General features: G+C 66.0%; 51 protein-coding genes and 1 pseudogene (2 of these 52 running past the window's edge). 41 read left to right on the forward strand and 11 right to left on the reverse strand.

The genetic code is table 11. The features are described 5' to 3' along the window. From ACQY4T_RS15870 to lpxA, 16 genes and pseudogenes are all read left to right on the forward strand, one after another. Window positions 1-397: the 3' end of an N-6 DNA methylase gene (locus tag ACQY4T_RS15870; RefSeq protein ID WP_428532381.1), read on the forward strand. It extends 1592 nt beyond the left edge of the window; only the last 397 of its 1989 coding nucleotides appear in the window; its start codon lies beyond the left edge, outside the window; its stop codon occupies window positions 395-397. Between the two features lie 128 nt (window positions 398-525). After that, window positions 526-858: pseudogene (locus tag ACQY4T_RS15875) on the forward strand (type ISP restriction/modification enzyme); the annotation flags it as partial. Next, window positions 837-1787 carry a type ISP restriction/modification enzyme gene (locus ACQY4T_RS15880; RefSeq protein WP_428532384.1) on the forward strand — a complete coding sequence of 317 codons (951 nt, stop codon included), beginning with the start codon at window positions 837-839 and terminating at the stop codon, window positions 1785-1787. The pseudogene ACQY4T_RS15875 and the gene ACQY4T_RS15880, both read left to right, overlap by 22 nt. Window positions 1788-2007: 220 nt before the next feature. Further along, complete coding sequence (gene rpsB / locus ACQY4T_RS15885; RefSeq protein ID WP_428532387.1) at window positions 2008-2790, forward strand: 30S ribosomal protein S2; 783 nt, start codon at window positions 2008-2010, stop codon at window positions 2788-2790. Window positions 2791-2813: 23 nt separating this feature from the next. Next, complete coding sequence (gene tsf / locus ACQY4T_RS15890) at window positions 2814-3722, forward strand: translation elongation factor Ts (RefSeq protein ID WP_428532390.1); 909 nt, start codon at window positions 2814-2816, stop codon at window positions 3720-3722. Window positions 3723-4000: 278 nt separating this feature from the next. Further along, on the forward strand, window positions 4001-4723 hold the full coding sequence (gene pyrH / locus ACQY4T_RS15895) for a UMP kinase (protein ID WP_428532393.1): 723 nt from the start codon (window positions 4001-4003) through the stop codon (window positions 4721-4723). Between the two features lie 250 nt (window positions 4724-4973). Continuing rightward, window positions 4974-5543: a ribosome recycling factor gene (gene frr, locus ACQY4T_RS15900; RefSeq protein ID WP_428532396.1), complete on the forward strand. Its 570-nt coding sequence runs from the start codon at window positions 4974-4976 to the stop codon at window positions 5541-5543. A gap of 168 nt (window positions 5544-5711) precedes the next feature. Next, window positions 5712-6386 (forward strand): polyprenyl diphosphate synthase, encoded by a 675-nt coding sequence (gene uppS / locus ACQY4T_RS15905; protein ID WP_428542917.1) that lies wholly within the window; start codon window positions 5712-5714, stop codon window positions 6384-6386. Further along, a complete protein-coding gene (locus tag ACQY4T_RS15910) occupies window positions 6370-7308 on the forward strand; it encodes a phosphatidate cytidylyltransferase (RefSeq protein WP_428532399.1) in 939 nt (312 codons plus the stop codon). Before uppS ends, ACQY4T_RS15910 begins: the two co-directional genes overlap by 17 nt. Continuing rightward, window positions 7305-8603 (forward strand): 1-deoxy-D-xylulose-5-phosphate reductoisomerase, encoded by a 1299-nt coding sequence (locus tag ACQY4T_RS15915; protein ID WP_428532402.1) that lies wholly within the window; start codon window positions 7305-7307, stop codon window positions 8601-8603. Before ACQY4T_RS15910 ends, ACQY4T_RS15915 begins: the two co-directional genes overlap by 4 nt. 37 nt (window positions 8604-8640) lie before the next feature. Beyond that, window positions 8641-9741 carry an RIP metalloprotease RseP gene (rseP, locus tag ACQY4T_RS15920; RefSeq protein ID WP_428542920.1) on the forward strand — a complete coding sequence of 367 codons (1101 nt, stop codon included), beginning with the start codon at window positions 8641-8643 and terminating at the stop codon, window positions 9739-9741. A gap of 432 nt (window positions 9742-10173) precedes the next feature. After that, window positions 10174-12558: an outer membrane protein assembly factor BamA gene (gene bamA / locus ACQY4T_RS15925; RefSeq protein WP_428532405.1), complete on the forward strand. Its 2385-nt coding sequence runs from the start codon at window positions 10174-10176 to the stop codon at window positions 12556-12558. After that, a complete protein-coding gene (locus ACQY4T_RS15930; protein WP_428532408.1) occupies window positions 12558-13433 on the forward strand; it encodes an OmpH family outer membrane protein in 876 nt (291 codons plus the stop codon). Before bamA ends, ACQY4T_RS15930 begins: the two co-directional genes overlap by 1 nt. 3 nt (window positions 13434-13436) lie before the next feature. Beyond that, window positions 13437-14591: a UDP-3-O-(3-hydroxymyristoyl)glucosamine N-acyltransferase gene (gene lpxD / locus ACQY4T_RS15935; protein ID WP_428532411.1), complete on the forward strand. Its 1155-nt coding sequence runs from the start codon at window positions 13437-13439 to the stop codon at window positions 14589-14591. Between the two features lie 5 nt (window positions 14592-14596). Next, window positions 14597-15121 (forward strand): 3-hydroxyacyl-ACP dehydratase FabZ, encoded by a 525-nt coding sequence (fabZ, locus tag ACQY4T_RS15940; RefSeq protein WP_428532414.1) that lies wholly within the window; start codon window positions 14597-14599, stop codon window positions 15119-15121. Window positions 15122-15313: 192 nt separating this feature from the next. Continuing rightward, the gene (gene lpxA, locus ACQY4T_RS15945; RefSeq protein ID WP_428532417.1) at window positions 15314-16138 is read left to right on the forward strand and encodes an acyl-ACP--UDP-N-acetylglucosamine O-acyltransferase; all 825 of its coding nucleotides are present in this window, start codon (window positions 15314-15316) and stop codon (window positions 16136-16138) included. An 87-nt stretch (window positions 16139-16225) separates the two neighbouring features. Here the strand turns inward: lpxA and ACQY4T_RS15950 are convergent, their stop codons facing one another. Continuing rightward, a complete protein-coding gene (locus ACQY4T_RS15950) occupies window positions 16226-16414 on the reverse strand; it encodes a hypothetical protein (RefSeq protein WP_428492011.1) in 189 nt (62 codons plus the stop codon). A 376-nt stretch (window positions 16415-16790) separates the two neighbouring features. Beyond that, window positions 16791-18191, reverse strand: coding sequence for an MFS transporter (locus ACQY4T_RS15955; RefSeq protein ID WP_428532420.1), 1401 nt, complete (start codon window positions 18189-18191; stop codon window positions 16791-16793). Window positions 18192-18442: 251 nt separating this feature from the next. On the opposite strand from ACQY4T_RS15955, the gene ACQY4T_RS15960 reads away from it, so the two are divergent. Further along, entirely contained in the window at window positions 18443-19363 is a 921-nt protein-coding gene (locus tag ACQY4T_RS15960) for a Tim44 domain-containing protein (RefSeq protein ID WP_428532423.1), read from the forward strand. Between the two features lie 141 nt (window positions 19364-19504). Here the strand turns inward: ACQY4T_RS15960 and rfaE2 are convergent, their stop codons facing one another. Continuing rightward, entirely contained in the window at window positions 19505-21010 is a 1506-nt protein-coding gene (gene rfaE2 / locus ACQY4T_RS15965) for a D-glycero-beta-D-manno-heptose 1-phosphate adenylyltransferase (RefSeq protein WP_428532426.1), read from the reverse strand. Window positions 21011-21259: 249 nt separating this feature from the next. Between rfaE2 and ACQY4T_RS15970 the strand changes: the two genes are divergently transcribed. From ACQY4T_RS15970 to ACQY4T_RS15990, 5 genes are all read left to right on the forward strand, one after another. Next, window positions 21260-21655, forward strand: a complete 396-nt coding sequence (locus ACQY4T_RS15970; protein WP_428532429.1) for a hypothetical protein — start codon at window positions 21260-21262, stop codon at window positions 21653-21655. Window positions 21656-21831: 176 nt separating this feature from the next. Further along, entirely contained in the window at window positions 21832-26346 is a 4515-nt protein-coding gene (locus ACQY4T_RS15975) for a glycosyltransferase family 9 protein (RefSeq protein ID WP_428532432.1), read from the forward strand. After that, window positions 26346-27107 (forward strand): 3'(2'),5'-bisphosphate nucleotidase CysQ, encoded by a 762-nt coding sequence (gene cysQ / locus ACQY4T_RS15980; RefSeq protein ID WP_428542923.1) that lies wholly within the window; start codon window positions 26346-26348, stop codon window positions 27105-27107. The genes ACQY4T_RS15975 and cysQ overlap by 1 nt, the downstream gene beginning before the upstream one ends. 102 nt (window positions 27108-27209) lie before the next feature. Beyond that, entirely contained in the window at window positions 27210-28442 is a 1233-nt protein-coding gene (locus ACQY4T_RS15985; protein WP_428532435.1) for an ABC transporter substrate-binding protein, read from the forward strand. Between the two features lie 106 nt (window positions 28443-28548). Continuing rightward, window positions 28549-29556 carry a hypothetical protein gene (locus ACQY4T_RS15990; RefSeq protein ID WP_428532438.1) on the forward strand — a complete coding sequence of 336 codons (1008 nt, stop codon included), beginning with the start codon at window positions 28549-28551 and terminating at the stop codon, window positions 29554-29556. 89 nt (window positions 29557-29645) lie between these two features. Here ACQY4T_RS15990 and ACQY4T_RS15995 read toward each other — a convergent pair whose 3' ends face one another. Beyond that, entirely contained in the window at window positions 29646-30122 is a 477-nt protein-coding gene (locus tag ACQY4T_RS15995) for a MaoC family dehydratase (protein ID WP_428532441.1), read from the reverse strand. 218 nt (window positions 30123-30340) lie between these two features. Between ACQY4T_RS15995 and ACQY4T_RS16000 the strand changes: the two genes are divergently transcribed. After that, a complete protein-coding gene (locus tag ACQY4T_RS16000) occupies window positions 30341-31342 on the forward strand; it encodes a helix-turn-helix transcriptional regulator (RefSeq protein ID WP_428532444.1) in 1002 nt (333 codons plus the stop codon). Between the two features lie 207 nt (window positions 31343-31549). On the opposite strand, the gene ACQY4T_RS16005 is transcribed toward ACQY4T_RS16000, so the two are convergent. Beyond that, window positions 31550-32422 (reverse strand): glycosyltransferase family 9 protein, encoded by an 873-nt coding sequence (locus ACQY4T_RS16005; protein ID WP_428532447.1) that lies wholly within the window; start codon window positions 32420-32422, stop codon window positions 31550-31552. 118 nt (window positions 32423-32540) lie between these two features. On the opposite strand from ACQY4T_RS16005, the gene ACQY4T_RS16010 reads away from it, so the two are divergent. The 7 genes from ACQY4T_RS16010 to ACQY4T_RS16040 all read left to right on the forward strand — a co-directional run bounded on the left by ACQY4T_RS16010 (window position 32541) and on the right by ACQY4T_RS16040 (window position 40509). Then, the gene (locus ACQY4T_RS16010) at window positions 32541-32969 is read left to right on the forward strand and encodes a DUF29 domain-containing protein (RefSeq protein ID WP_428532450.1); all 429 of its coding nucleotides are present in this window, start codon (window positions 32541-32543) and stop codon (window positions 32967-32969) included. A gap of 22 nt (window positions 32970-32991) precedes the next feature. Beyond that, window positions 32992-34185: an acyl-CoA dehydrogenase family protein gene (locus ACQY4T_RS16015; RefSeq protein WP_428532453.1), complete on the forward strand. Its 1194-nt coding sequence runs from the start codon at window positions 32992-32994 to the stop codon at window positions 34183-34185. Between the two features lie 211 nt (window positions 34186-34396). After that, entirely contained in the window at window positions 34397-35776 is a 1380-nt protein-coding gene (locus ACQY4T_RS16020) for an ABC transporter substrate-binding protein (RefSeq protein WP_428532456.1), read from the forward strand. Window positions 35777-35792: 16 nt separating this feature from the next. Continuing rightward, window positions 35793-36710: a carbohydrate ABC transporter permease gene (locus ACQY4T_RS16025; protein ID WP_428532459.1), complete on the forward strand. Its 918-nt coding sequence runs from the start codon at window positions 35793-35795 to the stop codon at window positions 36708-36710. Further along, complete coding sequence (locus ACQY4T_RS16030; protein WP_428532462.1) at window positions 36707-37609, forward strand: carbohydrate ABC transporter permease; 903 nt, start codon at window positions 36707-36709, stop codon at window positions 37607-37609. Before ACQY4T_RS16025 ends, ACQY4T_RS16030 begins: the two co-directional genes overlap by 4 nt. Window positions 37610-37792: 183 nt before the next feature. Beyond that, window positions 37793-39223 (forward strand): NAD(P)/FAD-dependent oxidoreductase, encoded by a 1431-nt coding sequence (locus ACQY4T_RS16035; protein ID WP_428532465.1) that lies wholly within the window; start codon window positions 37793-37795, stop codon window positions 39221-39223. A gap of 98 nt (window positions 39224-39321) precedes the next feature. Then, on the forward strand, window positions 39322-40509 hold the full coding sequence (locus ACQY4T_RS16040) for an epoxide hydrolase family protein (RefSeq protein WP_428532468.1): 1188 nt from the start codon (window positions 39322-39324) through the stop codon (window positions 40507-40509). Window positions 40510-40632: 123 nt separating this feature from the next. Here the strand turns inward: ACQY4T_RS16040 and ACQY4T_RS16045 are convergent, their stop codons facing one another. Continuing rightward, complete coding sequence (locus ACQY4T_RS16045) at window positions 40633-42249, reverse strand: GMC family oxidoreductase (RefSeq protein ID WP_428532471.1); 1617 nt, start codon at window positions 42247-42249, stop codon at window positions 40633-40635. A 158-nt stretch (window positions 42250-42407) separates the two neighbouring features. Between ACQY4T_RS16045 and ACQY4T_RS16050 the strand changes: the two genes are divergently transcribed. The 6 genes from ACQY4T_RS16050 to ACQY4T_RS16075 all read left to right on the forward strand — a co-directional run bounded on the left by ACQY4T_RS16050 (window position 42408) and on the right by ACQY4T_RS16075 (window position 47675). Continuing rightward, window positions 42408-43664 (forward strand): sarcosine oxidase subunit beta family protein, encoded by a 1257-nt coding sequence (locus ACQY4T_RS16050; RefSeq protein WP_428532474.1) that lies wholly within the window; start codon window positions 42408-42410, stop codon window positions 43662-43664. Then, entirely contained in the window at window positions 43664-43936 is a 273-nt protein-coding gene (locus ACQY4T_RS16055) for a sarcosine oxidase subunit delta (protein ID WP_428532477.1), read from the forward strand. Before ACQY4T_RS16050 ends, ACQY4T_RS16055 begins: the two co-directional genes overlap by 1 nt. A 339-nt stretch (window positions 43937-44275) precedes the next feature. Continuing rightward, window positions 44276-44731 carry a hypothetical protein gene (locus ACQY4T_RS16060; protein ID WP_428532480.1) on the forward strand — a complete coding sequence of 152 codons (456 nt, stop codon included), beginning with the start codon at window positions 44276-44278 and terminating at the stop codon, window positions 44729-44731. Window positions 44732-44802: 71 nt separating this feature from the next. After that, entirely contained in the window at window positions 44803-45975 is a 1173-nt protein-coding gene (locus ACQY4T_RS16065; protein ID WP_428532483.1) for a CaiB/BaiF CoA transferase family protein, read from the forward strand. 251 nt (window positions 45976-46226) lie between these two features. Then, window positions 46227-47024 (forward strand): SDR family NAD(P)-dependent oxidoreductase, encoded by a 798-nt coding sequence (locus ACQY4T_RS16070; RefSeq protein ID WP_428532486.1) that lies wholly within the window; start codon window positions 46227-46229, stop codon window positions 47022-47024. Between the two features lie 12 nt (window positions 47025-47036). Beyond that, window positions 47037-47675, forward strand: coding sequence for a nitroreductase family protein (locus ACQY4T_RS16075; protein ID WP_428532489.1), 639 nt, complete (start codon window positions 47037-47039; stop codon window positions 47673-47675). Between the two features lie 242 nt (window positions 47676-47917). Here the strand turns inward: ACQY4T_RS16075 and ACQY4T_RS16080 are convergent, their stop codons facing one another. Continuing rightward, window positions 47918-48811: an SDR family oxidoreductase gene (locus tag ACQY4T_RS16080; RefSeq protein WP_428532492.1), complete on the reverse strand. Its 894-nt coding sequence runs from the start codon at window positions 48809-48811 to the stop codon at window positions 47918-47920. Between the two features lie 360 nt (window positions 48812-49171). Between ACQY4T_RS16080 and ACQY4T_RS16085 the strand changes: the two genes are divergently transcribed. The 3 genes from ACQY4T_RS16085 to ACQY4T_RS16095 all read left to right on the forward strand — a co-directional run bounded on the left by ACQY4T_RS16085 (window position 49172) and on the right by ACQY4T_RS16095 (window position 52045). Then, window positions 49172-50428: a hypothetical protein gene (locus tag ACQY4T_RS16085; RefSeq protein ID WP_428532495.1), complete on the forward strand. Its 1257-nt coding sequence runs from the start codon at window positions 49172-49174 to the stop codon at window positions 50426-50428. Between the two features lie 19 nt (window positions 50429-50447). Next, window positions 50448-51548, forward strand: a complete 1101-nt coding sequence (locus ACQY4T_RS16090) for a TAXI family TRAP transporter solute-binding subunit (protein WP_428532498.1) — start codon at window positions 50448-50450, stop codon at window positions 51546-51548. Between the two features lie 284 nt (window positions 51549-51832). Continuing rightward, a complete protein-coding gene (locus ACQY4T_RS16095; protein ID WP_428532501.1) occupies window positions 51833-52045 on the forward strand; it encodes a hypothetical protein in 213 nt (70 codons plus the stop codon). A 190-nt stretch (window positions 52046-52235) separates the two neighbouring features. On the opposite strand, the gene ACQY4T_RS16100 is transcribed toward ACQY4T_RS16095, so the two are convergent. The 4 genes from ACQY4T_RS16100 to ACQY4T_RS16115 all read right to left on the reverse strand — a co-directional run bounded on the left by ACQY4T_RS16100 (window position 52236) and on the right by ACQY4T_RS16115 (window position 55723). Continuing rightward, a complete protein-coding gene (locus ACQY4T_RS16100) occupies window positions 52236-53333 on the reverse strand; it encodes a hypothetical protein (protein ID WP_428532504.1) in 1098 nt (365 codons plus the stop codon). A gap of 68 nt (window positions 53334-53401) precedes the next feature. Then, complete coding sequence (locus ACQY4T_RS16105; protein WP_428532507.1) at window positions 53402-53692, reverse strand: DUF3303 domain-containing protein; 291 nt, start codon at window positions 53690-53692, stop codon at window positions 53402-53404. Between the two features lie 562 nt (window positions 53693-54254). Then, window positions 54255-54806, reverse strand: coding sequence for a cob(I)yrinic acid a,c-diamide adenosyltransferase (locus ACQY4T_RS16110; RefSeq protein WP_428532510.1), 552 nt, complete (start codon window positions 54804-54806; stop codon window positions 54255-54257). An 11-nt stretch (window positions 54807-54817) separates the two neighbouring features. Continuing rightward, the gene (locus ACQY4T_RS16115) at window positions 54818-55723 is read right to left on the reverse strand and encodes an energy transducer TonB (RefSeq protein ID WP_428532513.1); all 906 of its coding nucleotides are present in this window, start codon (window positions 55721-55723) and stop codon (window positions 54818-54820) included. Between the two features lie 358 nt (window positions 55724-56081). Here ACQY4T_RS16115 and ACQY4T_RS16120 point away from each other — a divergent pair, with 358 nt between their 5' ends. Together ACQY4T_RS16120 and ACQY4T_RS16125 are read left to right on the forward strand one after the other, a co-directional pair. Next, a complete protein-coding gene (locus ACQY4T_RS16120; RefSeq protein WP_428542926.1) occupies window positions 56082-57056 on the forward strand; it encodes a class I SAM-dependent methyltransferase in 975 nt (324 codons plus the stop codon). Between the two features lie 363 nt (window positions 57057-57419). Then, on the forward strand, window positions 57420-57671 hold the beginning of the coding sequence (locus ACQY4T_RS16125) for a DUF6635 family protein (protein ID WP_428532516.1). Its footprint extends 705 nt past the window's final position; only the first 252 of its 957 coding nucleotides appear in the window; it begins with the start codon at window positions 57420-57422; its stop codon lies off the right edge, out of view.

The following is a 57671-nucleotide window of genomic DNA, read 5'->3' on the forward strand; positions in this document are numbered from 1 at the left end:
CGCACATACCAAGCACCTGCGAAACCTGTATGTCTATTTCTGGCGCTGGGCGACCTGGAAGGTCTTCGGCGATGCTGCCGCCGCGCCGCAGTCCAGGGCTGACCGCCGTGGGATCGTGTGCTTCATCACGGTCGCGGGCTTTTTGAACGGCCCGGGTTTCAGGCCATGCGCGATGACCTACGGCGTGGCGCCGACGAAATCTGGGTCGTGGATTGCTCGCCCGAGGGGCATCAGCCCAGCGTGGCGACACGGGTTTTTCAGGGCGTGCAACAGCCCGTGTGCGTTGTGCTGGTTGCCCGCAGTGGCAAGCCCGACGCGGCGACCCCCGCGCGTGTCCGTTTCCGTTCGTTGCCATCGGGCAGGCGGGAGGACAAGTTCGCGGCGCTATCAGCTTTGACCCTGGACGGCGCTGGATGGGCCGATTGTCTCACCGACTGGCGCACGCCTTTCCTTCCGGCGGCGTCAGGCGGATGGGCAACGTATCCAGGCCTGGCTGACTTGTTCGTCTAGGATGGTTCAGGTGTGATGCCGGGACGGACCTGGGTGATCGCTCCCGACAAACAATCGCTTGAAGCGCGCTGGAAGAAGCTCACGGGCGAAACCGATCTGGTCCGAAAAGAGGTGCTCTTCCACCCGCACATGCGGGACGGCAAACTTGCTGACAAACACTTGGGAAAGTTAGTGGGCGAAGGCTTACAAGCACATGAGTTCCGTCCTTCGTCGGTGGCGAAGGACCTCGGCAAAATCGTTACGCCCACGCGCTACGGCTTCCGGTCATTCGATCGGCAGTGGATCATCCCGGATAGCCGCCTCTTGAACCAGCCGAACCCCACTTTGTGGGCAATGGATTCGGCCCAGCAGGTCTATCTCATATCACAGCACCCCACGATCGCACCCCGACTACAGGCCCAGCACTCACATTTACTGCAATCGTTCCGGATCTGCATCACTATGCGGGACGCGGCGGTCGAGCCTTTCCACTGTGGGCGAACCCTTCCGCTACTAAATCAAACTTACAAGACGGCCTGTTGGCAAGACTTGCCATCCTGTATGGGGCGACCATCCCGGCTGAGGATCTCCTGGCTTACATCGCGGCCGTCTCTGCGCATCGAGGATATGCACATCGCTTTGCTGCGGACCTTGTTCAGCCCGGTCTCCGGATACCGATCACCGCAAACGCGGGGTTGTTTACCGCCGCGGTGAAGATCGGCCGCGAAGTGATCTGGGTGCACAGCTTCGGCGAACGCTTTACCGACCCAGCGGACGGAAGACCCCTTGGTGCGCCGCGCATGCCCGTCGGCGAGCGCCCGACGATCCCGCAGGACGGCGCGATCCCGTCCTCGCCAGACGCCATGCCGGAGACCATCACCTACAACCCCACCGCCACACGCCTTCATGTCGGCTCCGGCCATATCGATAATGTCCCCCAAGCGGTCTGGGATTACGAGATCTCGGGGAAGCGGGTGCTGTCGCAATGGTTCAGCTATCGTGGCCGCGACCGCGGCCGCCCGATCATCGGCGATCGTCGCACGCCGTCGCCGCTCGGTGACATCCAGCCTGATGGCTGGCTGGCCGAATACACGACCGAACTGCTGAACGTTTTAAATGTCCTTGGACGGCTGGTAGCGCTTGAGCCAGCACAGGCCGATCTTCTCGATCGAATCTGCTCGGGCCCCACTATCCTGGCCGACGAGTTGAAGGCTGCAATGGCGGCCGCGGCCGGGGCCTCACCAATCCGAAAGTCGACACGGCGTCGTATCGCAAAGCAGACGGAGTTGCGTGGCTGAGGTCGAAGAACGGGCGCGGGGCTCATCGACCGCCGCTGCCGAATGCCACCTTGCAATCAGGCAGAATCTCCGCCATATGCTCGCTCGCTGGCCCAATCCGATCCCCTGGGCCGGTAATTCACACGCGGGGACCCTTTCCCAGCCACCGAGTGGCCAGGGTCCGGTGCCTTTGGGCAACCCCCGCGGAGGCACAACCGGACGACAGGAAAGGAGCACGCCGATGGCGATGCCCGATTTCACCATGCGCCAGCTGCTGGAAGCCGGCGTCCATTTCGGCCACCACACCCGCCGCTGGAACCCGCGCATGGCGCCGTTCCTATACGGCACCCGCAACCAGGTCCACATCATCGACCTGCAGCAGACCGTGCCGATGCTCGATCGAGCGCTCCGCGCCGTGCGCGACGTCACCGCCGCCGGCGGCCGCGTGCTGTTCGTCGGCACCAAGCGCGCCGCCGCAGAACACGTCGCCGACGCCGCCAAGCGTTGCGGCCAATACTACATCAACCACCGCTGGCTCGGCGGCACGCTAACCAACTGGAAGACCATCACCGGCTCGATCAAGCGCCTGCGCCAGATCGAGGACCTGGTCGCCGGCGACACCCAGGGCCTGACCAAGAAAGAGGTGCTCGACATAACCCGCGACAAGGACAAGCTCGACCGCGCGCTGGGCGGCATTAAGGACATGGGCGGGCTGCCCGACATCCTGTTCATCATCGACACCAACAAGGAAAAACTCGCCGTCGAGGAAGCCGCCAAGCTGCACATCCCGGTGGTCGCGGTGCTCGACAGCAATTCCGACCCGACCGGCGTCACCTTCCCGATCCCCGGCAACGACGACGCAATCCGCGCCATCACGATGTACTGCGACCTGATCGCCGGCGCGGTGCTCGATGGCATCAGCGCCGAGATGGCCTCCTCCGGCACCGACATCGGCGCCCGCGAGGAACTCCCCACCGAGGCGCTGGCCGACGCCCAACCCGAAGCCGCCCCGGCGACCGCCTGAACCGTATCCCAGGAGAGCAAGACATGGCCGCGATCAACGCTGCCCTGGTTAAGGACCTGCGCGAGAGGACCGGCGCCGGCATGATGGACTGCAAGCGGGCACTGACCGAATCCGACGGCCAGATCGAGCCCGCGGTCGACTGGTTGCGCAAGAAGGGCCTCGCCGCCGCCGCCAAGAAGTCCGGCCGGGTCGCCGCCGAGGGCCTGGTCGGTGTCGCCTCGGCCAAGAACAAGGCCTCCGTCGTCGAGGTCAACGCCGAGACCGATTTCGTCGCCCGCAACGAAACCTTCCAGGATTTCGTCGCCACCGTGGCAGCCATCGCGCTCACTACCGGCGACGACCTCGATGCCATCAACGCCGCGCCATTCGCCGACACCGGCCGCAGCGTCGCCGAACAACTGACCCATCTCGTCGCCACCATCGGTGAGAACATGACCATCCGCCGCGCCAAGGTGCTGACCGTGCCGCAAGGCGTGGTCGCCACCTACATGCACGCCGCGCTCAAGCCCGGCCTCGGCAAGATCGGCGTGCTCGCCGCCGTCGAGGGGCCCGGCGAATTCGAGACCCTGGAAACCCTCGGCCGCCAGGTCGGCATGCACGTCGCCGCCACCCGCCCCGAGGTGCTCGATATCGACGCCGTCGATCCCGCCGCGCTGGAACGCGAACGCTCGGTGCTGGCGGCGCAGGCGCGCGCCTCGGGCAAGCCCGAAAACATCATCGGAAAGATGGTCGAAGGCCGCATCCGCAAATACTACGAGGAAGTGGTGCTGCTGGAGCAGGTTTGGGTGCACGACGGCGAAAGCCGGGTGCGCGCGGTGGCCAAGAAGGCCGGCGTCACGCTCACCGGCTTCGCCCGCTTCCAGCTCGGCGAAGGCATCGAAAAGCCGAAGGACGACTTCGTCGCCGAGGTCGCCGCCACCGCCGGCGTCTGAACCCTCCGCGCCATTAGCGGCGGCCATCCACCGGTATTACCACCGAACCAGCCCACGGTTCGTTCGGATCCGAGCAGCGGCGTGGCGGCCATGGCCGCATCGTCTGACCCCGATTTACCCATCTTGCGCGCTGCGCCCAGCGCGTCCATGCGCCAAATTGATTCGCCGCGACGTCCGATCTCATTCATCCAATGGCCGAACCGCGGCTTGTTCGCGACCTGCGGTATCACTAGGGTGCGCCCGGCCCGCAGTGCCCCAAACAACCCCAAGGGAGTCGCATGACACCGCCTGCTGTCTACAAGCGTGTGCTCCTAAAATTGTCCGGCGAGGCGCTGATGGGGCGCCGCGATTTCGGCCTCGACAATGACATGGTCAGCGCCATCGCCAACGATATCAAGGCGGTCGTCGCCATGGGCGTGGAAGTCTCGGTGGTGATCGGCGGCGGCAACATCTTCCGCGGCGTATCGGGCGCCGCGTCCGGCATGGACCGCGCCCAGGCCGACTTCATCGGCATGCTGGCAACCGTGATGAACGCGCTCGCGGTGCAATCGGCGCTGGAAAAGTGCGACGTGCCGACCCGCGTGCAGTCGGCCATCCCGATGTCCTCGGTGTGCGAGCCCTATATCCGCCGCCGTGCCGAACGCCACATGGAAAAGGGCAGGGTGGTGATCTTCGCCGCCGGCACCGGCAACCCGTTCTTCACCACCGACACCGCGGCCGCCTTGCGCGCCACCGAGATGAACTGCGACGCGTTGCTGAAAGGCACCCAAGTCGATGGCGTCTATTCCGCCGACCCGCGCAAGGTGGCGGACGCCACGCGCTATCAGCAACTGTCCTACCTCGACGTCCTGGCCAACGACCTCGGCGTCATGGACGCCGCCGCGATCAGCCTGGCGCGCGAAAACCACCTGCCCATCATCGTATTCAACATCCACGCCCCCGGCGCCTTCGCCCAGGTAATGCGCGGCGAGGGCGCGTTCACCATCATCGTCGAGCGCTAGTGCCCTGCCTCAGAAGTTCGCCGCACTTCGCGGCGGACGTATGGGATCAGCAGGCCAAGAGGTAGAGTCGCGAGGCTGATGTTCGCCTGATATGGCGGACTTCAGACTCGGGACACTAGAGTGCGATCGCTTTTGGTGGCATACCAAAACCGTGAATCGCCCTCTCGAACAATGACCCCATGATCGCCCCGAACCGACGCTTCGACCCGGCCCGCGATCGAACAACCAGAAGGAGTAGGGAGGCAGCATCATGGCCACCGCGGACCTGAACAGCCTGAAACAGGACCTCAGCCGCCGCATGGACGGCGCGCTGGAAACGCTGCGCCGCGAATTCGCCGGGCTGCGCACCGGACGTGCCCATCCCGGCCTGCTGGAACCGGTCAAGGTGACCGCCTACGGCACCGAGATGCCGCTCAATCAGATCGGCACCGTCGGCACCCCGGAACCGCGCATGCTGACCGTACAGGTCTGGGACAAGTCGATGGTATCGTCGGTCGAGAAGGCGATCCGCGATTCCGGCCTCGGCCTCAACCCGGCGACAGACGGCATGATGATCCGGGTGCCGATCCCGCAACTGACCACCGAACGGCGCAACGAACTGGCCAAGATGGCGCACAAATACGCCGAGGGCGCAAAGGTTTCAGTGCGCGGGGTGCGGCGCGACGGCATGGAACAGATCAAGGGCCACGAAAAGAAGCACGAAATCGGCGAGGACCTGGCCAAGAACTGGTCCGACGAGGTGCAGAAACTGACCGACCAATTCATTAAAAAGGTGGACGAAACGCTCGCGGATAAGGAAAAGGACATCAGGCAGGTCTGAGGGCGGGTCACGGCACCAGTGCCTTTGATCACCAAGCGGGCAGCCCCGGGCTTCATGTCGGAGGTCGACGTGTCATCAGCCGTCGCGGCGTCCCAGGACGTCGCCGAGTTCAGCCCGATCGGCGCCAGTGCCGAGCGTCAGATCACGCCGCGCCACGTCGCCATTATCATGGACGGCAACGGCCGATGGGCGAAGTCGCGCGGCCTGCCGCGCATCGCTGGACACCGCGAGGGTTCGCGGGCGGTCCGCCGCACCGTCGAATCCGCGATCCGCTCCGGCGTCTCCTGGCTGACCATCTACGCCTTCAGCAGCGAGAACTGGCGCCGCCCCGCAGGCGAAATCACTGACCTGACCGGCCTGCTGCGGCGCTACCTGCGCTCCGAAGTCGCCGAATTGAAACAGTCCGGCGTGCGGCTTCGTTTCATCGGCGACCGCTGCCGGTTCGATACCGATATCCAGACCGACCTGGCGGTGGCGGAGCGCGATACCGCGGAAAATACCCGCCTCAACCTGACCATCGCGCTATCCTACGGCGCCCGTGCCGAAATCGCCGCGGCGGCCCGCGCGGCCCTGGAAGCGGCCCGCGCCGGATGCCTCGAGGCCGGCAACCTCGGCGAGGATGTGTTCGCCAGCTTCCTCGCCACCGCCGGCACCCCGGATCCCGATCTGGTCATCCGCACCTCCGGCGAGCAGCGCTTGTCCAACTTCCTGCTATGGCAGGCGGCCTATGCGGAACTGGTGTTCCTCGATGTGCTGTGGCCGGATTTCGACCAGGCCCATTTCAACTCGGCACTGAAAGAGTTCGCCAGGCGGGAACGCAGGTTTGGTGCTCGCAAGGACTGACCCAGCGGCGCACGACCACCCGTCGGATCATGTCCCAGCCGTTCAGGACATCCCGCGGGTCAGCCCGCCGGCGCCGCGCTGGGGTGATCTACGGCTGCGGATCCTGTCCGCTTCGGTGCTGGCGCCGCTGGCGCTCGGCTGTATCTGGATCGGCGGCCTGGCGTTCGCCGGGCTGATCGCGCTGATCAGCATCGGTTTGTCCTACGAATGGCTGGTACTGTGCGCCAAGCACCCATCGCCTCCCGCCACGCCGCTGTTCGCTCTGCTGTTCGCCGCCCCGCCACTGGCGGTGGCGCTTACCGAATGCGGCTACCCGGCCCCGGCGCTTGCCCTGCTGGCCGTCGCCACCGCATCCGGCCTGGCGCTCGATCGCCAGCGCCGGCTCGTGCCCGAAATCCCTCATCTCGGCATCCCCTATCTCGGCATCCGCTATCTCGGCATCCCCTACCTAGGTCCGGCAGCGCTGGCGCTGGTGTGGCTGCGGCGCCAACCCGGCTCCGGTATTGCCAATGTGTTCGTCCTGCTGCTGGTGATCTGGGCCAGCGATGTCGGCGCCTACATGGCCGGCCGAGCGTTCGGCGGCTGGAAGCTGGCGCCAAGCATCTCGCCGGCCAAAACCTGGTCCGGCGCGCTTGGCGGGGTCGCCGCCGCCGCCGCCGTGGGGTTCGCCGCATCCGTGGTCCTCGGCCACGGGCTCGGTTCGCCCCGCCCCGCCGGATTCGCCGCCTTGATCGCCGTCATCGCCCAGGCCGGCGACCTGTTCGAGAGCCACCTGAAACGCCAGTTCGGCGTCAAGGATTCCGGTTCGATGATCCCCGGTCACGGCGGCCTGCTGGACCGGCTCGACGCAGTGTTGACCGCCGCCCCAGCGACGGCCCTACTGGCGCTGATCCTAGGACCTGGAGTAGTGCTGTGGAAATGAACGCCGGTCATACTTGCCCCGTTTCGCCTGGGCCAGTCTCATCTGGGCCAGTCTCGCCTGGATCGGCGCGTTCCATCACCGTCCTCGGCAGCACCGGCAGCGTCGGGACGCAGACCATCGAATTACTGGCCGCCGACCCCGACCGCTTCCAGGTCCGCGCCCTGGTCGCCGGGCGCAACGCCGCGATGCTCGCTGAACAGGCCAAGGCGCTGCGCGCCCAGATCGCCGTGGTCGCCGATCCGGCCTGCTACGCCGCCCTGCGTGACGCCCTCGCCGGCAGCGGCATCGAGACCGCCGCCGGCAGCGAGGCGGTGATCGCCGCCGCCGCGCTGGATGCCGACTGGACCATGGCGGCGATCACCGGCGCCGCCGGGCTCGCCCCCACGCTAGCGGCGATCCGCCGTGGCCGATGTGTCAGCCTGGCCAACAAGGAAGCGCTGGTCTGCGCCGGAGACGTCATGCTGCACGCCGTGCGCACCGCCGGCGCGACACTGCTGCCGGTCGATTCGGAGCACAACGCCATCTTCCAGTCGCTCGCCGACGGCAACCGCGGCGCGGTCGAGAAGATCGTGCTCACCGCGTCCGGCGGCCCGTTCCGCACCGCCAGCCTCGACCAGATGGCCCAGGCCACGCCCGAAATGGCGCTGCGCCACCCGGTGTGGTCGATGGGCGCCAAGATCAGCATCGATTCAGCGACCATGATGAACAAGGGGCTGGAGGTGATCGAGGCCGCCCGCCTGTTCGACCTGGCCGAGACCAGGATCGAGGTCCTGGTGCATCCGCAATCGGTGATCCACGGCATGGTCCACTACCATGACGGCTCGGTGCTGGCCCAACTCGGCTCACCCGACATGCGGATCCCGATCGCCCACACCCTGGCGTGGCCGCAACGCCTGGCAACCGTATCGCCACGGCTCGATCTCACCGCGCTCGGCCGGCTCGACTTCGAGGCCCCGGATTTGATCCGCTTCCCGGCCCTGCGGGTCGCCCGTGAGGCATTGCAAGCCGGCGGCGGAACTCCCACCATTCTGAACGCGGCGAACGAGGTCGCGGTCGCCGCATTCCTGGATCGGCGCATCGGCTTTCTGGACATCGTAAGAACGACGGAGCGGGTGTTGCAGCGGTTGGGAACGCCGAAGGCCGATACGCTGGATCAGGTGATCGCGCTCGACGCCCGTGCGCGCCGCATCGCCGACGACCTGATCGCCGCCCATGTCCGGTCAAATCCGGCCGCCGGCGCAAGTCGGAGGTCCGACCTGCCCCCCAGCCAGGCGCTGCCCGCCCACGCCGTGTGACCACCTCGTTGCGAAAGCCATTCCCGTGCTGACACCCATCCTCGATTTCGTTCGCAGCGCCGCGGCCTTCGTCGTCGTGCTTGGCGTCCTCGTCTTCGTGCACGAATTCGGCCACTATTTGGCGGCCCGTTGGCGCGGCGTGCGGGTGGAAGCATTCTCGATCGGCTTCGGGCGCGCCATCGCGTCATGGACCGATCGTCACGGCACGATCTGGAAGCTGGCGTGGCTGCCGCTTGGCGGCTACGTCAAGCTGCACGGCCAGGAACGACCCGAGGACGTGGAAGACGAGGTTCGTGCCCGTTGGGTTCCCGGCGAGACCTTCCACGACAAGCCGGTGCTATCCCGCGCGATCGTCGTCGCGGCCGGCCCGGTGGCCAACTTCCTGCTGGCGATCGTGCTGTTCTCTGGCCTGTTCATCGCCCTCGGCACCCCCGTCACGCTGCCCGTCATCGGCGCAGTATTGCCCGACAGCGCCGCCTCCCGCGCCGGCCTGCTGGCGAACGACCGGGTGGAAACCATCGCCGACCAGCCGATCAACACCTTCGAGGACCTGCAGCGCATCATCACCACACACCCGGACAAGACCCTGGCGATGACGATCAAGCGCGATGGCGCCGACCGCCAGGTCCAGGTCACTACCGAGGCGCGGACCTCGGGCGGTCAGCAGGTCGGTCTGCTCGGTGTGCGCGGCGGCGCGGTCGAATATCACCACGTCAGTGTGCCCGCCGCGCTCTGGGGTGGCGTGACGCAGACCTGGACCATCACCGCGGAAACCTTCAGCGGGCTGGCGCAGATGATCCGCGGCAGCCGCGGCACCGACGAGCTCGGCGGTCCGTTGCGGATCGCGCAGATGTCGGGCCAGATCGCGCAGCTTGGCATCGCCAGCCTGATCTCGTTCATCGGCGTGCTTTCGGTCAACCTCGGCCTGATCAACCTGTTCCCGATCCCGGTGCTCGACGGCGGCCATCTGCTATTCTACCTGGCCGAGGCGTTGCGCGGCCGCCCGCTGCCGCAGCGGGCCCAGGAATACGGCTTCCGCGCCGGGCTGGCATTCCTCGCCTGTCTGTTCGTTTTCGCCACCTGGAACGACCTCACCCACCTCGGACTGTTCCGCTGGGTCGCCAACTTGATCGGCTGATCGCGCCGCAGCGGCAAACCCCGCGGCAAACCCCGCGACGCTCGGCACGCGACCGGTAATCCCCGCGGCCGAGCGCCGGCGCAACCATAGTGCGGCGTCCCCGACAATTGTCTATACACCCTGGCCGGACCATCCAGCCGGCAGCCGACCGGCAACGGCACCCGAGTCGCCGAAAACCCCCCTCCCGACCGCCGCTCAGCCCAGATCCGTCCTTGCTCATGGCAATAATAGCCGATTGCGATCAATAAGTTACACGATGAGTGACAGATCGTTCATCGACCAAGTCCGCCACTAGCATCGCTCGCGACCCGTCGTTATGGTGCGCCCCAGCTCGTCATTAGCGCACAAACTCACCTGCCTGCATTGTCGTTACGAGCATGCTTTGAAGCCTGTGCGCCGTCGGGCGGCGCCGTTGGGGGGAACCGCCTTTTGTTGACGATCCGTGCTGTGCGGCTGGTCGCCGCCTGCCTGATGTCCCTGCTGGTCATCGGAACCGCCGCCGCCCAAACTCCCATCCCCAGACGCCACCCGGCGCCGGCTCGACCCGCTCCGGCCCGGCCCGCTCCAGCAAGATCCGGTGGCGTCATCGAATCGATCAAGGTCGAAGGCAACCAGCGTATCGAGGACGGCACGATCCGGTCCTATCTGCTGGTCCAGCCGGGTGACCCGTTCGACCCCGATCGTATCGACCGCAGCCTGAAGACACTCTACGCCACCGGTCTGTTCCAGGACGTCCGCCTAGGCCGCGTCGGCGACACGCTGGTGGTGCGCGTGGCGGAAAACCCGATCGTCAACCGGGTGGCGTTCGAAAACAACCACAAGCTCAGCGACGACCAGTTGCACACCGAACTGCAACTGCGACCGCGCGCCGTGTTCACCCCAGCGCTGGCTGAATCCGACCGCCAGCGCATCCTGGATATGTACGCCAAGCGCGGCTACTACGACGCCACAGTCGAGCCCAAGGTGATCCGGCTCGAGCAGAACCGTGTCGACGTGGTGTTCCAGATCAACGAGGGATCTGCCACCCTGATCAGCAAGATCGTGGTCAACGGCAACAAGGCGTTCAGCGAGGACCGGCTGGCCGAGGTCATCGACAGCCGCGAATCGCGCTGGTGGCGCTTCCTGTCCACCGCCGATCAATACGATCCCGAACGGCTGGCGTTCGATAAGGAATTGCTTCGCCGGTTCTACCTGAAAAACGGCTACGCCGACTTCCAGATCGTCGATGCAAGCGCGGAACTCTCGCCCGACCGCAAGGGATTTTTCGTCTCGTTCACCATCAGCGAGGGCGCCCGTTACAAGGTCGGCAAGGTCGACATCAACATCCAGCTCCGCAAGCTGACCCAGCAGGACCTGCGACCAGCGCTGCAGTTGGCACCCGGCGACTGGTACGACGGCGATGCCGTCGGCCGCACCGCCGATATGATCGAGAAGGAGGTGCACGACCGCGGCTATGCCTTCGTCGACGTGAAACCGAGGGTCAGCCGCGATACCAAGAAGCACATCGTCGATCTGTCCTTCGACGTCGGCGAGGGACCGCGGGTCTATGTCGAGCGCATCGACATCGTCGGCAACACCCGCACCGAGGACAAGGTCATCCGCCGCGAATTCCAGCTCGCCGAAGGCGACCCGTACAGCGCCGAGGCGGTGCGCCGGACCAAGACCCGGCTGACCGATCTGGGCTATTTCCAGACCGTCGATATCGCCACCAATCCTGGCGATGCGCCGGACAAGGCCATCCTGCAGACTACCATCGCCGAAAAGGCCACCGGCGAACTGTCGCTCGGCGGCGGTTACTCGACCGATGCCGGCGCGCTGGTCGATATCGGCCTGGCGGAGCGAAACCTGGTCGGCACCGGCGTCAACGCCAGCATCAACGGCGTGCTGGCGCAGCGTCGCAGCTCGATCAATTCGTCGATCACCGATCCGTATTTCCTCGATCGCAACCTGGTCGCCGGGGCCGACGTATTCCTGATCAACACCAACTTCCTGGGCACCGAACCATACGACGAAAGCCGTGCCGGTTTTGCCCTGCGGTTGGGCTACGCGTTCAACGAACATTTGCGCCAGACCTGGAGCTACTCGCTCGTCGATCGCCGGGTTTACAACGTCGAGACCGGCGCCAGTCCGTTCATCCTGAACGAGGCGGGAACCACGCTGTTGTCCCAGGTCAGCCAAGTGCTGACATTGGATTACCGCGACAGCAAGATCTATCCGCATTCCGGCTATATCATCGAAGGCGGAACCGATTTCGCCGGTCTCGGCGGCGACGCGCGGTTTGTCCGCGGCAACCTCAACGCCGCCTATTACATCCCGCTGGAACGCGAATTCGGCAATCCGGACTGGGGTCTGAAGTTTTCCGGCAGTACCGGCTACATGGCGTTGCTGCCCGGCGGGAGGGAGGAAATCATCGACCGCTTCTTCCTCGGCGGCGACAATCTGCGCGGCTTCCAGACCGGTGGTGCGGGGCCGCACGACACCAACTCGGGCGATCCGCTGGGCGGCCGTTTCCTGTGGACCCAGACCACCGAGCTGCGCTACCCGCTGCCGGTTTCTCCAGACCTGGGATTGACCGGGCGGGCGTTCGTCGATGTCGGCGCGTTGACCGACTCATCGTTCCGCAGCGGCTCCTGCATCGTCTCCCCAGGGGTGAGTTGCGATGTCCAATCCTCCTCCACGCCGCGCGTCGGTGCCGGTGTCGGCATCTCCTGGCGCACCAGTTTCGGCTTGATAAATGTTGACTTGGCGCCGTTTGTGTACAAGCAACCAGGCGACCAGACACAGATTTTCCGGTTTGGCTTCGGCACGAGGTTCTAGTGATTCAAAGCGACATCAAAGGCGGCTTCATCAAGGCAACCGGCGTGGCCATCGCGCTCGGGCTGATCGTCAGTCCGCTGGCGGCTTTCGCGCAGCAAACGCAGTGGTTCGTGCCCGGGCAGACTCGCCCCGCCGCCGCACCCCCACCGTCCCGGCCGGCGCCGCGACCCGCGCCGATGCCGGCTGGGCCGCCCGGCGTATTGCCGCTGCCGGGCGAGGCCGAACAGGCCGGCGCCGGCGGCCCGCCGGCACAGTTCCAGCTACCCCCGGCGCCGGAAATACCGCCCATGCCGAAGGGCCAGGCGACCCCGGCCGCCATCGTTGGCATCCTGTCGGTGCCCGATGTGCTGCGCGTCTCCACCGCGTATCAGGCCGCCTACAAGGAACTCAATGCGCGCGGCCAGAAGCTCAACGAGGACGCCCAAAAGGAACAGGGCGCGCTGCGTGACCTCGGCCAGGCGTTCGCCGCCGAACGCTCCAAGCTGTCGCCCGAGCAAATCCGATCCAAGGAAAAGGAAATCCAGGATCGCGCAACCGAGGCGCAGCGACGCTTCGGCGAGCGCAACCGGATCATCCAGGAGGCTGGCCAATACGTCATGCTGCAGATCAACCGCACGATGGAGCAGGCGGCCCAGCAGGTAGCGCTGTCGCGCGGCATCAATCTCGTGCTCAACCGGGCGCAGATCCTCGGCACCACCGCCGATTTCGACCTGACCCCGGCGGTTGCCGAGGTACTGAACAAGGCGTTGCCGAGCGTGATTGTCCCGCCTGACGGAGTCTCCCCGTTGGCGATGGCGACGCAAGCGGCGCCAGCCGGCCAGGCCACGCCGGCGGCAGCGTCCACCGCCGCCGCGAAGCCGGCACAGAAGCACTGACCCGTGGCGCCGGGCCCAACAGCATCGGATGAGACCCGTCCGGAACTGGCGGGCGACCCGCGGTTTTTCCGGCACGTCGGGCCACACAGCCTCGCCGCCGTGGTCGACGCAACTGGCGGCGACGGCGACCGGGCGCAGGCGCCCCCGCGCCGGCTGATGCTGCATCGTATCGCCCCGCTGTCCCACGCGACGAGTGACGACGTCAGCTTCTGCGTCAATCACCGCAAATACCTGCCGGCGCTGGCGGCAACCAAGGCGGCGGCGGTGATCGTGCATCCGGACATGAAAGACCAGGTGCCCACCGACACTGTCGCCATCGTTGCCGCCGATCCGCTGGTCGCCTGGTCCAGGGTGGCCGGGTTGTTCCATCCCCCCCCACCCGTCAAGCCCGGCATCCACCCATCCGCGGTGATCGCCGCCTCGGCCCACATAGACCCGAGCGTAGAGGTCGGGCCGCTGGCGGTGATCGGAGAAAATGTGCTGATCGGACCGCGCGGGCGCATCGGTGCCATGGCGGTGATTGGCGATGGCGTGCGGATCGGCTGGGACGTGCGCATCGGCCCGCACGCCAGCCTGTCGCATGCGCTGCTCGGTGACCGGGTCTATATCTACCCCGGCGCCCGCATCGGCCAGGACGGGTTCGGCTTCGCCATCACCGCGGACGGCTTCCATACCGTGCCCCAGCTCGGCCGCGTCACCATCGAAGACGACGTCGAGGTCGGCGCCAACAGCACGATCGATCGCGGCGCGCTGGAGGACACCGTGATCGGTGCCGGCACGCGCATCGACAATCTGGTGCAGATCGGACACAACGTCCGCATCGGCAAGGCTTGCGTGCTGGTCTCCCAGTCTGGCGTAGCGGGATCGACAGTATTGGAGGATCACGTCGTTCTGGCGGCGCAGGCGGGCCTGGCGGAACATCTCCGGATCGGCGGCGGATCGCGCATCGGTGCCAAGGCCGGCGTGATGGCCGACGTGGCGCCGAACATGAAAATGCTGGGCAGTCCGGCCCAGCCGGTGAAAAGCTTCTTCAAGGAAGTCGCAACCATCCGACGTTGGATCCGCGACGGCGGTATTCCGGCCCGAAACGACAAACCCCAACACGACAAGCCCCGACACGACAAGCCAGGCGCAAGAACGAACCGGGACGCGGATTGAACATCATGGATACCGAATCTGCCCATACGCCCGCCACCGGGACCCCCGCACCGGGCAACACCGCACCAGGCAAGACCATCGAGCTGATCGGTATCCATCGCATCATGCACGATATCCCGCACCGCTATCCGTTCCTGATGCTGGACCGGATGGTCGAAGTCGTGCTGAACAGCTCCGCCATCGGCATCAAGAACGTCACCGCCAACGAAAACTTCTTCGCCGGCCATTTCCCCAACCACCCGGTGATGCCCGGCGTGATGATCATCGAATGCATGGCGCAGACAGCCGCCGTGCTGGTGGTCGAGACCCTCGGCGGCGACGCCGCCGGCAAGCTGGTCTATTTCATGTCGGTCGAGGGTGCGAAGTTCCGCCGCCCGGTGGTGCCGGGCGACCAGTTGCGGGTGCATATCGTCAAGCAGCGCAGCCGCGGCAACGTCTGGAGATTTCATGCCATCGCCCGGGTCGATGGCGTAGCGGTCGCCGAAGCGACCTACTCCGCCATGATCATGGACCGCGCCCCGACGTCCTGATCGGCGATTTGTGCCCAAGCCGTCCCCGGCCTTGGTATTTTCGGCTGCTCACGCTAAAATGCCAGATGAAACAGAGCGTTACAACATGACACCGGATACATCCGGCAACAATGATTGAGTTGGTGGCCAACCAGGCCGCCCATAGTTTGGCCGCGATCTCACGTCTAGATTCGCGCCACGAAACGGAACCACATGGATTCAATGATCGACAACAGCCTGCACGCGACCCGTCGCGCCAGCATCCACCCGACCGCGATCGTCGCACATGGTGCCGAAATCGGCCCCGGCGTGGCAATCGGCCCATTCTGCACCGTCGGGCCCAACGTCGTGATCGAGGCCGGCGCCAAGCTGATTTCCCACGTCGTGGTCGAGGGTCACACCCGCATCGGCGAAGACGCCCAGTTGTTTCCGTTCTGCACCGTCGGCCTGGCACCGCAGGACATGAAATATCGCGACGAGCCCACCGCTTGCGAGATCGGCGCCCGCACCCTGGTGCGAGAACATTGCACCGTGCATCGCGGCACCGCTACCGGTGTCGGCGTGACCAGGGTCGGTACCGACTGCATGTTGATGAACGTGGTCCACGTCGCGCATGACTGCCAGCTCGGCAACCATGTCATTGTCGCCAACAACGTGGTGATGGGCGGTCACGTCACCATCGGTGACCACGCCGTGGTCGGCGGGTCGGCGGCGATCCACCAGTTCGTACGGATCGGCCGGGCGGCGATGATCGGCGGCGTCTCCGGCGTCGAGGGCGACGTGATTCCGTTCGGTAGCGTGATCGGCAACCGCGCCCGCCTCGCCGCGCTGAACGTGATCGGCCTGCGTCGCCGCGGCTTCGACAAAGCCGCGGTGCAACGCCTGCACGTCGCGTTCCGCGCCCTCTTCAGCAAGCAGGGCGTATTCGCCCAGCGCCTGGAAGCGACGCGGGCGAAGTTCGGTGACGATCCCCTGGTAGCGGAGGTTCTCGGGTTTATCGATGCACCTAGCCAGCGCGGCCTGATCCGGGCGGAATAAACCCCGGATCTGGACCCTGGATCACTTATTCGTTACTAGGGGTAATTCAACTCTCGGTTGCGATCTGGACCGGCTGCCGGTCCTGTGTCAGGCGACCATTCGGACCGGGGCACGCGCCTCGAACGCGTCGGCAAACCGGCCGCACACCTCGCGCGCGTCGGTCTCATCCACATCGTCCACCCGCAGATATAGCTGCTCGGTCAGGCGTTCATACAGTCCTTCCCCATTGCGGGAAAAGAACCGCGTGCCGGCGACCGGCTGCCACACGTCCTTCATGATCGTCCCTCCTGATCATCCGCCTCTGTGGTCTCGCAATAGTCCGCGCGGAGAGGCTTCCACGCGGAATGCCGTTTCGGACAAAGCTCGCTTCTTGTCAATATCCCGCGTCGCCGATAACGAAACAAAATCGCTATGTCTTGGCGGATTGAATACAATCGTGCGCACGCTCGCGTGAACATACTGAAATATGTGCGCCGCAACATCGCGTCACCCGCAGCCGACTTCCAAACCGAAGAATAAACCAGGATCGCGCCGAGCCGAACCGTCCCATTCCGGGTGAATAATACGGCAAAACAACTAGCTAAAGCGCGGTCTGCAAGCGCGCTGGCAGCATGCCGATCCGGGCGGGGCGGCGACCCCACAAAGGTAACCGTTACTTCACCGGCTTCATGGTCGGGCGCATCGCCGGCTTGAACGGCGTGGCCGCAAGCCGCGAGAAGCTGACCAGGCTGCCCGCCGCCGCGAACACCGCCGCCGCAGCCAGCGCGAGCGACGGGCCAAGCCGCATCGAGATGCCGAAGCACAGCGCCACCAGCGCCGCTCCGAACGCCTGCCCGACCAGCCGGGACGTGGCGACGATCCCGCTGGCGCCGCCGCTGCGTTCCGCCGGCGCGCTCGACATGATCGCCTTCAGGTTGGGCGACTGGAAGAACCCGAACCCGGTGCCGCACACGGTCATCCGCCAGACGATGCCGCCAACGCCGGGATGGCTGCCCAGCATGGCGATGAAGGTCAGGCCCGCCGCCAGGATCGCCAGCCCGATCCCGCCCAGGATCGCCGGCGGAGAGCTGTCCGACAGCGGACCGGCGATCGGCGCGGCGATCGCCGTCATCAGCGGCCACGGCGTCAGCAGCAGCCCGGTCTCGACCGCGCTGAAGCCAAGCACGGTCTGGAAATAGAACGGCAGCGCCACGAACGCCAATCCTTGGGCAGCGAACGAGCAAAATGAGGTCAGCGACGACAGCGCGAACATCGGTCGGCGGTACAGGTCCACCGGCAGCATCGGCGCCGGCAGCCCGAGCTGGCGATGGATCAGCGCTCCGCCGGACGCCGCCGCGATCGCCAGCACCGACACCGTGAGCCACGGGCTGGCGGCATGCGCCGCCTCGCCGATGCCGAAGATAAGGCAGCCGAAGGTGGCGGCATTCAGCGCCGCGCTGACGCCGTCGAAGCGGTGCGGCGCCCGCCTGGTGTCCGGCAGCGCGCGAAACGCCAGCGCAAACGCCAACACGCCCAGCGGCACGTTGATCGCGAACAGCCATTGCCAGGGACCCAGGGACAGGATGCCGGCCGCAACCGTCGGCCCGATCGCCGTCGACACCGCGACCACCAACGCGTTGTTGCCCACCCCCCGGCCCAGCGATTTCGACGGATAGATGAAGCGGATCAGCGCGGTGTTCACGCTCAGGATGCCGCTGGCGCCGATGCCCTGGATGATCCGCGCCACCGTCAGGCTGGGCAGCGACCAACTCATCGCGCAAAGCAGTGACGCGATGCTGAACACCCCAAGTCCCCAGATATAGACCCGCCGATAGCCGATGATCTCACCTAGCGACGCGAATGGCAGCAGCGAGATCACCATCGCCAGTTGATAAGCGTTCACCACCCACACCGAATCCGCCGGGCTGGCGTTCAGATCGGCGGCGATGGTCGGCAGCGCGGTATTGGCGATCGAGGTATCCAGTGACGCCATGGCAATGGCGATCACCAGGGTGGTGACCGCGGCGCCCAGGCGCGGCCCGCGCAGGCCGTCTTGCGGAATAGGGTCGGGCATCCGGGTCCATGTTATCAAGACGTTGCGCGGGGCCTCGCCACCGAACCGGAGCGAAACCACGCCGGCGGCACACCACGTTTCGCCGCGCGGGCCAGTGTTGCCTCGGGGAGGCGGAAGCGGGCAGCGCCACATTGCGCCACAGCAAGCCGTCGCTGACCATCCCCTGGCCTTGGCACCCCTGACACACCATATTCGCAGGCCATGACCTTTGAGCCCTGACCTTTGGGCCTTAACCTTTGGGCGGTACCGCCATGCGTCGCATCTCTGTTCTGCTTGCCGCCCTCGCCGTCGCGGCGCTGGCCCTGTCGCCCGGGCTGGCCGACGCCCGCGCCGGCGGCGGCGGCTCGTTCGGCAGCCGTGGCGGCATGACCTATTCGGCACCGCCGTCCACCAATACCGCGCCCTATTCGGCCTCGCCGATGCAGCGCAGCATGACCCCGCGCTATCAACCGTCGCCCGGCTACGCATCCCCGGGCTTCCAGCGGTCCGGGTCCGGCTTCATGTCCGGCCTGATGGGCGGACTGATCGGTGCGGGTATCGGCGGCATGCTGTTCGGTCACGGCTTCATGGGCGGCGGCCTCGGGATGTTCGGCTTCCTTGGCCTGCTGCTGCAAATCTTCCTGGTGGTCGTCGTGGTGCGGTTCCTGTTCCGTACTTTCATGGCCAGCCGCGCCCCGCAGACCGCCGGCGGCCCCAACATGTTCGGCCGCGGCGCCATGCCCGGCGCCGGCCCCACGCCAGCCGGCGGGCGCGCCTCGGGGCCGCCCCCAATCGCCATCGGCCAAACCGACTACCAGCAGTTCGAGCAATTGCTGAAGGGCATCCAGGCAGCCTGGAGCGCACACGACCTGAACGGTCTGCAAGCCATGACAACGCCTGAAATGGTCAACTATTTCGCCGAACAGCTCACCGAACAGGTCAGCCGAGGCGTACGCACCGTGGTCGATGACGTCACGCTGGTGTCAGGCGACCTGTCGCAGGCCTGGACCGAGCAGGGCCGCGACTACGCCACCGTGGCGATGCGCTTCTCGATGGTCGACGTCACCCGCGACGCCACCGGACGCGTGGTCGACGGCAGCCCGGACGAGCACGTCACCGCGACCGAAATCTGGACCTTCGTGCGCTCCCACGGCGGTCACTGGATCCTGTCGGCGATCCAGCAGGCGCGCTGACGCTCGCAGGCCGCGCAGCGTAACGCCGGGCACTGAAAATAACGCTAGCGTCGCGAGACGGACGTTCGCCCGATATGGCGAACTTCAGACTCGGGAAACTAGCACCCCGGACCGGCCACGCGCCGGCGCCCCCTGATCCCGTCACTGCGCAGCGGTCATCCGGCGGATCGTGCCGGTCGTGCTGTGGCCCTCACGCAGGGTGACCAGCACGACCTTGCCGCCCCAGGACCGCACCAGGTCGCCGCCCACCACCTGCTCGACGCTATAATCCGACCCCTTCACCAACACGTCCGGCCGCAACGCCTCGATCATCTCCAGCGGCGTGTCCTGGTCGAACAGCGTCACCAGATCGACCGGCGCCATCGACGCCATCACCGTGGCCCTCGCCATCTCGTTCTGCAGCGGCCGCGTCGGCCCCTTCAGCCGCTTGACCGAGGCATCGCTGTTCAGCGCCACGATCAACCGGTCGCAGGCGGCGCGCGCGTCATTCAGCAGCCGAACATGGCCGGGATGGATCAGGTCGAAACAGCCGTTGGCGAAGCCGACCTTCAGGCCGCGACGATGCCAGTCGGCGACTTTCTCGATCGCTTCATCCAGTGCGGCCACCTTGCGATCGGTGGCCACCAGGTCATCCAGGTGCAACGCATCCAGCAGCTCCTGGCGTGATACCGTCGCGGTGCCTGGCTTGCTGACCGAGATCCCGGCGGTGGCATTGGCCAGCATCGCCGCGTCCGCCAGCGCCGCCCCGGCGCCCAGCGCAACCGCCAGGGCCGCGACCAACGTGTCGCCCGCGCCCGAAACGTCGGCCACCTCGCGCGCCCTGGTCGGCAGATGCAGCGCCTCCAGGTCGCGGCACACCAGGGTCAGGCCGTTGGCCGAACGCGTGACCAGCACCGCCTCACCGCCGGTCGCCTCCAGCGCCACCCGCCCAGCGCGATCGGCCTCGGTGTCGTGTTCCGCCTCGATCCGCGTGGCGACGCGCACCTCGTGCTCGTTCGGCGTCAGGATCGCAGCGCCTCGGTAGGCGGTAAAATCCGCCCGCTTCGGATCGGCAATCACCACCTGTTCGGTCCGCGCCGTGCGCGCCAGGATTGCGTCCAGCGCGCCATCGCACAGCACGCCCTTGGCGTAGTCCGACAGCACCACCACGTCGACCGCCCCCAGGCTGGCCTCGACTGCCGCCATCACCGCGACCAGCCCAGCCTGGTCCAGCGGCGCCGTGGTCTCCTCGTCCAGCCGGAGAAGCTGATGCGATCCCGTCATGAAACGGGTCTTGCACGTGGTCGGCCGACCGGCGATCCGCACCAGCGCCGAGGTGACGCCTGGCGTCGCTCGCAGCAGCCGGTCGATGTCTTCACCGGCACTATCGTTGCCAATGACACCAACCAGGATCGCCTCCCCGCCCAGCGTGGCGATGTTCAACGCCACGTTCGCCGCTCCACCAAGCGTGCAGTGATGCTCCGCCGGACGCAGCACCGGGATCGGCGCCTCGGGCGATATGCGCTGCACCGCGCCGGTGACATAGCGGTCCAGGATAACGTCACCGATGACCAGCACCCTCGCGTTGTGAAACGTCCGCACGATCGTCGCCAGCTCGCTATCGGTCGGCGGTGACGTCCGGCTGCTGTTGACCAGGCTGAGCTTCATGCGGCGACCCTCTCGGAAGACCCCTGCCGGTAGACCCATTCTCGGTAGACCGTGCCGGTTGCAACCCGTCCACTGGCTGCCAACCGTTCAACGGCCGCCGCCGATCAGCCACGACACGGCGGCAATCTATAGCAGGATCGGCGACAATGCTGCACCTGCAAAAAAGTCGCCGACGCAGGTTCCATCCCAGCCGTGAAATCGTTATTGGTTGTGCCGTTGACCTCCGATTCAACCCGTCAAGGAAAGCACGTGAAATACCTTCCGCCCTTCGAACTGATCCGCCGCTCGATCGAGATCTCCACGGTGCGGGGAGAGCTTCGCGTCAATGTCTCATACGAGGACTTCGTGAAGATTTTGCGGACGATGATCCGCGGCGTGGAGGTCAATGAGACATGGTACGCACGCACCTACGAAGACATCGGCAGCGCGGTCGAATCCGGCGTCATCAGCTCCGCCAAGCAGCATTTCGTCGATGACGGTTATTTCGAGGGCCGCCTGCCGTTTCCGATCCTGATAGACGAGCGTTGGTACCTGACAGAGAATCCCGATGTCGCCGACAGCATCCGCAACGGCGCTGTCAGTTCGGCGCAGGAACATTTCAACAAGGATGGCTATCGCGAGGGCCGGCTTCCGTTCGGTCTGTAAAGCACTGCCGAACCTGGCTCCGCCGCCGCTGGTCGCGACCCGACAATGATGCTCTGACGCACAGCGCAAGCCCTCAATGGGACACCCGTCGTATGACGCTTAAACCGCCGGCATCGCAGACCAGGTCCCGTGCCCCTCGCAAGCCAACCGAGCGACGCCCCGGCAAGCAACTCGCGATGGCCATCGAACCTCGTATCGCCATCGAGATAGACCCGCAACTATCCGGCGGCTACATGCGGGGCCGCTTCGACGTTATGATCCGCGGCCGCGCCACCAGCGCGGCGCCGATCCGGCGGATCAGGCTCCAGTTCGGTGACTGGGTCACCAGCGCCGCGTTCTACGACCAAGCCGAACGCCCGACCGTCGCGACCGCGAATCCGGCGCCAGCCTACCATCGGGCATTCCAGTTCAACCTGCCGCGCCCGGGCGACGGACGCGTCGAACAGTGTGCCTTCCAGATCATCGCCAGCGCCGAAGACGACGTCGAATACGCCGAGGATTTCCGGATCGAGATCGACCCGGCGACGGACCATCAGGTCGCGGTCATCGCCGGCCCGACCAGCGTGCTGAAAGGCGGCTCTCGCCCGCATACGGTCATGTATATCGAAAGCGGAACGATAGACCCGGACGGATTCGCCAGGGTCGTTGGATGGGCAGTGTCGCTGGGGCCGATCCTGGCGGTGCAAGTCCACGCCGACGACAGCGAACTTGCCGAGGCCTCGCTGGGCGCCCAGCGCGAGGATGTCGGCTCGGCGTTTCCAGCCTATCCGAATGCCCGCTCGTCCGGCTTCAGCCTGACCACGCTGCTTGACGACACCGCCCGCGCCGCCGGCTACATCCATGCCCGCATCGTTTGTCCCAACGGGTTCGGACACCAGGAAAGCATTCCAGTCGAACGCCTCGCGGCGCCCGATGCCGCCCGCCACGCCGGCCTGGAATTCGCCCAAGCCGCGAACCTGCTGCACCCGCTGGCGTTCTCGTTGTCCGATCGAGCGCCGGCCTACCGGCTCAGCGCAGAATTCCGGATGGCGGAGCCGCGCCCGGGGTTGCTGCTCGCCGACCCCAAGCTATCGACACCCGGCGATCCCCCGGCTGCAAAGGCCTCCGCTCCACAAGCCCCATCGCCCGAGATCCGCATGCACTGCGATGAAGCCACGCTGAGCGGCGATGGGACGTTGTCGGTCGATGGCTGGGCGGTCTGCGGCGTCGGCATCGTCCAGGTGCGGATCCTGCTCGACGAACAGGAGGTGGGGCTAGCCAGCCTCGGGCATGAACGTCTCGATGTCGGCGAAGCCTTCAACGATCTGCCGATGTCGCATCTGTCAGGCTACCGCTTCGAGAAGCAGGTGCGCGATCACTGCGAAGGCGAACATAAGGTCGCCGTCATCGCACGCAACCTGCACGGCAATCAGGCCGAGTATCGCATCGACACCGTCGCCACCCCGGCCGCGATTCCCGAACACGCGCCGCCGCCTCCCGAGGCCGAACAAGCCGCCGAGTTCCGTTTCGAGTTGGACAGCCCGACGGTGGCGAACGGCACCGCGGTCGCCATCGTCACCGGCCGGCTGACCATCGACGGCTGGCTGCTGACCCGCTCCGGCGTCGCCAGCTTCGAGATCTTTCTCGACGATCAGCGCCTCGGCGATGCCCATCACGGCCTGGCCAGGCAAGATGTCGGATCGGCCTTCCCGGAATGGCCCAACGCGCTGCGCGCCGGCTATGCGTTTCACTGCCCGCCACGCAGCCTGCGCGATGGCGGCCACACCGTCGAGTTGCGGATCCGCGCCAATAACGACGTGCGGCTGACCCGGTCGTTTCAGATCACCGTAAAAAAGGCCGAGGATCAGCACGACTCCGCCACCGCGATCCGCCGCCGCGTTCCCAGGGTCGAGGTCGACATGATCGCCGCGTTGCTGGCCGGCCTTCAATACCGCCCGGCGTTCCGCTTCGTCATGCGCCAGGACAGATCGGTTCAGCCCGACCGGCTGCGGACAACTCTCGACGCACTGCGACGACAGCCTTATGCCGACTGGACCGTCCTGCTGCTGGCCGCCGACGACCACGTCGCCGCCGAAACCACCGCGGTCATTGATGCCGCGGCTGCGGCGTTGCGCCACCGCTTCAGCGTGATCACGCCATCCAACGCCGCGTGGTCCGCACCGCTGGCCGATGCGCACGATAGAAACCCGCTGCTGTACTCATTGTTGCTGCCCGGCGACGAGCCGGGCGCGGACGCCTTGGCCGAACTCGCGGTAGCCAGCGGACGCCACCCCGATCGCGACCTGCTATACGCCGACGAGGTCCGCGTCAGTCCGGTCAGCAACGAAAACGAGCCGTTCTTCAAACCGGATTTCTCGCCCGACCTGCTGCTGTCCACCAACTACATCGGCCGCCCCTGGGTCGCCACCGCCGCGCTGCTGGCGAAGACCCAAGCCACGCCGGCCAGCCTGGTCGCCCACGGCGAATACGACCTGCTGCTGCGCTGCGCGGAACTGGCCGACGGCGTCCATCATATCCCCAAACTGCTGTGCCAGCGTGGTGCCGTCGAACTGGACGCCGCCGCCCAGCAACACGCCGCGCTGCAACGCGCGTTGCAGCGCCGCGATATCGAAGGATCGGTGCTGGCAACCGCAATTCCCGGCACCTGGCGCGTCAAGCGGACCGGAGCGGAGCAGGGCAGGGTGTCCATCATCATCCCGACCTGCGCCGCGCATGGCTATATCGAGACCTGCATCAACACGCTGCGCGCCAAGACCACCTATCCGGACTACGAAATCGTCTGCATCGACAACATCCCGGCCGCCGATGTCGCCTGGAAAGTCTGGCTGGCGCAGCACGCCGACAAGGTTGTCGACATCCCCGACGCCTTCAACTGGTCGGTCTTCAACAATCGCGCCGCCGCCGCCGCCAGCGGTGAATACCTGCTGTTCCTGAACGACGATATCGAGATCATCCAGGACGACTGGCTGGACGCGATGATGGAGCATGCCGGCCGCCCCGAAGTCGGCATCACCGGCCCTCAACTGCTGTATCGCGACGGCAAGGTACAGCACGCCGGCATGTTTCTTGCCAATAACGGGATTGGCCGCCACGCGTTCCGCTTTGCCGCCTCGGACGACCCCTGCTACTTCGGCCTCGCGCTCACCCAGCGCAACGTCATGGCGGTCACCGGCGCCTGCATGCTGGTCCGCCGCGACACCTTCGAACGGCTCGGCCGGTTCGACGAGGCGCACCAGATCGTCAACAACGATCTCGACTTCTGCCTGCGCGCCCATCGCGCCGGACTGCTGACCGTGTTCACCCCCTACGCCACGCTGATCCACTACGAACTGGCCAGCCGAGCCAATTTGAAAGACGTGTTCGACCTGACCCATTTCAACGCCGCGTGGAAAAACACGTTCGCCGCCGGCGATCCGTACTTCAATCCGCGCCTGTCACGACATGCCGACGACTATCGCCCCGACGACGAACCGGTAAGCTGGGTGGTCTCCGGCGCGCCGATGTTCCTGGCCGAGGACATCCAGCGCATCCTGGTGGTCAAGCTGGATCATATCGGCGACTTCGTCACCGCCCTGCCGCCGATCCGCCGGCTGAAAAAACTGTTCCCGCACGCAAGCATCACCGTGCTCGCCGGCCCCGCCTCGCGCGCCTTCGTCTCGCTGGAACCGTGCATCGACGAATTCATCCCGTTCGCCTTCTTCCACGCCCGCTCCCAGCTAGGCGAGCGTGAACTTACCCCGGACGACTACGCCGAACTCGCCGCGCAGTTGCAGCCATACCGGTTCGACCTCGCGGTCGATCTGCGCAAGCATTTGTCCACCCGCGACGTGCTGAAACACACTGGAGCCCGCTTCCTCGCCGGGTTCGACTATCTCGGCCAATTCCCCTTCCTCGACATCGCGTTGGATTGGGACGGCGACCGGACGTTGCAGCGCAAGCGCAGCCATGTGGTCGACGACCTGCTGGCGCTGGTCAACGCCATCGGCCACGCCGCCGAAGCCGACCGAGTAATCATCAGCCCCGGCCCCGACGCGATGCCGTTGGACGAACTTCCCGACCCGGTGCGGACTTTGTTCGCCAAGCCGGTGGTCGCGGTGCACCCCGGCGCCGGCAACATCACCAAGCAATGGCCGGAACAGCACTTCTCGGCGCTGATCGACCTGCTGATCGCCAACAACGGCGTCAACATCCTGCTGGTCGGGGGTCCCGACGAGGTCGACGTCGCGCTGTCGCTGCAGGCCAATGTGCAGCATCCGGCCGCGGTGGTCTCGATGGCCGGCAAGACCTCGCTCGCCGACCTGCCGCGCCTGTTGAAAAACTGCGTGCTGTACATCGGCAACGACAGCGGCCCCAAGCACATCGCCGCGGCGGTCGGCATCCCGACCATCGGCATCCACTCGGGCGTGGTCGATCCGGTGGAATGGGGGCCGATCGGCCCGAACGCGGTGGCATTGCGGCGCAATATGACCTGCAGCCCGTGCTATCTCGCCAACGCCGAGGATTGCCCGCGCGCCCTGGCCTGCCTGCACTTCCTCGAACCCAACCTGGTTTACGAAACCGCCGATATGCTGCTCAATCGCGCGTCCCCCGTCGAGGCCACCCCGGTGCTCACCCAACCCGCGCCAACCCGCAGCGTAACCCCGCGCAAGTCCAGAACCCGACGCCGCCAGCGCACCGCTGAACCGGTATGATGGACGATACCGCGCTGCTCGACCTGGCGGCCTCTCTGGCGCAACAGGCAGCGGTCGAAATCCGCGCCATCCGCGACCGCGGATTCAAGGTCCACCACAAGCCCGACCAATCCGTCGTGACCGAGGCCGACCACGCCGCCGAGGCCATCATCCTGGCCGGCCTGCGTCAGGCACTCCCCGGCTGCAGCATCATCGCCGAGGAAGAAGCGGCTTCCGGCAAAGTCACCGCCGCGACAGCAGAGTTCTGGCTGGTCGACCCGCTCGACGGCACCCGCGAGTTCACCGCCGGCGGCGATGATTTCGCCGTCAATATCGGCCTGGTGCGCAACACCAAACCCGTGCTCGGCGTGGTCGGCGTCCCCGCCAAGGGCGAAGTCTTCGGCGGCATCGTCGGGGTCGGCGCATGGCGAGCCAAGGATGGCACGCGCACCCCGATCGCCGCCCGCCCGCCACCGCCCGACGGGCTGACCGTCGTCGCCAGCCGCCATCACGGCGATCAGGCTCGGCTCGACGGTTTCCTCGCCGGCCGCCGCGTCCATGAAATTGTCAATTTCGGCTCCAGCCTGAAATTCTGCCGCCTCGCCGAAGGCCAAGCCGACCTCTACCCGCGCTTCGGCCGCACCATGGAGTGGGACACCTGCGCCCCGCACGCCGTGCTGCTGGCAGCCGGCGGACGGGTGCAGACCCTGGACGGGCACGCTCTGCGCTACGGCAAGCCTGGCTGGGACAACCCCCACTTCGTCTGCTGGGGCGCGCCATAGGCGCGATGTCTGCCGGGGCGGCACGGGCCGCCAACCGGCGCCTTGCCTAATCCAACGATCGGAACCAGGCTGCCCCCGCGTAAAAAAACTGGGAGGCAACAAATGAACCGATCCATGCCGCGCCGCGGCGTGCTTGCCGCCGGCCTCGCCGCTGTCGCCCTGCCACGCACCGCAAGCGCCCAAGGCCGGCCGATCCGCATCGGCGTCCTAACCGATATGGTCGGCGCCTACGCCGCCAACACCGGCCCCGGCTCGGTCGCGGGGGCCAGGCTCGCGATCGAGGATTTCGCCCGGCTGCACCCGGACCTCAAGGTCGAACTGGTATCCGCCGACCTGCAGTTGAAGCCCGACGTCGCGGTCGGGATCGCCGGCGACTGGCTGGACAACCAAGGCGTCGACCTGATCACCGACGTGCCGCTGTCGTCGGCGGCATTCGCCATCAGCGACATGGTCAAGGCAAAGGACAAGGCGGCGATCTTCAACGGCGCCGCCTCGGCCGACATCACCGGCAAGCATTGCGGGCCCAATCACCTGCACTGGGCCTATGACACCTGGTCGATGCCGCACGGCGTGGTCGATGCAACGGTGAAAGAGGGCGGCAACTCGTGGTTCTTCATCACCGCCGACTACGCCTTCGGCCATTCGCTGGAAACCGACGCCGCCAATTTCGTCACCGCCGCCGGCGGCAAGGTGCTGGGCCAGGCACTGGCGCCATTTCCCGGCACCACCGATTTCTCCTCCCATCTGGTGCAGGCGCAAGCCAGCGGCGCCAAGGTCATCGGCTTCGCCAACGGCGGCAGCGACACGGTGAACTGCATCAAGCAATCCGCCGAGTTCGGCATCCAGAAGGGCGGCCAGAAGATCGCCGGCCTGCTGTTCCTGCTCCACGACGTGCGCGGCGTCGGTCTCGCCGCGGCACAGGGCGTGCTGCTGACCGAACCGTTCTACTGGGACACCAACGACGGCACCCGCGCCTTCGCCAAGCGCTTCGCCGAGCTGATGCCGGGCAACATGCCGGGATCGGTGCACGCCGGCCAATACTCGGCGGTGACCCACTACCTGAAGGCCTGCCTCGCGGTCGGCCAGGCCAAGGCCAAGGCGAGTGGCCGCGCCGTGATCGACCAGATGAAAGCGACTCCGACCGAGGATCCGCTTTTCGGCAAAGGCTGGGTGCGCAAGGACGGACGCGCGATCCACGACATGTACTTGTTCGAGGTCAAGTCGCCGCAACAGTCCAAGCAACCATGGGATTACTACACCCTCAAGCGCACCGTCCCCGGCGCCGAGGCGTTCCGCCCGATCGACCAGGGCGGCTGCAAATTGGCCATTGGCTAAGTCGCCCGCCCCCGACCACGGAAAGTTCAGCCGCCGCTGCGTTGCCGCGGCGATCCCATCGGCTATAGTCGCCAAGGAATAACGCAAATGCAGCCGGGGCGGAATTATGCAACAGTATTCGATCGGTCAGGATCTCCTGCCCTATATCTACGACCTGGAAAATGACGCGGCCGGCATCTTTGCCGACTTCAACTATCCATTCTCGCCATTATTGATTTCCGGCCAGGTCGCCGATCCGGGAATCTATAACCTTCCCGCAACGACGCCGGTCACCACGGAAAGCGTCACCTACCAGGCCGCCGGCGTGCCGGTCAGCGACAGCTACACCGGCACCACATTATGGGATCTGCTCACCAGCGCCGGCGGCGTCAGCACCAGCATGGCGAAGAACGACATCCTGACCAAGTATGTCATCGCCACCGGCGCCGACGGCTACCAGGCCACGTTCTCCTTGGGCGAAATCGACCCGATGTTCGGTAACCAGCCGGTCCTCGTCGCCTACGCCGACAGCGCCGGACAACTCGGGCCACACGCCAGCGATGGACTGGCCCGCATGGTGGTCCCCGGCGACCTCGCCGGCGGCCGTTACCTGTCGGACCTGGTCAGCCTGCAAGTCGCCGGCCTGCCCGAACCCGGTCCCGGCGGGGCAGGGGGCACCTCGCCGCAAGCCACGCTGTCAGGCGCGGTGGCCGACCCGACGATCGTTACCCCTGAAACCTTATCCCGGCTGTACAACGCCACCACCGAAACCGCGACCTACCTGGCGGGTCCCTCACCCACCACCGACACCTACACCGGCGTATCGCTGTGGACCCTGGTCCAGGACGCCGGCCTGCTCACCGACCCCGCCATCAAGAACGACCTGCTCGGTTTTGCCGTGGTGGCAACCGGCAGCGACGGATACCGTGCGGTGATCTCGCTGGGCGAAATCGCCCCGAACTTTGGCAACCAGCAGGACCTTGTGGCCTATGCCGACACCAACGGCCAGTTGGGACCGAACGGCAGCGACGGCGCCTTGCGCCTCATCGTCCCCGGCGACCAAGCCGGCGGCCGCTACGTCTCCAACCTGACCAGCCTGCAGGTGATCGACACCACCGCGGCGCATCAGGTCTGAATCGCCCAGACCCCAATTACCACCGCGCCCATCAGGTCCGAATCGCCATACCCCAACTAGCCAACCCTAATGACTTGAACCTGCCCGGCTCACACCTCAGGCGTGCGCACGCGGACGAAGTTCATCGGCTTCATGCTCATCACCACATCGCCGTCCTGGTTGATCACCTCCATCAACCCATGGATCAATCCACGATCCGGCTTGCTGAGTGACCGCCTGGCCTGCTGAACCGTCGCCTGCACCCTCAGCGTGTCGCCAGGCCGCACCGGCCGCGGCCAGCGCAACTCGTCGATGCCCGGCGCCGCCAAGCCATCATGCGGCAAAAAATTATCGACCAGCAGCCGCATCGCCAGCGCCACCGTCTGCCAACCGCTGGCAATCACCCCACCGAACGGACCCTGACCCGCGATCGCCCGATCGACATGCATCGTTTGCGGATCGTATTGGCGAGCGAACCGAATGATCTCGTCCTCGCTTACCGTGAACGAGCCAAGCAGATAGGTGCCCCCCACGGCATAATCCTCAAAACGGCGATCGCTGGGCGGCGTCGGGAAGTCCATCAGCATGGGTCGAGTCGCTCCACTTTCGGTTGCGCAATCCGCGGCCTGCCCAAAATCGTCCAACCGCCAATCTGATCGCAAGCTTCGCGCGCCGAGGAAGTTCCGCCCCGCGCCGCCGTGCAGTACTATGCGGTATAGTGCATGACAATCAAACACCCGGACCTGACCAGGGCAATTGCATTGGCCTCAAACGACGGTGCTGGAACCATGAATGCGGCAAGCATATGCAAAGTCTTAGCACCCAGCTTTCCGCGGAACTCCCATCCGCGTTCATCGGCGTGCATCTGCGGTTGCAAAACACGTCTCTCGGCCACCCCGCATCCGGCGAACAGCCCCGGCAGCAATCCAAATGCGATTACCCTGACGCACCCGACGTCACCCCCGAGCGTCACCCGGCCGGACCGCCGCCGCACGGCAGCGACGTTCCCGCCGCCATATCGCCACGGCGTATGACACCAGCCACTGACAATGCGGCCTTCCTGCACGCCCTCGGCCACCGGGTCCGGCTGTCGCGCACCCGGCGAGGCATGACCCGCCGCATCCTTGCGGCGCAATCGGGCGTGTCCGAACGCTACATCTCCGCCGTCGAGGCCGGCACCGGCAACGGCTCGATCCTGCTGCTGCGCGCCCTGGCCCAGGCGCTGAACGTCCCGCTGGATGCCCTGCTGCAAGACGCCCCCGAACCGCCCATCCCAACAACTCCGCGCCGCCCGGACTATCGCGGCCGCATCGCACTGATCGGCCTGCGCGGCGCCGGCAAATCCACCCTCGGCCGACTGCTCGCCGACCGCCGCGCCGTCGCCTTCCTGGAACTCGACCAGGAAGTGGAAAAAGCAGCCGGCCTCAACCTGGCGGAGATCATGGAACTGCACGGCCAGGCCGGCTTCCGCCGCCTCGAACGCAGCGTGCTGGATCGCCTGATCGAGGCTCACCCACAAGCCGTCATCGCCGCCGGCGGCGGCATCGTCGCCGAGACCGCGACCTTCGTTCGGCTGCTGCAATGCTGCCTGACGATCTGGGTAACCACCACCCCAGAGCAGCACATGCAGCGGGTGATCGACCAGGGCGATCTCAGGCCGATGCGTGACAACCGGCGCTCGATGGCCGATCTGCGCGCGATCCTGGCCAGCCGCGAGGCGCTATACGCCCGCGCCGACCTGCGCATCGACACCACCGAGCGCGACGAGCAGGCAACCATCGCGGCGCTGCTGGCGATGATCGCCTGACCCGCCGGCCCCGACCCGCCGGCCCCAGACCCGCAGGCTCCCGACCCGCCAACCCCGACCCGCCGGCCGCAAGCCCGCCGGCCGCCGACCCGCCGACCCCAGACCCGCAGGCCCCAGACCCGCCGGCCCCAGACCCGCCGGCCCCCGACCCGCCGGCCCCCGACCCGCCGGCCCCTGACCCGTCGGCCCCTGACCCCGGCCGCCGGGTCAGCCCAGCAGCCGTGCCGCCGCCTCGACCACCCGAGGCACCGCAATGTCCTCCATCGACCCGCCCGCCACCGCCACCGCACACCGCCCCACCGGCGCATAGGTCGCGGCATCGGTCGGACCGAACAGTCCGATGGTCGGCGCTCCGGCCGCCGCGGCCAGATGCATCAGCCCCGAATCGTTGCCGATGAACAGCGCCGCCCGCCGCAGCACCGCCGCTGCCACCGAAAGCGAGATGCCGCCGACCAGGTCGATCGCCCCCGGCAGTGCCGCCAGCAGCGGAGCCGCCATCGCCGCTTCCCGCGCTCCCGGTCCACCCAGCACCACCGCCGACGGATCCGCGATCAGCGACCCCGCCACGGCCCCGAACGCCGCCGCGAACCGCTCCGCCGGCCACACCTTCGGGTCCCAGTTGGCGGTCGGCGCAAGCGCAACGATCGGCCTGGCGGCGGGTAACAGACGCAACGCCTCGCGCCGGTCCGCCTCTTCCGTCCAGACCACCGGCGCCGGCGGCGGCGACAGCCCAAGTATGGCGCCAAGCTGGGCGATCTTCGTCCCCGGGACCCGACGGAACACCGCCCGCCGCCGCGTCGGCACCAGCCAAGACAGCGCCGACCCGCGGATATCCACCACCAGGTCCCAGACATGCAGCGCCACCTCGCGCCACAGCGCCAGCCAGTGCCGCCCGCCGTTCTGCTTGCGCAGCACGATGGTGCGCTCCCGGTTCGGCATCCGGCTGAACACCCCCTCGGCCACCGGCCCGCAAACCACGGTGATGCGCGCCTCAGGATGGCTGCGGATCAGGTGATCCAGCAGACCGGTTGACAGCACCGCATCGCCCAACCGGGTCGAGGTCACGAACAATATTTTCATCTGCACCGGCAATTACAGCACGATCGCGCTCAAGGCGGAACGTTCAAGCAGCGTGGCCCAGCGGTTGTTCGCCCACACCGTTCAGGCCTAGTTTCACGCCGGATACAAGAGGTCGACCATGAACGCCTACGATGCCGACATCCTGGTCTGGTCCGAACGCCAAAGCGACCTGCTGCGCCGGCGCGCCGCAGGCGACCCCGTCAACGAGGCCGAACTGGATTGGGCCAACATTGCCGAGGCGATCCATGACGTCGGACGCAGCGAGCTCCATTCCACCCGTTCGCTGCTGCGCCAGGCGTTGCGCCACATGCTGAAGGCCGAAGCCTGGTCGTCCTCGCGCGACGCACCGAACTGGCGCGCCGACGCGATCGAGTTCCGTCGCCAGGCCAGGGACGCTTTCGCCCCCTCCATGCGTGCCCGAATCGATCTCGCCGAACTCTACGCCGACGCGCTCGCCGCCGTGCCCGCCACCATGGACGACCAGCCGCCGCTGCCATTGCCCGATGTCTGCCCGGTCACCCTGGACGACCTGCTTGGCGACGATTGAACCCGAACCAAGGAGAATGGCGATGCCCGATGGAACGTTATCCGAGGAAACCCTCGTAGCACTTGGCGAAGACTATCCCGAACTACGCCATTCAGTACGCAGGATCTGCGCCGGCTACCCCGGCACCTACTGGAGCGGCCTGGAAGACAACGAAGCCTACCCCACCGCCTTCGTCGACGAACTCACCCAAGCCGGTTTCCTCGGCGCGCTGATCCCCGAGGAATACGGCGGCTCCGGCCTGCCGCTGCGCGCCGCCGCGGTCATCCTGGAGGAAATCAACGCGTGCGGCTGCGTCGCCAACCAGGGCCACGCCCAGATGTACATCATGGGCACCCTGCTGCGCCACGGCAGCGAGGCCCAGAAGCGCCGCTATCTGCCCGAAATCGCCGCCGGGCGAACCCGCCTGCAAGCCTTCGGCGTCACCGAACCGACCACCGGATCCGATACCACGCAGTTGAAAACGCGCGCCGTTCGCGATGGCGACTCATACCTGATCTCCGGCCAGAAAGTCTGGACCTCGCGCGCCCTGCACTCCGACATGATGCTGCTGCTGGCCCGCACCACATCCCCCGACCAGGTGAAAAAGCGCAGCGACGGCCTATCCGTTTTCCTGCTCGACATGCGCGAAAAGAACACCGGCAAGGGGCTCGAGGTGCGTCCGATCAAGACCATGATCAACCACAACACCACCGAGGTGTTCTTCGACAATTTCCGCATCCCCGCCGACAGCCTGATCGGCCAGGAGGGCAGGGGCTTCCGCTACATCCTCGACGGCATGAACGCCGAACGCATCCTGGTCGCCAGTGAGGCGGTCGGCGACGGCCGCTGGTTCGTCAACAAAGCCACCCAATACGCCAACGACCGCGTCGTGTTCGGCGCGCCGATCGGCAAGAACCAGGCGGTGCAATTCCCCATCGCCCGAGCCTGGGCCGAACTCGAGGCCGCCGACATGATCTGCCGCCGCGCCGCCGCGCTATTCGATAACGGCCGCGAATGCGGCGCCGACGCTAACATCGCCAAGTTGCTGGCCTCGGAGGCCGCCTGGAAAGCCGCCGACACCGCGATGCAGACCTTCGGCGGCTTCGGCTACGCCCGCGAATACGAAATCGAACGCAAATGGCGTGAGGTCCGCCTCTACCAGATCGCCCCGATCTCCACCAACCTCATCCTCGGCTATGTCGGCCAGCACGTGCTCGGCATGCCGCGATCCTACTGACCCAGCGAGCCTTCTGATCCAGCGATCCCGCTGACTCCTGCGGGCCGGGGGCCAAACCGCCCGATCAATTCGCACGACACGCCACCACCCCGGCCGACGCCGGTTTGACACTCGCTAGCGCTTGTCATTAAGCTCTCGCCAAGGCGTCGTCTGAAGTCGAGCCACGGACCGGTCATCAAAATGTACCGGCCAACAGGGAAGGAGAACGGCCATGGTCAACATGAGCCGGCGTTCCGCCATAGCCGGGTCTGTCGGCATGGCGGCAATGGGAACACTAGCGCGGCCTTATATCGCCAACGCCGCTGCCAAAACCGCGACCGTGTGGCAGGTGCAAGGCTTCTTCCCCGAGGAAGACGCCGCCTTCCGCGCCACCGTCGCCGGCTACGAGAAAGCCAGCGGCAACAAGATCGAATACAGCATCATGCCGTTCATGGCGCTGAATCAGAAAGCCGTCTCCGCGATGACCAGCGGCGACGTGCCCGACCTGATCTTCCACGACGCCCCGGCGACCATCCTGCCGCAGTTCGCCTGGAACGACACCTTGATGGACGTCACCGACGTGGTCGACACCCAGAAGACCAAGCTCAGCTCGACCGCGCTCGGCTGCGCCAGCTACTACAACAAGGTCAAGAAAGCACGCAGCTTCTACTTGTGCCCGGTCAAGCAGGCCTGCGCGCCATTTCATATCTGGGGCGATCTGGTCACCAAGGCCGGCTTCAAGCTGTCCGACGCACCGAAAACCTGGGATGCGTTCTGGGACTTCTTCAAGCCGATGCAGAAAGCCCTGCGCGCCAAGGGCATGCGCCGGATCTATTCGCTCGGCCTGCAAGTCACCACCGTCGGACCCAATGACGGCAACGGCGTGTTCGTCGCGTTCATGATCGCCAACGGCGGCGCCGACATCGTCACCAAGGACGGCAAGCTGCAAAGCAGCGATCCGAAAGTCCGCGACGCCATGCTAAAAACCATCACCTACATGGTAGACGCCTACAACGGCGGCTTCGTCCCGCCCGAGGCACTAAGCTGGAACGATGCCGACGACAACAACGCCTACCACGAAAAGCTGTTCCTGATGGATTTCGACGGCACGCTCTCAACCGAACTGGCGATGTACAAGGACAAGAAAGTCTATCTCGAAGAAATGGCGGTGATGGGCCTGCCCAACGGCAACGACGGCAAGCCGATCCCCGCCGTGGTCGGCGCCGGCGGCGGCTTCATCCCCAAGGGAGCCAAGAACGCCGACACCTCGAAGGACTTCATGAAATACTTCATGCAGCCGGCGGTGATGGACGAAAATCTGAAAGGCGGCCTCGGCCGCTGGGTGCCGGCGATCCCCGAGCTCGTCAAAAGCGACCCGTTCTGGCTCGATCCCAAGGACCCGCACCGGCCGACCTATGTGCAGGAAGCCGTGCTGGGTCCGACAATTCCCAGCTACGCGGCATTCAATCCCGCCTGGGGACAGGTCGAGGCCGAACAGTTGTTGACCCAGACCGTCGCCGACGTCGTCAAGAACGGCATGAAGCCGCAGCAAGCGGTCGACAAGGCGCTCAAGCGGGCCGACGCGATCTTCAGCAAATTCAGCTTCGAATAGAACCAACGGGGCGCCCATGAGCACAACCCAACAGGCGCTTGCGACCGGGCGGCCTTACGCTGCCTCTCGCACCAGACACCGCGCCTGGCACGGTGGACTGTTCGGTACGGAATTCGCCTGGGCGATCGCCTTCGCCATACCCTACGCGCTGGTGTTCCTGGCCTTCGTCGTCTACCCGATCGGCTACGGCCTGTGGCTCGGCAGCAAGCCCTCGCTCTACCCCGAACTGTTCTCCGACCCGAGGTTCCTCACCGCGGTATTGAACACCGCGCTCTACGTCGGCATCGGCGTCAACCTGAAGATGGCGCTCGCCTTCCTGCTGTCCGGCTTCTTCATGCGCAAGCGCTGGTGGGTCAAAACCCTGCTGCTGGTCTACATCCTGCCGTGGGCGATCCCGGCACTGCCGGCCTACATGTCGATCCACTGGCTGCTCAACGGCCAATGGGGCTTCCTCAACAGCGCGTTGTGGATGCTGTTCGGCATCGACGGACCGATCTGGCTGAATTCGCACTGGCTCGGCATGGGCGCCAATATCGCCTCCTACATCTGGAAGAACATGCCGTTCTGGACAGTGATCTTCATCGCCGGCCGGATGGCGATCCCGCAGGAACTCTATGAGGCAGCCGACATGGACGGCGCCACCGGCCTGCGCCGCTTCCGCCATGTCACCGTCCCGCTGCTGGCGCAGCTCTATCTGGTTTCCACCTTGCTCTCGACGATCTGGTCGCTGGGCGACTTCAACGCCGTGTTCTTCGTCTCCGGCGGCGGCCCGGCGATGTCCACCGAGGTGCTGGCCACGTTGGGTATCCGCTACGCCTTCACCATCGGCGATCCGCGCCTCGGTGTGGCCTGCGTGATGTGCGCCCTGCCGCTGCTGATCCCCATCGTCATGCTGCTGATGCACAAGCTGCGCACCCAGGAAGTGCAACTATGAGCACGACCGTCGGCGCGCAGCGCCCACCGCGCCACCTCGAAAACCGCCGGCCGCGCTACCGGCTGCGCCGGGCCGGCGTCGAAACCCTCTGCCTGATACTCGGCTTCGTGCTGCTGATCTGGTCGCTGGTGCCGATCTACAACATGGTGCTGATCGCCCTTAGCGAACACGGAGACGTCTTCAGCGGCAACGTTTGGCCGTCCAATCCGTCGTTGCACAGCTTCGTCATCGTCTGGACCCAGGGCTTCTGGTACCTCGATCACTTCTGGCACCAGTTCGGCAACAGCTTCACCGTCGGCCTGGCGACGATGTTCCTGACCCTGCTGATCGGCTCGCTCACCAGCTTCACCATCGGCCGCCTGCGGCTGCGCCACGGCTGGCTGCTGACCAACGCGGCGCTGCTGACCTACGTCATCCCGGCGTCGTTCCTGGCGATCCCGTTCTACCGCATCATGCAGAACTACGGACTCGGCAACAACAAGTGGTCGGTGATCGCCGCGATGGTCACCTTCGCCACCCCCTATGCCATCTTCATCTTCCAGCAATACGGCAAGTCGATCCCGATGGAGCTCGATGAGTCCGCCCGCATCGACGGCGCCTCGCCACTACAGATCTACATCCGCATCTACCTGCCACTAATGGCCCCCGCCCTGGTAGCCGTCGGCACCTACGCCCTGTTACTGGCATGGAACGAATACCTGTATCAGTTCCTGCTGCTGTCCTCACCCGACGTGATGACCGTCCCGGTGGCCCTGGCGCAATTCCTCAACAGCGACGAATCGCCATGGAACTACATGATGGCCACCGCCATCGTCTACGCCCTGCCACCGATCATCATGTATTACGCCTTCCGCCGCTACATGGCCGCCGGCCTCACCATGGGCGGGGTCAAGGGTTAGACCCGCTTTTAGGCAGGGTCCGTCAATCGATTGCTGGCTGGTGATGGATTTCGAAGCGGCCGCAACTCGCCGCGCACGACGGTAAAGGGCACATGCCTGCCGTATCGCGGCTTAAAGTGGCAGTCGACCCGGAGCACGTCCTACAACGGTAACACTCTCGGCCGGCGCCGAAATCATCAGGTAATGCCGCGCCGCCAGCCTCCCTGCATCAACGCATGCAGGAGGTTGCAAATGATACAGGCGATGGAGCAGGACGAGCGCCGGACGCACGCTGCGTCAATCGGCAGGCGCGCGGTCGTGGTCGGTGCCGGTGTTGCCGGGCTGGCAACCGCCGGGGCTCTCGCTAAATCATTCAGCGAGGTCGTCGTTCTGGAGCGCGACGATCTGCCCGATCGTCCGGCCCAGCGGCGAGGAACTTCGCAAGGTTGGCATGCGCACGGCATCCTGATGGGTGGGCAGATCGCCTTGCTAGAACTATTCCCTGGCATAGATCAGGATTTTCTTCGGGCTGGCGCCGTTCTGCTTCGGGCCAGTCAGGACTTGCGTGAGGAGTGGCCGAACCGTGATCCCATGCCGCAGCGCGACCTCGGCATGATCGCTTACACCATGAGCCGCCCCTTGATTGAATCCACGCTTCGCCGCCGCAACTTGCAGCTTGGCAATGTCGCCTTCTGGCCGAATACGCAGGTAACCGGTCTTGAATTCGAGGGTCAGCGCGTCACCGGGGTTCGTTGCGCAACCGCCGATGATGCGGCCGAACATATTCTTCAGGCCAACCTTGTGGTGGATGCCTCCGGCCGCGGCGAGCTGACCGGAGCGTTGCTGCAGGCAATTGGCTACAAACGGCCGAGCGAATCATCCGTTGGGATTGATATGTATTACAGCACGGCTGTGCTTGACATTCCTGACAATGCGCCGGCCGACTGGAAGATGGTCTTGACGCATCCCGACGCGCCCTACTCGCATCGCCGAGCCGTCATGTTACCGATAGAAGGCAACCGCTGGATGATGAGCGTAGCCGGCCGGGGCACCGAGAAGCCACCGGCGGAATGGGACGCACTACTCGCCTACATCAAGCATTTGCCGACAGCAACGATCTATAACGCGGTCAAGCACAGCCGGCCGGTTGATCGGCTTGCGCGTTTCTTCCTTCCCGAGAGCATCTGGCGGCACTATGAGCAACTGGAGCTTTTTCCGGACGGACTGATCCCCGTCGGTGATGCGATTTGCCGCTTCAATCCGGTTTATGGTCAGGGCATGAGCGTGGCTGCCAAGGCGGCGGTTCTGTTGCGCCGGCTGCTGCGCGACCGCGCCGCGCAGCCGGACCCGCTGAGCGGGCTGGGCAAAGCCTTCTTCGCGCAAGCCACACCATTGATCGAGACGCCATGGACGATGGCGGCGATCCCCGACTTCGTCTATCCGGACACACGCGGGCATCGGCCGCCCGATCTGGAACGATCGCTGCTGGCCGCCGCTGCCTTGTCCCGGATCGCGGTGCGCGACGCGGCAGTGCAGAAATCGGCCGTCGAAGTGTGGCACTTGGTCAAGCCACGCAGTGTCCTGCAGCATCCGGACCTGATGCAGCGGGTGGAGGAGGAGATGGTCAGAGCCTGAGCGGACCGGCGTCGGCGGCTTGACCCAGTCCGCGCCACGGGCATCCTGCGGGCCAGACCGGGTTACATCCCAGACCGGCTTGCATCAAGGACAAATTCATGGCCCCGAAACCGACGCCGTTCACCCTCTCGATCCCAGAACAGGCGATCACCGACCTGCGCAGCCGCCTCGCCCTGACCCGCTTCCCCGACCAGGCCCCCGACGCCCCCTGGGCCTACGGCACCGACCTCGACTACATGAAAACCCTGGTCCCGTACTGGAAAGACCAGTTCGACTGGCGTGCCCAGGAAGCCGCCCTGAACGCCTATCCGCAGTTCAAGGTCCAACTGCCCGACGTCGACCTGCACTACCTGCAAATCCCAGGGCAGGGGCCGTCACCGACCCCGCTGCTGCTGATGCACGGCTGGCCCGGTTCGGTGTTCGAGTTCCTCGACATCATCCCCCGCCTCACCGACCCCGCCCGCTTCGGCGCCGATCCGGCCGACGCCTTCACCGTCATCGCCCCGTCGCTGCCCGGCTACGGCCTCTCCTTCGCCCCCGGCCAAAAACGCTTCAACATCGAAGCCATCGCCGACACCTTCGCCCACCTGATGACCGACGTGCTGGGCTACGACCGCTACGCCGCACAAGGCGGCGACTACGGCGCCTTCACCGCATCCCGCCTCGGCCACGCCCACCCCGACAACCTGATCGGCATCCATATCAACCTGCTGACCATCCAGCGCGACCGCCCGCCCCCCGCCAACCCGACCGACGCCGAACGCCAATACTTCCGCGACCTCGCGCATTGGCTGAAGGAGGAAACCGGCTACTCCACGATCCAGGGCACCAAACCGCAAACCCTGGCCTACGCCCTGACCGACTCCCCCGCCGGCCTGGCCGCCTGGATCGCCGAAAAATTCCGCACCTGGACCGACTGCGCCGGCGATCTGGAATCCGCCATCAGCCGAGACCACCTGCTGGCGAATATTTCGCTCTACTGGTTCACCGCCGCGATCGGATCATCGTTCTGGCCATACTACGCGCGTATGCACGGCCAGTGGCCGATCCCCACTGGCGGAACCGTCAACGTCCCCACCGGCTACGCCGCGTTCCCCAAGGAGATCGTCCGTCCGCCGCGGTCGGTGGCAGAGCATATGTACACCAACATCCAGCGCTGGACCGAAATGCCGCGCGGCGGCCACTTCGCGGCGATGGAGCAGCCGGACGCGCTGGCCGGCGACATCCGAGCGTTCTTTCGGCAGCTAGAGCATGATCGCGCTGGGCGGAACGTTCAAGGCGCGTGAATCATGCGACAGAACAAAGGGCTAGAGCATCTTCAGCATGCACAGTCATGCTGAAGATGCTAAGGTAAGCTAGGCCAGGGCGCTGCCCTGGACCCGCAAAGGGCCGGCGCCCTTTGATCCCATTTAAGCCGCGGCTTGCAGGTCCTCCGCGGTCCCCGCCTTGATCATGTCGGCGGCTTTTTCGGCGATCATGATCACCGCGGCATTGGTGTTGCCCGACGGCACCGTCGGCATCACTGACGCATCCACCACCCGCAAGCCTTCAATGCCATGCACCCGCAGCCGGTCGTCCACCACCGCCATCGGGTCCGGACCCATCCGGCAGGTGCCGATCACATGATACGTGGTCTGGCCGTTCTCGCGCGCGAACTGCAGCCACTCGGCATCGGTCCGCACCTTGTCGCCGGGATTCATCTCGTAGGCACGATAGCGGTCCATGATCCGGTTGCCGATGATGCTGCGCCCGATCTTCATGCCGTCCACCAGCACCCGCTGATCGATCGGATCCGCCAGGTAGTTCGGCCGGATCGCCGGAGCCGCCGTCGGATCGCTCGACTTCGCATGAATCGAGCCCTTCGATTCCGGCCGGCACTGATACACCGTCAGCGTCATCCCCGGTTCGGTCTCCAGGTCCCGCTTCTGCGCGTTGCCATAGCTGGCATGAGCGAAATGAAATTGCACGTCCGGCTCTTCCAGCTCCGGCCGCGTCCTGACGAAGCCATACGCAATGCCCGCGGTAAACGTCAGAATACCGCGCCGCTGGGTATAATACTTGACCACCTCCTTCGCCAACGCGAACCCGCGGCTGCGCTCGTTCAGCGTCACCGGCAGCTTCACCCGCCAATTCATCCGTGGCGCGTAATGATCGCGGTAGTTCTCGCCGACGCCCGCCAGCGCGTGCCGCACTTCGATCCCCAGGCCCGACAACAACTCGGGATTGCCGATCCCCGACAGCTCCAGAATGTGCGGCGACTTCACCGCGCCGGCCGACAAAATCACCTCCCGGTTGGCCCGCGCCTCCTTGCCGGCGCCACCCTGCGTATAGGCAACGCCGACCGCCCGCTTGCCCTCCAGCAGCACCTTCGTGGTCAGCGCCTCGGTCTCGATCCTCAAATTGGGCCGGTTGCGCACCGGATTGAGGTAGCCCCGCGCGCACGACCACCGCTCACCGTTCTTCTGCGTCACCTGGAAGTAGCCGAAACCCTCCTGGCGGCCGTTGTTGTAGTCCTTGTTGCGCGGAAACCCCTGATCCACCGCCGCGTCGATGAACGCATCCAGCAGCTCCGCCCGCTCGCGCATATGCTCCACGTTCAGCGGCCCGCCACGCCCGCGCGAGTCATCGCCGCCGGGGCCGAAGTGTTCCGCCTTGCGGAAATACGGCAGCACCGAGTCATAGCCCCAGCCGCGATTACCGAACTGCGACCAGGTGTTGTAGTCCAGCGGATTGCCGCGCACATACAGCATGCCGTTGATCGAGCTCGATCCCCCCAACGTCCGCCCGCGCGGAATCGGGATGCGCCGGTTGGCCGCATTGGGTTCCGGCTCACTCTCGAAATTCCAGTTGTACCGAGGGTTGTTCAAAAGCTTGGTGAAACCGGCCGGAATATTGATCCAGGGCGAGCTGTCCTTCGGCCCGGCCTCCAGCAACAGCACGGTGCAGCGACTGTCCTCGCTCAGCCGGTTCGCCAGCACGCAGCCGGCGGACCCGGCACCCACGATGATGTAGTCGAACTCGGCCATCCTCTGTCCCCCCGCTTATGACAATCCTATAGCCCCGCCGACGCCGCACCGGAAGGCTTCGCCCAACGACCTTGCTTTGCCCCAAGGCCTTTGCGCCCAAGGCCTTTGCCTCCAAAGGCCTTTGCCGAGGGCAGGGGGTGTGGCAAGCATTCCCCCCGATGCGACAGCCAGAACGCTTTTCCTTCCTCTCCCTGCTTCGCCATGCGACCGGAAAGCCCTGGGACAGGCAGTGGCGCGATGCACAGCCCAGGACGGCCTACGACGTGATCATCGTCGGCGCCGGCGGCCACGGCCTGGCCACCGCCTACTACCTGGCCAAACAACACAACATCCGCAACGTCGCCGTCCTCGACAAAGCCTGGCTCGGAGGCGGCAACACCGGGCGCAACACCACCATCATCCGCTCGAACTACCTGCGGCCCGAGAGCGCGGCGCTCTACGACCACGCGCTCAAGCTATGGCCAGGCCTGTCGCGCGAACTCAACTACAACGTGATGTTCTCGCCCCGAGGCGTGTTGATGCTGGCGCACACCCGCCACGACGTGCAGATCCTGCAGCGCCACGTCCACGCCAACCGCCTGGCCGGGATCGACAATGAATGGCTCTCCCCGGCCCAGGCGAAAGCATTCTGCCCGCCCCTGCACATCGGCACCGATGCCCGTTTCCCTATCCAGGGCGCCGCCCTGCAGCGCCGCGGCGGCGTGGCGCGCCACGACGCGGTCGCCTGGGGCTACGCCAGGGCGGCATCCGCGCTGGGCGTCGACATCGTGCAGAACTGCGCCGTCACCGGCATCCTGCGCGACGCCGCCGGAGCAATCGCCGGTGTCGAAACGATTGCCGGACCGATCGCGGCACCGCATGTCGCCGTGGTGGCCGCCGGCCATACCAGCGTAGTGATGGCGATGGCCGGCCTGCGCATGCCGCTGGAATCGTTTCCCTTGCAAGCATTGGTCAGCGAACCGGTCAAGCCGGTGCTGCCCTGCGTGGTGATGTCGAACACCGTGCACGCCTACATCTCCCAGTCCGACAAGGGCGAGCTTGTGATCGGCGGCGCGACCGACGCCTACACCTCCTACAGCCAGGCCGGCGGCCTGCACGTCGCCTGCGATACCCTGGCCGCGGTCTGCGAACTGTTCCCCACATTTCGCCGCCTGCGCATGCTGCGGAGCTGGGGCGGCATCGTCGATACCACCCCCGACCGCTCGCCCATCATCGGCCTGACCCCAGTGCCGGGACTGTTCGTCAATTGTGGCTGGGGCACCGGCGGCTTCAAGGCAACCCCCGGGTCGGGCGAGATCTTCGCCGCCACCATCGCAAGTGGCCGACCGCACCCGATCGCTGCCCCATTCGGGCTGGATCGTTTCGTAACCGGCCGTCTGATCGACGAGGCCGCTGCCGCCGCCGTGGCGCACTGATGCTGCTGATCCCGTGTCCCTGGTGCGGCCCGCGGCCGGAGAACGAGTTCCGCTACGCCGGCCAGGCCCACCTGCCGCGACCAGCCGACCCGTCCGCGGTCGACGATGAGACCTGGGCCGCCTACCTCTATTTTCGCGACAATCCCAAGGGCCGGCACCGCGAGCGCTGGCGGCATACGCACGGCTGCGGCCAGTTTTTCAACTGCATCCGCGATACCGTAACCGACCGCATCGAGCTAACCTACAAACCCGGCGACCCTCCGCCGCGATGATCGGCGAGCGGGGCGAAATCACCGTTTCCCGCCGCGCCAGCCGTGGTCCGCGGTCGTTCGCCGGCCTCAGTATCGCGGCTCGTTCGGTCACAGCCCGCCAGCGTCACAGCTTGTCACTCAACAGATCGTCCAGCGTCACCGGCCAAACATCCTTTGACTTAACATAATATACATTATACGACTTTGATCGATCGAGGCGTTGGCTGGGTGCGGTAATCCATGCCGAGGCGTAAATACGTCAGGCATCCACCCCCTATCCCAAACTTGCAGCCCCAGCCGCCTTCATGGCAACCGTACCCCATGCCAGACCCACCCGACCGGTTCGTCATCGCCGCCACCGTGGACCGGCTGATCTACGGCGACGACAACACCTTCGACCCCGACGACGCCCGCCTGCTGCTCGACTCCCTGCCACGCAAACCGTCGCCCTGGATCCAGCTCGGCGTCGCCGGCAAAATGTCCGGCGGATCCCGCCGAGGCTTCGCCGCCGGCGTCGGCGACGTCCGCATCAAGGACAGCAAGGATCGCCTTTTCCAGTACTCGACCGGCGCCGACGCCTACACCAGAAGCGGCCAATGGAAGCTAATGTGGATTGGTAAACGCACCCGCCAGTTCGTTGAAATTGAACAAGTCATGTCCGACGCCACCGACGACGGCCGCGGCGCGCTGATCTGCTACGAGGCCGACGGCACCCCCATCCGCATGGACATCCGCTTCAACCGCTCGTTCCGCCTGTTCTGGTCCCCCGTGGTGGTCATGTTTCCCGGCTGGAAACCCTGGAAAACCCCGCTATAGCGCACCCCCGCGCCTCGACCGCCACGACGCTTCGTGCCAGCATGACCGCCCTCGCAGACAAGGACCCAAGCATGACCCAAGCCCCGCTGGCTCGCTTCAAGGTCATCGATCTGACCCGCGTGCGCGCCGGCCCAACCGCGGTGCGCCAACTCGCCGATTGGGGCGCCGACGTCATCAAGATTGAATCCCCCGACGGTGACGCCGGCCTCGGCGGCGAGCGCCACGGCCCGGATTTCCAGAACCTGCACCGCAACAAGCGCAGCCTGACGCTGAACCTGAAGTCACCCCAAGGCGTCGAGGTCATGCACCGTCTGGTCGCCCAAGCCGACGTGGTGGTGGAAAACTACCGCCCCGACGTCAAGTTCCGCCTCGGCGTCGACTACGACAGCCTGAGCGCGATCAATCCGCGCCTCGTCTACGCCAGCATCTCCGGCTTCGGCCAGGACGGCCCCTACCGTGACCGACCCGGCTTCGACCAGATCGCCCAGGGGATGGGCGGCCTGATGTCGATCACCGGCGAGCCCGGCCACGGCCCGATGCGCGTCGGCATCCCGGTCGCCGACCTCACAGCCGGAATCTTCGCCGCCATGGGCATCCTCATCGCGCTGCTGGAGCGCGAACAGTCCGGCCAAGGCCAATGGGTGAAAAGCTCCCTGCTCGGCGCGCAGATCTCGATGCTGGATTTCCAGGCGGCGCGCTGGACCATCGCCAACGACGTGCCCGGGCAGGCCGGCAACAACCATCCGACCTCCATCCCCACCGGCGTGTTCGCAACCGCCGACGGCCATATCAACATCGCCGCCGCCGGCGACGACATCTACCGCCGGCTGTGCCGCTCGCTCGGCGCCGACCATCTTGCAGCCGATCCACTCTACGCCACCGCATCGGCCCGCTCGGCCAACCGCGACGCACTGAACGAGCAGATCGCCGCCGTCACCCGCGCCAAGACCTCGGCCGAATGGATCGAGACCCTCAACAAGGCCGGCGTACCCTCCGGCCCGATCTACCAGATGAACGAGGTGTTCGCCGATCCGCAGGTGAAACATCTCGGCATGACCCGCACCGTCCCCCACCCCGTGCTCGGCGACGTCGAGGTGATCGGCCAGCCGATCGAACTCAGCCGCACCCCCTGGACCATCCACAGCGCCACACCCGAAGCCGGCGAGCACACCGATCCGATATTGACCGAACTCGGCTACAGCACGGCCGAGATCGCCAAGCTGCGCCACGGCAAGGTGATCTAGATCCGACCATCCAAGGCGCCCAAATCATGCGTCAGGACAACAGCCCGCCCCAACCAACGTCCCCAGCCCAAACCCGGACGCTGACCAAACCTGGCGACACGTCGATACCGAGCCAAGCTTCGTCGGGCTGGCCGGAGTCAAGCCTCGCGCAGCGACCGCCGCAGGCGGCTCGGGCTTGACGCCGGCCAGCCCGACGCAAGCACAATCCTCCATCGGAGGGTCACAACCCAACACGTAAACAGGAGACGCCAATGGATTTCACCGGAAAGGTGGCCCTGATCACCGGCGGCGGCGGAGGCATCGGCCGCGCCACAGCCCTCGGCTTCGCGCTCCGCGGCGCCAAGGTGATGATGGTCGACGCCGACGCCGACCAGGCCCAGGCCAGCGTCGATATCATCGCCCAGCGCGGCGCCACCGCCGCGATGGTGCAAGCCGACGTGACAAGCTCCGCCGCGGTCAAGGACTACGTGCAGCAAACCCTGTCCGCCTACGGCCGGATCGACGCCTTCTTCAACAACGCCGGAATCGAGGGCAAGGTCATACCCACCCAGGACTACGACGAGGACGTGTTCGACCGGGTCATCGCGGTCAACCTGAAGGGCGTCTTCCTCGGCTTGCGTCACGTGCTGCCGGTGATGCTGCAACAGCGCTCAGGCGCGATCGTCAATACCGCCTCCGTCGCCGGCCTGTTCGGCTCGCCCGGAATGCCGGCCTACGTCGCCTCCAAGCACGCCGTGCTGGGGTTGACCAAGGTTGCCTCCGCCGACGTCGCGGCGCACGGCATCCGGGTCAACGCGGTCTGTCCCGGCCCGGTCGAGACCCGCATGATGCGCTCGCTGGAATCGCAACGAAACCCCAACGATCCCGCCGGCGTGCATGCCGCCTACGCCGCCGGCATTCCCACCGGACGCTACGCCACGCCCGAGGAAATCGCCGGCGCCGTGCTGTATCTTTGCTCCGACCTCTCAGGCGACACGACCGGCACCCACATCGTCATCGACGGCGGCCGTTCCGCCACCGGCGGCGTCGCGCCAGTGAAACGACAATAAGGGAGAAACACCATGCAAGACGTCTTCGAGATCATCGGCACCACCCGCTCGATGCGCCGGCTGAAACCCGATCCCGTGCCGGACGAGATGATCAAGAAAATCCTGCTGGCCGGCACCGCCGCCGCCAACGGCGGCAACAACCAGACCTGGCGCTTCCTGGTGGTGCGCGACCCGGCGATCAAGCAGGCCGTGCAAGCCTGGTACAAGAAGGCCTTCGATGAAGTCGTCGGCCCGCGCTACGCCAAAAGCGCCCCGCCGCCCGGCGTGAGCGGTGAAAAATACACCCGCCAACATGGCGCGGTCGAATACCTGACCGAGCATTTCCACGAGGCGCCGGTGTGGATCGTTGCTTGCCTGAAGGATGGCCCCACCCCCGGCCGCGGCGCCGGAGCCTCGATCTATCCGGCGGTGCAGAACATGCTGCTGGCGATCCGCGCGTTGGGCCTCGGTTCGACCCTCACCACCCGCCATCTGCTCTACGAAAAGGAAGCCGAGGCCGCGCTCGGCCTGCCGCCCGGCGTGCACTCATACGCGATCCTGCCGGTCGGCTACCCGATGGGCAAGTTCGGACCGGTCGGACGCGGCAAACTGTCCGACTTCGTCTATCTGGACCAATGGGAGCAGCCGTATCCGGCCGTGGCCCAGGCATAGCAGCCGCCTGGCTCAGCACCAGGCGCTTCAGCCCCTGCTCACACCGCTGTCGGTGCGCTCATCCAATGCAGCAGCCGCGCCGCCCGGGTCCGGCTCAACCGAGCCATGACCGGTTGTGATGGATTTCGATCTATCTGCTTCGACCGCATTCAAAGCGGATACGTACCCTGATGCGTGATGCCGTGATTGCTGTTGGCATGCCGTATCCACCAGACATCGGACGAGCCGACTAGGCAAAGTGGTTAGGCAAAATAGTCAGGATGGTCGATATCGGAAATCAGGTCCGCTTTCTCCGGTTCCCATGCAAGACGTTCTCTGGTCCTCTGGCTGGAGGCAGGGCCGTTGCCCGCCACCCACATCGCAAGCGGGCCAAAGTGCGCCGCGGCCTTCTCGGCAGTCAGCGACTGAGTCGGTAGGCCCAACTGCCGGCCGATGGCCTCGGCGATCTGCCTGAAACGAACGCCTTCGTCGGCAACAGCATGGAAGGGGCCGCCTTGCGCACCATGCTTGAGCGCAAGGCAGAAAACATGAGCTGCATCCAACCGGTGCACCGAGGGCCACAGATTATCTCCATCGCTCGGATAGGCAGAGACGCCCTTCTCGCGCGCCAACCCCGCCAACATGGGCACGAAACCGTGGCGCTCCCCCCGGCCATGGACCGAACGCGGCAACCGGACCACGGTCGCGCGCACGCCGCGATTGACCAGCACCACAATCGCCTGCTCGGGCGCGCGCGGGAATGCCGGATTGACCGGAGGCGGCGGTGTCTCTTCGGTGAACCTCTCGCCCGCCGGCAAAAGCCCAAAGCCCGAGGTCGCAATGATCGGCCGATCGGACCCTTCGTATACCTCCCCGAAGATTTCGATCACCCGGCGTTCCTGCTGGCTCATTTCGACGATCCTGGAAAAATCGACGCCGAAGGCCGTGTGGATGACGCCATCCGCGTCGCCAGCCGCTTTTCGCAGAATGTCGATATCGTCAAGCGATCCCAGCACCGGCGTGGCACCCATGGCGGCGAGCGCGTCGCTGTTGCTCCCAGAGCGTACCAGGCCGATCACTTGATAGCCCGCGCCGATCAGCTCCCGAGTAATGGCAGACCCCACCCAGCCGGTGGCTCCGGTGACGAAAATACGCATGTTACTCTCCTTGCGGCGGACCGCCTTGTGTCAGTGTCAGTCACTGACAATAGGGACCTGCAGGATCAGTGCCGCGGAATGCGCAGGACACGCCCCCACATCGCGGAGCCTCAGGCCACTTCATTTTGCTTCCGCTGCTACCGCCGCTCAATTACCCAGCCGCTTATGGAACGAGAACAAAACGGATTAGTGCTCAAGCAGATGTCATAAAGATTACATGGCGAGTCTGTCGAAGCGCTGGTTTTTTCCCCCCCGATGATTACAAGCGTCGCTTCGGCTGATGTCCTGCCGGCAATATGCGCCGCACCACGCGGCGAATTCAGTAACCAAGCAGGACATTGAGTGTGGGAAACGAACGCGATGACGATGGCAATTCGCTGTGCTGTGCTGGCGCTCTGCGCGCTGCTGGTAACACAGCTTGCCGCCAATGCCGGAGGTGCCACCTTCGCCGATCTTCTGGCGCGGGCGAAAGCGCAGGACGCCGCGGGTCACAGGTGGGGACCGCCAGGCGACAACATGACCGAAACGGTCATGACCATGCTGGACGCCATCAGTACGGCCACTCCAGACCAATTGGCTGAACTCTCGGCGCTGTTGCAGCGCGACAAGCCGCCAGCCAACGACGCCGCACCCTACCCCGGGTCGCAGCCTCAGGACACACCGGCCGACACCCTGCCCGTCGCCCCGTCGCTCGCATCCCCTACGCTCCTACCCCCACCGCTCGCACCCCCACCAGCCGCAGCTCAGGAAGCGCTCGGACTCGCCACGACCGTCGCCCCATCGGACCCAACCGTCGCCGCGCCAAGCCCAACCACCGCCGCGCCAGGTCCAAACGTCGCCGCGCCAGGCGCCACTGGATCCGTTGCACCAACGAATACCGACAAACCCACGCCAACACCGGCGCTGGCGACCGCCGAACCGCCGGTGACGCCGCCGCCGGATCAATGGGCAAACCAGCCATCCGACCAGGGCCAGAACAGCCAGACCACCTCCCGCCAGACCAACCCCAGCCAGACCAACCCCAGCCAGACCACCCCCAGCCAGACCACCCCCAGCCAGACAACCTCCCGTGAGACCAACCCCAGCCAGATCGCGCCCACCCAGGCAGCGTCCAGCGCAGTCGCCGGCACGATCACCTCCGGCACGATCACCTCCGGCCCGGTCGCACCGGCCAGGATCACCCCAAGCCCGGCTACCCCAAGCCCGGCCACCCCAGGCACGACCACCTCCGCCACGATCACCCCCGGCCCCGCCGTCACACCGGCCCAGATCACCCCAAGCCCGGTCGCACCCCCTCGGATCGGCCCCACCCCGGCCGAACCGGTTCCGACGACCGCCGATCCACAGCGCGCCGCGATGCTGTTCGCCCGCGGCCTGGATGCCGAACGTCGCGGTGATATCTCCGGCGCCCGCCGGTTCTATGCCACCTCAGCCCGCCAGGGCGACGCCGCGGCCGCGCTCAATCTCGGCCGCCTCTACGACCCCACCTACCTCAAACAAACTGCTCTAGGCGGCGTCGACCCCAATCCGGAACTTGCCCGCTTCTGGTACGACGCCGCCGCCAAGCTCGGCGATACCGGAGCCGCACCGCTGCTCGAAGCCCTCTCATCAAGGTAAACCTGTCATCGAGGTAAACATGCGCCGCCGTTTCCTGCTCTCGGCCATCCCAGCCACCACCCTGCTCGGCCGCCCAAACCTCGGCCGGGCCGCGACAGCGCGCCCGGCCACCATCGGCATCATGGGTGGCGAGATCGATGGCACCTTCATGCGCATCGCCACCGATCTTACCTCGGTGCTGAACTCCGAAACGCTGCGGGTCGTGCCGGTGGTCGGAAAGGGCTCGCTGCAGAACCTCGGCGACCTGCTCCATTTGCCCGGCGTGGACCTCGCTTTGGTCACCTCCGACGCCCTCGCCTACGCCCAGACCAACAACCTCTATCCCAAGGAAATCAACAAGATCCAGTATATCTGCAAGCTCTACGACAACGACGTGCATGTCTGCGCCGGGCCCGCCATCAAGCTGCTCTCCGATCTGCAAGGCAAGCCGGTCAATATCGACGTCGAAGGCGCCGGCACCAACCTCACCGCCCGCGCGGTGTTCAAGACCCTGGGCATCCAGCCGGATTTCCGCGTCGAGGAACCGACCATCGCGCAAGACCGCCTGCGACGCGGAGAAATCGCCGCCAACGTCTATGTCGCCGGCACACCCGTGCGTCTGTTCGCCAGCCAGCCGGCCGACACCGGTCTGCATTTCGTTGCCGTTCCGTCGAACCCCGAGCTGGAGAAAACCTACCTGCCCGGCGGAACCCTCACCCATCAGGATTACCCCACCCTGATCGCGCCAACTCAGAGCGTCGACACCGTCGGCGTCGGTGTCGCCCTGGCCGTCCTCGCTTGGCCGCAAGGAACCCCGCGCTACCAGAACCTCGTCAGCTTCGTGGATGCATTCTTCAGCAAGTTCCCGGCGCTGCTGAAGCCGCCACACCATCCGAAATGGCACGACGTCAATCTTGAAGCCGCACAGCCCGGATGGGTCCGCTTCGCACCCGCCGCCATGTGGATCGCCCAGCATAGTCCCGCCGCGCAGACCGCAACCGCGACATCCACGGCCAACCAACTCGGGATGCAGACCGAATTCGATGCCTTCCTGGCGCAACGCGGCGTGCCGAACCTGACCCCCGCCCAGCGCCAGGCGACCTGGCAATACCTGAAGCAACACCGCCAACAGACCCAGTAGCAAATCGCCCAAGTAACAATCTCACGATGCGCCGCGCCTCGACGCCACCACCGCCGCCGAGACAGCAGACAACCAGTGACCAACCGTTTCGTTCCCCCGACGACCCGAACCTGACCGGCGGCCGCCGGAGTCGGCAAAATCGCAGTCAGATACACGGGAAAGTGCGCGTTAATTGATCCAATCGCGCACCCGACCCGGCTCTATTCATGCTGCTGTAACGCAAATCTATCGTCGGCAAACCGCTGATCCGTTACAGATTACCGGGTTGCCAAAGGAAATCACCAATGGTTCTGCAGGAAACGAAGAAAGGCTATGTCAGGGATCCCCTGGCATGGGCAGCCGAGTGCACCACTCACGCCAGCAGCGAAACCGAACCCGAAGCGCGCGACGCATTCGCCCAACTGGCTCAGGAGTTCGAGTCCATATCGGCCGAGATCGAGGGATTGATCAGCACGTTTGAAGCGCTGACCGGTCGAAAGCGCGGAGAAACGAAATAGAACGTAATGCATTGTGCGTCCTCCAGCCAGAAAAAAGCGTTGCCGGGCAAATGCGACAACCCGGCGACCACCGGCTTCATGCGCTTGATCGTCGCGCGCCTAGCTCCCGCCGAAACCGACGTCATGCCCCGGCAAAACCTCGGCCGGAACCGGAAAACGGCGCCGGCAAAGCGGCGCCGAACAACTCCCGTCATCGGATCACCGCCAGAACGACCTCGACCGCGATCATCACCACGATAATGATTTCCAGCAGCCCCGACCGGCTGCTCGACGCCTCGTCGTAAAGCGCCGTATAAGTGTCGCGGATGATCGAGAGCTTGCGGTCCACGGCCGCGCTGACGGTCGGAACGCGATACATCTCCAGCGCCGCCGCATAGATCCGCGCCAGATAGACGTCCTCGGTCACCTGCAGCGCGTTGTCCACCTTTTCGGTCAGTTCGGTGACTTCGGCCACCAGCGTGTACAGCCGCCGCGCCAGATCGGCGAACCGCCGCGCGCCCGGCAGCGACCATCGCCGGCGTTCCGTCTCCACCAGATTGTACATCCGCGGCAGTTCGGCATCCAGCAACTCATCGTAGTAGCGCATCTCCAGCAACTGCGCATTGGCGACCTCGAGCACGTCGGTCACGTCGGTATCGCCGCGCGGCTCGTAAATGAACGCCCGGTCCCAGGTCAGCACCACCAGATCGTCGGTGTAATAGGAATAGCGGTGGCGCAGCAGGTCGCGCCTGGCGCCGTCCGACAGCGCACGCTGCTCGCCGGACAACAAGGGCACCAGATCCAGACGCTCGAGCAACACCTCGGCCGACATGTTCTCGTTGAATGCGTTGACCACCCCAACCAGGTAGTCCTCCTCCAGCGTCGAGGCGGTCGGGCGCACCACCCCCTCGCCGATGCCCTGGCGCACCCGATCAAGCAGTTCGCTCCACAGTCCGCTATCAGGTGTCGGCCCGACGACGCGATCCACCGCGTTCAGGCGCTGCGCAAAGCCGGCCCACGACAGATCCAGCACCGCCACGCGGAGCGCCACGCTGACCACACCGAACTCGTAAAGCCGAGCCGTCGCGATCGCCGGAAGCGGACCATCCGGCAGTGCCAGGCTGATGGTTCCCAGGTTGAGCGCCAGCGGTGCAACGCCAAAGGCCACCGCCTTGGGCGGCGTGGTGGTCAGCCGGCCACGCGTGCTTCCGGTGCGTTCGGTGCGGGCCCAGATTTGTTCGGCCTGCACCAGGTCGATCGCGTAGCCGACATCGAACAGCCGATAGGCCAGAATGGCGCCGGTGCTCACGTCGACGCCCGTAGACGCGGCCGAATCCTTCGCACCGAGGTCGCTGGCGCCCACCGACCTTGCGCCCCCTACCCCGCCCCCGGCCGGTCCAGAAACCGCCGCGCGGCGGCCGGATCGATCAGCGCATGCACCTCGAACCGCGCCGGAATGATGTCGGCCCAGGCGTTCAGATGGGCGTGCAGCGCCTCGTTGGAGGCAACCTCGAACAGCACGACCGCGCCGCGCCCGACCTTGGCGTGTACCGAACGCACCTCGCCGCTATCGATCAACGGCTGGATCCAGCGCCAGTAGCTCTGCCTTGCCGCCGTCACGCCGGATGGACGCTCCGGCCGCGGTTCGCTGATGACCAAGAACAGCATGCGACGTCTCCTGAACCAGCTAGGCAGAACGGTCTAGACTGCGATCGCTTTTGGTGACATCACCAAAAGCGTAAATCGCCCTCTCAAACTCAGACTGCGATCGCTTTTGGTGGCATCACCAAAAGCGTGAATCGTCCTCTCAAACAAAGAGTGCGATCGCTTTTGGTGGCATCACCAAAAGCGTAAATCGCCCTCTCAAACAAAGACTGCGATCGCTTTTGGTGGCATCACCAAAAGCGTGAATCGCCCTCTCAAACAAAGACTGCGATCGCTTTTGGTGGCATCACCAAAAGCGTGAATCGCCCTCTCAAACAAAGACTGCGATCGCTTTTGGTGGCATCACCAAAAGCGTGAATCGTCCTCTCAAACAAAGACTACAATCGCTTTTGCTGGCACCACCAAAAGCGTCAATCGTGCTCTCAAACTCAGACTGTGATCGCTTCTGGTAGCATCACCAAAAGCGTGAATCGCCCTCGCACACAGAGCGTCGCGAAGCATTATCGGTTCAACCTGAACCGATATTGCTGTAGCCGGCCGCCGCCGGGCTGGAAACCGCACGCCGCTAGCGCCGATTGGCCCCCGGCACCCACAACACGTCCGCCGCCGCATTCTCGTTCAGCACCCGCGACAGCACGAAAAGATGGTCCGACAACCGGTTGAGATAGCGCGGCACCACCGGATTGACCTCCCCGACCGCCAGCACCGCTCGCTCCGCCCGCCGAACCGAAACCCGCGCCACGTGACCCAGCGCCGAGGCATCGGTGCCGCCGGGCAGGATGAAGCTGCTCAGCACCGGAAGCGTCGCGTTCATCGCCTCGACCTCGGCCTCCAGCCGCCCGACGGGGGCCTCGGTCAGACGCAGCCGCTCGCCCGCCTCGCCCGGCACGCACAGATCGGCGCCGACATCGAACAGGTCGTTCTGCACCCGGCCCAGCATCGCGTCCTCCGGCCGGCCGCGCGTCTGGGTCCGCAGCACGCCGATGCTGGCATTCGCCTCGTCCACCGCGCCGATCGCCTCGATCCGGACGTCGGTCTTCGACACCCGCGACCCGTCGCCCAGCGAGGTCTGCCCCGAGTCGCCGCCCCTGGTCACCACCCGATCGATACGAACCATGCGCGCACTCCTCAATTGGCCTCGAACACAAACCGGAACGGCATATCGAACGGCACCGCCCTGCCCTGCCGCAACGCCGGGCGAAACCGCCACTTCCGCACCGCATCGACCGCGGCGCGATCCAGCACCTCGACGCCGGAGCTTTGCGCCACATCGACGCCGCTGGCGATACCGCTCTCGGAGACATGGATCACCACCAGCACCGCGCCATGCTCACCGCTGATTTCCGCTTCCGGAGGATAGATCGGCGGGCGGTTCCTGAACCGGTTGTCCGGGCTCGCCGGCACGATGTTCGACCCCAGCGCCACGGCGTTGGATTCGCTCTCGGTGCCGGCCAGGTCGAACACCGGTGCCTGCCGCGGCTGCGCCGGCGCCGCCTCGGCAGGCTTGGTCCGCGCCGGCGCAGCTTCGCCGGGCTTGGCCTGCGCCGCCGCCGCTTCGGCCGGCTTGGCCTGCGCCGCCGCTTCGGCAGGCTTGGCCGACCTCGGCTCGGCCGGCTTCGGCGCCGCCACATCCGGACTCGAAGGCACCATCGGACCGGCCGCCTCCAGCGCCGGACCCGGCGTCTTGACCGGCGGTTTCGGCGGTTCGGCTGCTTGTTTCACCGCCGGCGGCCGGGCCGGCTGATCCACCGCCGGTGGCCGAACCGGCACCGCCGGCCGCGGCTGGCTCCGCGCCGCCTGATCAGGCACCGGCTGCGGCGCGGCGCTAGGCTGGGCGCCCTTGTGTTCCACCATCAACAGCTCGACTGTGCCGGCTTCCCGCGCCACCGGCGGCCGCTGCAGCACCCGTGGCAGCAGCGCGATCAGCAGCGCCGCCGCGATATGCACCGCCACCGACAGTCCCAGCGCAATCAACAAAAACCGCCGGCGCGGCGACACCAGCTTGCGGCGTCGGATGTCCTTCAATGCCGGCACTGCAATTCCCGGACTCCCGTGCAACCGTCCCGAGACTTCTGGTGTCCCGCCCCAGAAGTTCGCCGCCTCATGCGGCGGACGCATGGGATCAGCAGGCCACTGAAAACAAAGAGCTAGCGTCGCGAGACTGATGTTCGCCTGATCTGGCGAACTTCAGACTAGGCAGACTAGACCGTTTCGGGGCTGACTGTGCAGCCTGAAAACGCCACCAACACGCGCCCAACCAGGACGGAGACACACAGCGATGCCGGCCAACCACCCCCCGGCCAACCTCCTACCCGCCAACCACCCACCCGCCAACCACCCACCCGCCAACAGCTCACCCGCCAACCACCAACCTGAACGCCTCGACGCCTTCATGGCCCGCGCCAACGCGATCTACTACGCCACCCAGGATCCGTTCGCCGACTTCACCACCGCACCCGAGATCAGCCAGGTGTTCGGCGAAATCCTCGGACTCTGGGCATCCCACGCCTGGCAACAGCTCGGCTCCCCCGCGCCGGTTGCGCTGGTGGAGGCCGGCCCAGGACGCGGCACGCTGATGGCGGATGCTCTGCGCGCGGTGCGCCGGGCGGCACCGGATTTCGCCGCCGCGCTGCGCGTCCACCTGATCGAGACCTCACCCCGGCTGAAGGCGTCGCAGGCGGCCCTGGCACCCGACGCCGCCTGGCACGACGATCTGACTACGCTCCCAGCCGGCCCGATGATCCTGCTCGCCAATGAATTCCTCGACGCGCTGCCGATCCGCCAGTTCGTCCGCCGCGGCCCCGGCTGGACCGAGCGATTCGTCGCCGCCGGCCAATGGCTCGAACAGCCGGTCGAACCAGACCTGGCGCCCAACCTCGTGCCGCAAGGCCGTGCGCCGGCCGAAGGCGACATCGTCGAGCTCAACGAAGCCGCGCGCGGCTTCCTCGCCGCCCTCGGCCAGCGCGCATCAAGGCACGCTGCGATCGCACTGCTGGTGGATTACGGACCCGAACGCAGTGCCGCCGGAGACAGCCTGCAGGCCCTCGCCCGCAAACGCCCGACCGACCCGCTGCGCCAGGCCGGATCGGCCGATCTGACGGCGCACGTCGATTTCGCCGACCTTGCCCAGGTGGCCTGCGGCTGCGGCGCCTCGGTGCAAGGGCCGGTTCCGCAAGGCGCCTTCCTCACCGCCCTCGGATTGTTCCAGCGCGCCGAACGACTGGCCCGCGGACAACCCGCCGACCCCGAGGCGCAGATCGCGGCGGCACGTCGGCTCGCCGACCCGGCCGCCATGGGCCACCTGTTCAAGGCAATGGCGATCGCACCCCCCAACTGTCCGCCGCTGCCGGGCTTCCCGCCGTCCTGACCAAACCGGGCCCGATCACGACCATCGCGAAAACCTTGTCGTCGGTCACCCGCATGGACATATCAAGGGCTTGGACGTGTGACGCCCACCGCTAAGCCCGATCCGCCCGCGCAGCCGAACCGCGGCCGAGGTGAGACCATGACGCCGGAAACCACTATTTCCCCCCCGACAAACCAAGCCCCAATGGCCAGCCCTGCCCCGACTGCCAGCCCGGCTTCAACAACCAGCCTTGCTCCGACCGCCAGCTCGGCCCCGACCGCGAGCCCAGTCCCGACCACCGGCCCTGCTCCGACCATCAGCCCGGCTCCGACCACCAGCCCCCCAACGACCAGCCCGCCCCCGCCCGCGGCCACCCCGGACCGGATGCTCGCCGCCCGCATCGTCGAGGACGGCGTGCGCCGCTACTTCGACGACCGCCGCAACCTCGTCAAACCATTCATCGACCGCAACTTCTCGCTGTCCGGCTCGCTCCGCCTGCATCGCGCCGCGCTCGGCTGGGACATCGCCCGCGCGCCGCTGAACCTGACCATGGCCGCGCCCCAAATCGGCCTGCTGGTGGCCTCCCACGCCGCCCGCAAACTCGGCGCCCGCCGCTTGGCCGACAAACTCGGCAAC

This window comes from Rhodopila sp. (genome assembly GCF_965277825.1).
Taxonomy (GTDB): domain Bacteria; phylum Pseudomonadota; class Alphaproteobacteria; order Acetobacterales; family Acetobacteraceae; genus Rhodopila.

Bases quoted from the DNA above. Each gene is read 5' to 3' on its own strand.
- rpsB (WP_428532387.1), top strand. From the start codon at position 2,008: ATGGCGATGCCCGATTTCACCATGCGCCAGCTGCTGGAAGCCGGCGTC.
- tsf (WP_428532390.1), top strand. From the start codon at position 2,814: ATGGCCGCGATCAACGCTGCCCTGGTTAAGGACCTGCGCGAGAGGACC.
- pyrH (WP_428532393.1), top strand. From the start codon at position 4,001: ATGACACCGCCTGCTGTCTACAAGCGTGTGCTCCTAAAATTGTCCGGC.
- frr (WP_428532396.1), top strand. From the start codon at position 4,974: ATGGCCACCGCGGACCTGAACAGCCTGAAACAGGACCTCAGCCGCCGC.
- uppS (WP_428542917.1), top strand. From the start codon at position 5,712: ATGGACGGCAACGGCCGATGGGCGAAGTCGCGCGGCCTGCCGCGCATC.
- ACQY4T_RS15915 (WP_428532402.1), top strand. From the start codon at position 7,305: ATGAACGCCGGTCATACTTGCCCCGTTTCGCCTGGGCCAGTCTCATCT.
- fabZ (WP_428532414.1), top strand. From the start codon at position 14,597: ATGGATACCGAATCTGCCCATACGCCCGCCACCGGGACCCCCGCACCG.
- lpxA (WP_428532417.1), top strand. From the start codon at position 15,314: ATGGATTCAATGATCGACAACAGCCTGCACGCGACCCGTCGCGCCAGC.
- ACQY4T_RS15950 (WP_428492011.1), bottom strand. From the start codon at position 16,414: ATGAAGGACGTGTGGCAGCCGGTCGCCGGCACGCGGTTCTTTTCCCGC.
- ACQY4T_RS15955 (WP_428532420.1), bottom strand. From the start codon at position 18,191: ATGCCCGACCCTATTCCGCAAGACGGCCTGCGCGGGCCGCGCCTGGGC.
- ACQY4T_RS15960 (WP_428532423.1), top strand. From the start codon at position 18,443: ATGCGTCGCATCTCTGTTCTGCTTGCCGCCCTCGCCGTCGCGGCGCTG.
- rfaE2 (WP_428532426.1), bottom strand. From the start codon at position 21,010: ATGAAGCTCAGCCTGGTCAACAGCAGCCGGACGTCACCGCCGACCGAT.
- ACQY4T_RS15975 (WP_428532432.1), top strand. From the start codon at position 21,832: ATGGCCATCGAACCTCGTATCGCCATCGAGATAGACCCGCAACTATCC.
- cysQ (WP_428542923.1), top strand. From the start codon at position 26,346: ATGGACGATACCGCGCTGCTCGACCTGGCGGCCTCTCTGGCGCAACAG.
- ACQY4T_RS15985 (WP_428532435.1), top strand. From the start codon at position 27,210: ATGAACCGATCCATGCCGCGCCGCGGCGTGCTTGCCGCCGGCCTCGCC.
- ACQY4T_RS15990 (WP_428532438.1), top strand. From the start codon at position 28,549: ATGCAACAGTATTCGATCGGTCAGGATCTCCTGCCCTATATCTACGAC.
- ACQY4T_RS15995 (WP_428532441.1), bottom strand. From the start codon at position 30,122: ATGCTGATGGACTTCCCGACGCCGCCCAGCGATCGCCGTTTTGAGGAT.
- ACQY4T_RS16000 (WP_428532444.1), top strand. From the start codon at position 30,341: ATGCAAAGTCTTAGCACCCAGCTTTCCGCGGAACTCCCATCCGCGTTC.
- ACQY4T_RS16005 (WP_428532447.1), bottom strand. From the start codon at position 32,422: ATGAAAATATTGTTCGTGACCTCGACCCGGTTGGGCGATGCGGTGCTG.
- ACQY4T_RS16010 (WP_428532450.1), top strand. From the start codon at position 32,541: ATGAACGCCTACGATGCCGACATCCTGGTCTGGTCCGAACGCCAAAGC.
- ACQY4T_RS16015 (WP_428532453.1), top strand. From the start codon at position 32,992: ATGCCCGATGGAACGTTATCCGAGGAAACCCTCGTAGCACTTGGCGAA.
- ACQY4T_RS16020 (WP_428532456.1), top strand. From the start codon at position 34,397: ATGGTCAACATGAGCCGGCGTTCCGCCATAGCCGGGTCTGTCGGCATG.
- ACQY4T_RS16025 (WP_428532459.1), top strand. From the start codon at position 35,793: ATGAGCACAACCCAACAGGCGCTTGCGACCGGGCGGCCTTACGCTGCC.
- ACQY4T_RS16030 (WP_428532462.1), top strand. From the start codon at position 36,707: ATGAGCACGACCGTCGGCGCGCAGCGCCCACCGCGCCACCTCGAAAAC.
- ACQY4T_RS16035 (WP_428532465.1), top strand. From the start codon at position 37,793: ATGCCGCGCCGCCAGCCTCCCTGCATCAACGCATGCAGGAGGTTGCAA.
- ACQY4T_RS16040 (WP_428532468.1), top strand. From the start codon at position 39,322: ATGGCCCCGAAACCGACGCCGTTCACCCTCTCGATCCCAGAACAGGCG.
- ACQY4T_RS16045 (WP_428532471.1), bottom strand. From the start codon at position 42,249: ATGGCCGAGTTCGACTACATCATCGTGGGTGCCGGGTCCGCCGGCTGC.
- ACQY4T_RS16050 (WP_428532474.1), top strand. From the start codon at position 42,408: ATGCGACAGCCAGAACGCTTTTCCTTCCTCTCCCTGCTTCGCCATGCG.
- ACQY4T_RS16055 (WP_428532477.1), top strand. From the start codon at position 43,664: ATGCTGCTGATCCCGTGTCCCTGGTGCGGCCCGCGGCCGGAGAACGAG.
- ACQY4T_RS16065 (WP_428532483.1), top strand. From the start codon at position 44,803: ATGACCCAAGCCCCGCTGGCTCGCTTCAAGGTCATCGATCTGACCCGC.
- ACQY4T_RS16070 (WP_428532486.1), top strand. From the start codon at position 46,227: ATGGATTTCACCGGAAAGGTGGCCCTGATCACCGGCGGCGGCGGAGGC.
- ACQY4T_RS16075 (WP_428532489.1), top strand. From the start codon at position 47,037: ATGCAAGACGTCTTCGAGATCATCGGCACCACCCGCTCGATGCGCCGG.
- ACQY4T_RS16080 (WP_428532492.1), bottom strand. From the start codon at position 48,811: ATGCGTATTTTCGTCACCGGAGCCACCGGCTGGGTGGGGTCTGCCATT.
- ACQY4T_RS16085 (WP_428532495.1), top strand. From the start codon at position 49,172: ATGACGATGGCAATTCGCTGTGCTGTGCTGGCGCTCTGCGCGCTGCTG.
- ACQY4T_RS16090 (WP_428532498.1), top strand. From the start codon at position 50,448: ATGCGCCGCCGTTTCCTGCTCTCGGCCATCCCAGCCACCACCCTGCTC.
- ACQY4T_RS16095 (WP_428532501.1), top strand. From the start codon at position 51,833: ATGGTTCTGCAGGAAACGAAGAAAGGCTATGTCAGGGATCCCCTGGCA.
- ACQY4T_RS16105 (WP_428532507.1), bottom strand. From the start codon at position 53,692: ATGCTGTTCTTGGTCATCAGCGAACCGCGGCCGGAGCGTCCATCCGGC.
- ACQY4T_RS16110 (WP_428532510.1), bottom strand. From the start codon at position 54,806: ATGGTTCGTATCGATCGGGTGGTGACCAGGGGCGGCGACTCGGGGCAG.
- ACQY4T_RS16120 (WP_428542926.1), top strand. From the start codon at position 56,082: ATGGCCCGCGCCAACGCGATCTACTACGCCACCCAGGATCCGTTCGCC.